The organism is Pseudomonas sp. LSJ-87 (assembly GCF_032971465.1).
Lineage (GTDB): Bacteria > Pseudomonadota > Gammaproteobacteria > Pseudomonadales > Pseudomonadaceae > Aquipseudomonas > Aquipseudomonas putida_Z.
This window is the reverse complement of record NZ_JAWJYQ010000010.1, coordinates 1-53889: the sequence shown is the minus strand read 5'-3', so window position 1 is coordinate 53889 and position 53889 is coordinate 1. Positions and strand designations below refer to the sequence as shown.

Annotated in this window: 62 protein-coding genes, 2 tRNA genes and 1 pseudogene (1 of these 65 only partly in view); 38 read left to right on the top strand and 27 right to left on the bottom strand. The window is 62.2% G+C overall.

Going from position 1 to position 53889, the window contains the following annotated elements; genetic code table 11:
* The 5 genes from lpxO to RYH74_RS08680 all read left to right on the top strand — a co-directional run.
* A protein-coding gene (gene lpxO, locus RYH74_RS08700) for a lipid A hydroxylase LpxO (RefSeq protein WP_013973173.1) crosses the window boundary here: on the top strand, positions 1–699 show its 3' portion. It extends 201 nt beyond the left edge of the window; 699 of the gene's 900 nt are visible here — the last part of the coding sequence; its start codon lies beyond the left edge, outside the window; it ends in the stop codon at positions 697–699.
* A 119-nt stretch (positions 700–818) separates the two neighbouring features.
* A complete protein-coding gene (locus RYH74_RS08695) occupies positions 819–1163 on the top strand; it encodes a carboxymuconolactone decarboxylase family protein (RefSeq protein ID WP_013973174.1) in 345 nt (114 codons plus the stop codon).
* A gap of 78 nt (positions 1164–1241) precedes the next feature.
* Positions 1242–1811, top strand: a complete 570-nt coding sequence (locus RYH74_RS08690) for a GNAT family N-acetyltransferase (RefSeq protein WP_084785218.1) — start codon at positions 1242–1244, stop codon at positions 1809–1811.
* Between the two features lie 78 nt (positions 1812–1889).
* Positions 1890–3098, top strand: coding sequence for a serine/threonine transporter SstT (sstT, locus tag RYH74_RS08685; protein ID WP_075045610.1), 1209 nt, complete (start codon positions 1890–1892; stop codon positions 3096–3098).
* Between the two features lie 167 nt (positions 3099–3265).
* Positions 3266–3913: a YceH family protein gene (locus tag RYH74_RS08680; protein ID WP_025339663.1), complete on the top strand. Its 648-nt coding sequence runs from the start codon at positions 3266–3268 to the stop codon at positions 3911–3913.
* A 4-nt stretch (positions 3914–3917) separates the two neighbouring features.
* On the opposite strand, the gene RYH74_RS08675 is transcribed toward RYH74_RS08680, so the two are convergent.
* From RYH74_RS08675 to RYH74_RS08640, 8 genes are all read right to left on the bottom strand, one after another.
* On the bottom strand, positions 3918–4106 hold the full coding sequence (locus RYH74_RS08675) for a hypothetical protein (protein ID WP_013973178.1): 189 nt from the start codon (positions 4104–4106) through the stop codon (positions 3918–3920).
* A gap of 169 nt (positions 4107–4275) precedes the next feature.
* Positions 4276–5838 carry an alkyl hydroperoxide reductase subunit F gene (gene ahpF, locus RYH74_RS08670; protein ID WP_075045611.1) on the bottom strand — a complete coding sequence of 521 codons (1563 nt, stop codon included), beginning with the start codon at positions 5836–5838 and terminating at the stop codon, positions 4276–4278.
* Between the two features lie 125 nt (positions 5839–5963).
* Complete coding sequence (ahpC, locus tag RYH74_RS08665; RefSeq protein WP_004375926.1) at positions 5964–6527, bottom strand: alkyl hydroperoxide reductase subunit C; 564 nt, start codon at positions 6525–6527, stop codon at positions 5964–5966.
* 268 nt (positions 6528–6795) lie between these two features.
* Positions 6796–8151, bottom strand: coding sequence for a glutathione-disulfide reductase (gene gorA / locus RYH74_RS08660; protein WP_075045612.1), 1356 nt, complete (start codon positions 8149–8151; stop codon positions 6796–6798).
* 180 nt (positions 8152–8331) lie between these two features.
* A complete protein-coding gene (gene galU, locus RYH74_RS08655; protein WP_013973181.1) occupies positions 8332–9171 on the bottom strand; it encodes a UTP--glucose-1-phosphate uridylyltransferase GalU in 840 nt (279 codons plus the stop codon).
* Positions 9172–9467: 296 nt separating this feature from the next.
* Entirely contained in the window at positions 9468–10382 is a 915-nt protein-coding gene (locus RYH74_RS08650) for a c-type cytochrome (RefSeq protein WP_317409264.1), read from the bottom strand.
* Positions 10379–11029 (bottom strand): c-type cytochrome, encoded by a 651-nt coding sequence (locus tag RYH74_RS08645; protein WP_085665199.1) that lies wholly within the window; start codon positions 11027–11029, stop codon positions 10379–10381. The genes RYH74_RS08650 and RYH74_RS08645 overlap by 4 nt, the downstream gene beginning before the upstream one ends.
* Positions 11030–11106: 77 nt before the next feature.
* Positions 11107–11466 carry a hypothetical protein gene (locus tag RYH74_RS08640; RefSeq protein ID WP_112252774.1) on the bottom strand — a complete coding sequence of 120 codons (360 nt, stop codon included), beginning with the start codon at positions 11464–11466 and terminating at the stop codon, positions 11107–11109.
* Between the two features lie 160 nt (positions 11467–11626).
* Here RYH74_RS08640 and RYH74_RS08635 point away from each other — a divergent pair, with 160 nt between their 5' ends.
* From RYH74_RS08635 to csrA, 8 genes are all read left to right on the top strand, one after another.
* The gene (locus RYH74_RS08635) at positions 11627–11929 is read left to right on the top strand and encodes a DUF1883 domain-containing protein (RefSeq protein WP_004375922.1); all 303 of its coding nucleotides are present in this window, start codon (positions 11627–11629) and stop codon (positions 11927–11929) included.
* Positions 11930–11936: 7 nt separating this feature from the next.
* Entirely contained in the window at positions 11937–12107 is a 171-nt protein-coding gene (locus RYH74_RS08630; RefSeq protein ID WP_013973186.1) for a hypothetical protein, read from the top strand.
* 43 nt (positions 12108–12150) lie between these two features.
* Positions 12151–13239, top strand: a complete 1089-nt coding sequence (locus RYH74_RS08625) for an NAD(P)H-dependent flavin oxidoreductase (protein ID WP_238066536.1) — start codon at positions 12151–12153, stop codon at positions 13237–13239.
* A gap of 195 nt (positions 13240–13434) precedes the next feature.
* Complete coding sequence (modA, locus tag RYH74_RS08620; RefSeq protein WP_286100128.1) at positions 13435–14193, top strand: molybdate ABC transporter substrate-binding protein; 759 nt, start codon at positions 13435–13437, stop codon at positions 14191–14193.
* Entirely contained in the window at positions 14193–14873 is a 681-nt protein-coding gene (modB, locus tag RYH74_RS08615) for a molybdate ABC transporter permease subunit (RefSeq protein ID WP_025339672.1), read from the top strand. The genes modA and modB overlap by 1 nt, the downstream gene beginning before the upstream one ends.
* 1 nt (position 14874) lies before the next feature.
* Entirely contained in the window at positions 14875–15966 is a 1092-nt protein-coding gene (gene modC / locus RYH74_RS08610) for a molybdenum ABC transporter ATP-binding protein (protein WP_075045618.1), read from the top strand.
* Between the two features lie 57 nt (positions 15967–16023).
* Positions 16024–17046: a DNA topoisomerase IB gene (locus RYH74_RS08605; RefSeq protein WP_075045619.1), complete on the top strand. Its 1023-nt coding sequence runs from the start codon at positions 16024–16026 to the stop codon at positions 17044–17046.
* Between the two features lie 253 nt (positions 17047–17299).
* Complete coding sequence (gene csrA / locus RYH74_RS08600) at positions 17300–17497, top strand: carbon storage regulator CsrA (protein ID WP_004375914.1); 198 nt, start codon at positions 17300–17302, stop codon at positions 17495–17497.
* A gap of 45 nt (positions 17498–17542) precedes the next feature.
* Here the strand turns inward: csrA and RYH74_RS08595 are convergent, their stop codons facing one another.
* The 4 genes from RYH74_RS08595 to RYH74_RS08580 are packed head-to-tail and all read right to left on the bottom strand — an operon-like array spanning position 17543 to position 20835.
* Positions 17543–17896: a response regulator gene (locus RYH74_RS08595; RefSeq protein WP_013973192.1), complete on the bottom strand. Its 354-nt coding sequence runs from the start codon at positions 17894–17896 to the stop codon at positions 17543–17545.
* Positions 17897–17907: 11 nt separating this feature from the next.
* A complete protein-coding gene (locus RYH74_RS08590) occupies positions 17908–19353 on the bottom strand; it encodes an ATPase domain-containing protein (RefSeq protein WP_286100131.1) in 1446 nt (481 codons plus the stop codon).
* 6 nt (positions 19354–19359) lie between these two features.
* Positions 19360–20517 carry a two-component system sensor histidine kinase NtrB gene (locus RYH74_RS08585; protein WP_317409263.1) on the bottom strand — a complete coding sequence of 386 codons (1158 nt, stop codon included), beginning with the start codon at positions 20515–20517 and terminating at the stop codon, positions 19360–19362.
* Positions 20518–20559: 42 nt separating this feature from the next.
* Complete coding sequence (locus RYH74_RS08580; protein ID WP_075045621.1) at positions 20560–20835, bottom strand: hypothetical protein; 276 nt, start codon at positions 20833–20835, stop codon at positions 20560–20562.
* 201 nt (positions 20836–21036) lie between these two features.
* On the opposite strand from RYH74_RS08580, the gene RYH74_RS08575 reads away from it, so the two are divergent.
* Together RYH74_RS08575 and RYH74_RS08570 are read left to right on the top strand one after the other, a co-directional pair.
* Positions 21037–21121, top strand: a tRNA-Leu gene (locus RYH74_RS08575).
* Positions 21122–21224: 103 nt separating this feature from the next.
* Positions 21225–21638 (top strand): DoxX family protein, encoded by a 414-nt coding sequence (locus RYH74_RS08570; RefSeq protein WP_025339679.1) that lies wholly within the window; start codon positions 21225–21227, stop codon positions 21636–21638.
* 1 nt (position 21639) lies between these two features.
* On the opposite strand, the gene RYH74_RS08565 is transcribed toward RYH74_RS08570, so the two are convergent.
* Positions 21640–21837: a hypothetical protein gene (locus RYH74_RS08565; RefSeq protein WP_025339680.1), complete on the bottom strand. Its 198-nt coding sequence runs from the start codon at positions 21835–21837 to the stop codon at positions 21640–21642.
* A 260-nt stretch (positions 21838–22097) separates the two neighbouring features.
* On the opposite strand from RYH74_RS08565, the gene RYH74_RS08560 reads away from it, so the two are divergent.
* From RYH74_RS08560 to RYH74_RS08550, 3 genes are all read left to right on the top strand, one after another.
* Positions 22098–22772, top strand: coding sequence for a polysaccharide lyase family 7 protein (locus tag RYH74_RS08560; RefSeq protein ID WP_317409262.1), 675 nt, complete (start codon positions 22098–22100; stop codon positions 22770–22772).
* A gap of 389 nt (positions 22773–23161) precedes the next feature.
* Entirely contained in the window at positions 23162–24172 is a 1011-nt protein-coding gene (adhP, locus tag RYH74_RS08555; RefSeq protein WP_025339682.1) for an alcohol dehydrogenase AdhP, read from the top strand.
* A 203-nt stretch (positions 24173–24375) separates the two neighbouring features.
* Entirely contained in the window at positions 24376–24612 is a 237-nt protein-coding gene (locus RYH74_RS08550) for a hypothetical protein (protein ID WP_075045625.1), read from the top strand.
* Between the two features lie 318 nt (positions 24613–24930).
* Here RYH74_RS08550 and RYH74_RS08545 read toward each other — a convergent pair whose 3' ends face one another.
* The gene (locus tag RYH74_RS08545; protein WP_317409261.1) at positions 24931–26145 is read right to left on the bottom strand and encodes an aldose 1-epimerase family protein; all 1215 of its coding nucleotides are present in this window, start codon (positions 26143–26145) and stop codon (positions 24931–24933) included.
* Positions 26146–26362: 217 nt separating this feature from the next.
* On the opposite strand from RYH74_RS08545, the gene RYH74_RS08540 reads away from it, so the two are divergent.
* The 4 genes from RYH74_RS08540 to RYH74_RS08525 all read left to right on the top strand — a co-directional run bounded on the left by RYH74_RS08540 (position 26363) and on the right by RYH74_RS08525 (position 29000).
* A complete protein-coding gene (locus tag RYH74_RS08540; RefSeq protein ID WP_317409260.1) occupies positions 26363–27256 on the top strand; it encodes a LysR substrate-binding domain-containing protein in 894 nt (297 codons plus the stop codon).
* A gap of 98 nt (positions 27257–27354) precedes the next feature.
* Complete coding sequence (locus RYH74_RS08535) at positions 27355–28059, top strand: SDR family oxidoreductase (protein WP_015270889.1); 705 nt, start codon at positions 27355–27357, stop codon at positions 28057–28059.
* A 55-nt stretch (positions 28060–28114) separates the two neighbouring features.
* The gene (locus RYH74_RS08530) at positions 28115–28669 is read left to right on the top strand and encodes a pyridoxamine 5'-phosphate oxidase family protein (RefSeq protein ID WP_054572101.1); all 555 of its coding nucleotides are present in this window, start codon (positions 28115–28117) and stop codon (positions 28667–28669) included.
* A 40-nt stretch (positions 28670–28709) separates the two neighbouring features.
* On the top strand, positions 28710–29000 hold the full coding sequence (locus RYH74_RS08525; protein WP_015270891.1) for a DUF1330 domain-containing protein: 291 nt from the start codon (positions 28710–28712) through the stop codon (positions 28998–29000).
* A 123-nt stretch (positions 29001–29123) separates the two neighbouring features.
* On the opposite strand, the gene RYH74_RS08520 is transcribed toward RYH74_RS08525, so the two are convergent.
* Positions 29124–29570, bottom strand: coding sequence for a hypothetical protein (locus RYH74_RS08520; RefSeq protein ID WP_180355391.1), 447 nt, complete (start codon positions 29568–29570; stop codon positions 29124–29126).
* 151 nt (positions 29571–29721) lie between these two features.
* Here RYH74_RS08520 and RYH74_RS08515 point away from each other — a divergent pair, with 151 nt between their 5' ends.
* Positions 29722–30015, top strand: coding sequence for a hypothetical protein (locus RYH74_RS08515; protein WP_085720553.1), 294 nt, complete (start codon positions 29722–29724; stop codon positions 30013–30015).
* A 202-nt stretch (positions 30016–30217) separates the two neighbouring features.
* Positions 30218–30439, top strand: a complete 222-nt coding sequence (locus tag RYH74_RS08510; RefSeq protein WP_015270895.1) for a hypothetical protein — start codon at positions 30218–30220, stop codon at positions 30437–30439.
* Positions 30440–30897: 458 nt separating this feature from the next.
* Here the strand turns inward: RYH74_RS08510 and RYH74_RS08505 are convergent, their stop codons facing one another.
* Positions 30898–31122: a hypothetical protein gene (locus tag RYH74_RS08505; RefSeq protein ID WP_085720552.1), complete on the bottom strand. Its 225-nt coding sequence runs from the start codon at positions 31120–31122 to the stop codon at positions 30898–30900.
* 52 nt (positions 31123–31174) lie between these two features.
* Positions 31175–31360, bottom strand: a complete 186-nt coding sequence (locus RYH74_RS26460; RefSeq protein ID WP_015270896.1) for a hypothetical protein — start codon at positions 31358–31360, stop codon at positions 31175–31177.
* Positions 31361–31707: 347 nt separating this feature from the next.
* Between RYH74_RS26460 and RYH74_RS08500 the strand changes: the two are divergent.
* A pseudogene (locus RYH74_RS08500) lies at positions 31708–32148 on the top strand (Rad52/Rad22 family DNA repair protein); the annotation flags it as partial.
* Between the two features lie 425 nt (positions 32149–32573).
* Here RYH74_RS08500 and RYH74_RS08495 read toward each other — a convergent pair.
* Both RYH74_RS08495 and RYH74_RS08490 read right to left on the bottom strand, forming a co-directional pair.
* Positions 32574–32870, bottom strand: a complete 297-nt coding sequence (locus tag RYH74_RS08495; protein ID WP_054572103.1) for a hypothetical protein — start codon at positions 32868–32870, stop codon at positions 32574–32576.
* 114 nt (positions 32871–32984) lie between these two features.
* The gene (locus RYH74_RS08490) at positions 32985–33197 is read right to left on the bottom strand and encodes a hypothetical protein (RefSeq protein ID WP_054572104.1); all 213 of its coding nucleotides are present in this window, start codon (positions 33195–33197) and stop codon (positions 32985–32987) included.
* Between the two features lie 399 nt (positions 33198–33596).
* Between RYH74_RS08490 and RYH74_RS08485 the strand changes: the two genes are divergently transcribed.
* On the top strand, positions 33597–33863 hold the full coding sequence (locus RYH74_RS08485) for a hypothetical protein (protein WP_317409259.1): 267 nt from the start codon (positions 33597–33599) through the stop codon (positions 33861–33863).
* Positions 33864–33955: 92 nt separating this feature from the next.
* Here the strand turns inward: RYH74_RS08485 and RYH74_RS08480 are convergent.
* Positions 33956–34029, bottom strand: a tRNA-Cys gene (locus tag RYH74_RS08480).
* A gap of 154 nt (positions 34030–34183) precedes the next feature.
* Positions 34184–35203 (bottom strand): protease SohB, encoded by a 1020-nt coding sequence (gene sohB, locus RYH74_RS08475; protein WP_023662815.1) that lies wholly within the window; start codon positions 35201–35203, stop codon positions 34184–34186.
* A 197-nt stretch (positions 35204–35400) separates the two neighbouring features.
* On the opposite strand from sohB, the gene RYH74_RS08470 reads away from it, so the two are divergent.
* The 4 genes from RYH74_RS08470 (at position 35401) to RYH74_RS08455 (ending at position 38651) form a co-directional block, all read left to right on the top strand.
* Entirely contained in the window at positions 35401–36111 is a 711-nt protein-coding gene (locus RYH74_RS08470) for a histidine phosphatase family protein (RefSeq protein WP_075045628.1), read from the top strand.
* A gap of 56 nt (positions 36112–36167) precedes the next feature.
* Complete coding sequence (locus RYH74_RS08465) at positions 36168–36485, top strand: SCP2 sterol-binding domain-containing protein (RefSeq protein ID WP_003257405.1); 318 nt, start codon at positions 36168–36170, stop codon at positions 36483–36485.
* 294 nt (positions 36486–36779) lie between these two features.
* The gene (locus RYH74_RS08460) at positions 36780–37847 is read left to right on the top strand and encodes a phosphotransferase family protein (protein WP_137164348.1); all 1068 of its coding nucleotides are present in this window, start codon (positions 36780–36782) and stop codon (positions 37845–37847) included.
* A 36-nt stretch (positions 37848–37883) separates the two neighbouring features.
* Positions 37884–38651: an SDR family oxidoreductase gene (locus tag RYH74_RS08455; RefSeq protein ID WP_085615066.1), complete on the top strand. Its 768-nt coding sequence runs from the start codon at positions 37884–37886 to the stop codon at positions 38649–38651.
* Here RYH74_RS08455 and RYH74_RS08450 read toward each other — a convergent pair whose 3' ends face one another.
* Both RYH74_RS08450 and RYH74_RS08445 read right to left on the bottom strand, forming a co-directional pair.
* The gene (locus RYH74_RS08450) at positions 38652–39473 is read right to left on the bottom strand and encodes a class I SAM-dependent methyltransferase (protein WP_085706466.1); all 822 of its coding nucleotides are present in this window, start codon (positions 39471–39473) and stop codon (positions 38652–38654) included.
* 232 nt (positions 39474–39705) lie between these two features.
* Positions 39706–40056 (bottom strand): hypothetical protein, encoded by a 351-nt coding sequence (locus RYH74_RS08445; protein WP_016498900.1) that lies wholly within the window; start codon positions 40054–40056, stop codon positions 39706–39708.
* Between the two features lie 114 nt (positions 40057–40170).
* Here RYH74_RS08445 and RYH74_RS08440 point away from each other — a divergent pair, with 114 nt between their 5' ends.
* From RYH74_RS08440 to RYH74_RS08420, 5 genes are all read left to right on the top strand, one after another.
* Entirely contained in the window at positions 40171–40461 is a 291-nt protein-coding gene (locus tag RYH74_RS08440; protein WP_061551178.1) for an RcnB family protein, read from the top strand.
* A gap of 126 nt (positions 40462–40587) precedes the next feature.
* Positions 40588–40782: a hypothetical protein gene (locus tag RYH74_RS08435; protein WP_085590806.1), complete on the top strand. Its 195-nt coding sequence runs from the start codon at positions 40588–40590 to the stop codon at positions 40780–40782.
* Positions 40783–40856: 74 nt separating this feature from the next.
* The gene (locus tag RYH74_RS08430; protein WP_025339704.1) at positions 40857–41240 is read left to right on the top strand and encodes a glycine zipper domain-containing protein; all 384 of its coding nucleotides are present in this window, start codon (positions 40857–40859) and stop codon (positions 41238–41240) included.
* Positions 41241–41468: 228 nt separating this feature from the next.
* Positions 41469–43298, top strand: coding sequence for an SLC13 family permease (locus RYH74_RS08425; RefSeq protein WP_075045632.1), 1830 nt, complete (start codon positions 41469–41471; stop codon positions 43296–43298).
* A gap of 139 nt (positions 43299–43437) precedes the next feature.
* A complete protein-coding gene (locus tag RYH74_RS08420) occupies positions 43438–44862 on the top strand; it encodes a GGDEF domain-containing protein (protein ID WP_075045633.1) in 1425 nt (474 codons plus the stop codon).
* Between the two features lies 1 nt (position 44863).
* On the opposite strand, the gene RYH74_RS08415 is transcribed toward RYH74_RS08420, so the two are convergent.
* Complete coding sequence (locus RYH74_RS08415; protein ID WP_025339707.1) at positions 44864–45625, bottom strand: sulfite exporter TauE/SafE family protein; 762 nt, start codon at positions 45623–45625, stop codon at positions 44864–44866.
* Positions 45626–45722: 97 nt separating this feature from the next.
* Between RYH74_RS08415 and RYH74_RS08410 the strand changes: the two genes are divergently transcribed.
* Positions 45723–46628, top strand: coding sequence for a LysR family transcriptional regulator (locus RYH74_RS08410; protein ID WP_084785220.1), 906 nt, complete (start codon positions 45723–45725; stop codon positions 46626–46628).
* Between the two features lie 227 nt (positions 46629–46855).
* Here the strand turns inward: RYH74_RS08410 and RYH74_RS08405 are convergent, their stop codons facing one another.
* Positions 46856–47203, bottom strand: coding sequence for a hypothetical protein (locus RYH74_RS08405; protein WP_286100136.1), 348 nt, complete (start codon positions 47201–47203; stop codon positions 46856–46858).
* A complete protein-coding gene (locus RYH74_RS08400; RefSeq protein WP_075045635.1) occupies positions 47203–47556 on the bottom strand; it encodes an SH3 domain-containing protein in 354 nt (117 codons plus the stop codon). The genes RYH74_RS08405 and RYH74_RS08400 overlap by 1 nt, the downstream gene beginning before the upstream one ends.
* Positions 47557–47764: 208 nt before the next feature.
* Between RYH74_RS08400 and RYH74_RS08395 the strand changes: the two genes are divergently transcribed.
* The gene (locus RYH74_RS08395) at positions 47765–48808 is read left to right on the top strand and encodes an alpha/beta hydrolase (RefSeq protein ID WP_317409258.1); all 1044 of its coding nucleotides are present in this window, start codon (positions 47765–47767) and stop codon (positions 48806–48808) included.
* A 294-nt stretch (positions 48809–49102) separates the two neighbouring features.
* Entirely contained in the window at positions 49103–49288 is a 186-nt protein-coding gene (locus tag RYH74_RS08390) for a hypothetical protein (RefSeq protein ID WP_025339711.1), read from the top strand.
* 333 nt (positions 49289–49621) lie between these two features.
* On the opposite strand, the gene RYH74_RS08385 is transcribed toward RYH74_RS08390, so the two are convergent.
* Positions 49622–53889, bottom strand: a 4268-nt coding sequence (locus tag RYH74_RS08385) for an immunoglobulin-like domain-containing protein (protein ID WP_317409257.1), incomplete at its 5' end; no start/stop codon positions are given.

Here is a 53889-nt window from a genome sequence, read left to right as displayed (position 1 = left end):
CAGGACCACTGGCAGGAGATCCGCGAGGAAGCCCAACAGCTGCTGCATGTGGGCGAAATCAAGAAGTCCGACAATTACGATGATGTCGGTTTCAACTCATTCTTCAAGACCGGCTGGAAGCGCTTCTACCTGAAGTGGTACGGCGAAAGCCACCCGTCGGCGATGACCCTGTGCCCACGCACCACCGAGTTGCTCAAAGGCATCGGCACGGTCAAGGCCGCCATGTTCGCCACCCTGCCGCCGGGCGCCAAGCTGGTGCGCCACCGTGACCCGTATGCCGGTTCGTACCGCTACCACCTGGGCCTGGACACGCCGAACGACGACGGTTGCTACATCGACGTGGACGGTGAGAAGTATTCCTGGCGCGATGGCGAGGGCGTGGTCTTCGACGAGACCTACATCCACTACGCGGCCAATACCACCGAGCACAACCGCATCATCCTGTTCTGCGACGTTGAACGCCCGCTCAAGTACCGCTGGGCGACCGCGTTCAACCGCTGGTTCAGCCGCAACGTCATGGCCGCTGCCGCCGCACCCAACGATGCCGGCGACAAGACCGGTGGCATCAACCGGCTGTTCACCCGCATCTACAAGATCCGCGAACGTGGCAAGGCGATGAAGAAGCGCAACCGCACGCGTTACTACCTGGAGAAGTGGGCATTCGTCGCGGCGTTGGTGCTGGTGTTCATCTACATCTGATCGGTGTGGTTGCGCGCAGCCAAAAGGCCTGCGCGCAACCAACCAAAGTACAAGCCTCACACTTTCCACTCTTCGACTAGCCTGAAAGCTCCACTCGCAACCTCCCCAAGGTGAAGACGATGAGCATGATGGACTGGGACGCCTACCGTAAGCAGTTGATGGCCGGCATCGGCGATCTCAAGCAGCTTTCCCCTGACACCGTGGCCGGCTACATGACCGCCAGCGGTGCAGGGGCCAAGACCAACCACCTGGACGCCAAGACCCGCGAGCTGATCTCCCTCGCCGTGGCCGTGACCACACGCTGCGATGGCTGCATCGCGGTGCATTCGCAGCAGGCCGTCAAGCACGGCGCCAGCCGCGAGGAAATCGCCGAGGCCCTTGGCGTGGCCGTGGCGATGAACGCCGGTGCCGCGCTGGTCTACTCGGCACGTGCCATGGATGCGGTGGGCAAGGCCAACGGCTGAGCGAAAATGGCGTCGCCGCCCTTGCGCGACGGCGCCGCGCCACCCAGACTGGGCGGCCCAGCCCTTGCAGGAACCCGCATGATCCACATCCGCCCCATGACACCGGAAGACTTCGAACACTTCTGGCCCACCTTCCAGGCCGTCGTACAGGCCCGTGAAACCTACGCATTCGACCCGGCCCTCAGCTTCGATCAGGCCCGCCAGCTGTGGCTGGAACTGCCCGTGCGCACATTCGTGGCCGAGGAAGACGGCGAGCTGCTGGGTTCGTATTACCTCAAGGCCAATGCCGCCGGGCCTGGTGGGCACGTGGGCAATTGCGGCTACATGGTCTGTGAAGCGGCACGCGGCCGCGGCGTCGCGCGCTTGATGTGCGAGCACTCACAGAAACAGGCGCGCCAGGAAGGTTTTCTGGCCCTGCAGTTCAACTCGGTGGTGGCCACCAATGAGGTGGCAGTGGCGCTGTGGCACAAGTTGGGCTTCGAAACCGTTGGCCGCTTGCCCAAGGCCTACCGCCATGCCCGCCTTGGGCTGGTGGACTGCCTGGTGATGTACAAGTGGCTGGCGGACGAGCCGGTAGTGGAAAAGCCGCCGCTGCTGATCGGGCGCAAGAACATCGAGGCGCGGGTGTCGCGGCGGCGCGGGCGCTGACTTCTTCAGGCCGCCCTGCTCGACGAAGGTCTATGGTAAAGTCGCGCCCTTTTTGAACATGCTGGGATATCGCTGCACATGACCCCCGTCCTCCGCTTCCTCAACCGCACCAGCCTGGTGACGCAGATCGTCATCGGCCTGATCGCCGGCATCGCCCTGGCCCTGCTCGCGCCCGCCATCGCCCGCGACATGGCCTTCCTCGGGAAGGTGTTCGTCAGCGCCCTCAAGGCGGTGGCACCCGTGCTGGTGTTCATCCTGGTCATGGCCTCGATCGCCAACCACCGCCACGGCCAGGAAACCCACATCCGCCCGATCCTCTGGCTGTACCTGCTGGGTACCTTCGGCGCCGCGGTAGTCGCGGTGGTTGCCAGCATGCTGTTCCCGTCGAACCTGGTGCTGAGCACCGGCGACGCTACGCTGAGCGCGCCGGGCGGCATCACCGAGGTGCTGCAGAACCTGCTGCTGAGTGCGGTCGACAACCCGATCAACGCCCTGCTCAACGCCAACTTCATCGGTGTACTGACTTGGGCCATCGGCCTGGGCGTGGCCCTGCGCCATGCCGGCGAAACCACCCGCACCGTGGTCGAGGACCTGTCCAATGGCGTGACCCTGATCGTGCGCGTGGTCATCCGCTTCGCCCCGCTGGGCATCTTCGGCCTGGTCAGCGCCACGCTGGCCCAGTCGGGCCTGAACGCCCTGCTCGGCTACCTGCACCTGCTGGCGGTGCTGATCGGCTGCATGCTGTTCGTGGCGCTGGTGATGAACCCGCTGATCGTGTATTGGAAAATCCGCCGCAACCCCTACCCGCTGACCCTGCTGTGCCTGCGCGAAAGCGGTATCACCGCGTTCTTCACCCGTAGCTCGGCGGCCAACATCCCGGTCAACCTGGCCCTGTCGGAGCGCCTTGGCCTGCATGAAGACACCTACTCGGTATCGATCCCGCTGGGTGCGACCATCAACATGGCCGGTGCCGCCATCACCATTACCGTGCTGACGCTGGCGGCTGTACATACCCTGGGTATTCCGGTGGACCTGCCGACCGCCGTGCTGCTCAGCGTGGTGGCGGCGGTCTGTGCCTGCGGCGCCTCGGGTGTGGCCGGTGGCTCGCTGCTGCTGATTCCGCTGGCGTGCAGCCTGTTTGGCATCCCTAGCGAAATTGCCATGCAGGTAGTGGCGGTTGGCTTCATCATCGGCGTGCTGCAGGATTCGGCCGAGACGGCGCTGAATTCTTCGACCGATGTGCTGTTTACAGCGGCGGCGTGCCAGGCTGAAGAGCGTAAAGCCTGAGTTTGCCGGGGCCCTGTGGGAGCGGGTTCACCCGCGAATCAGACGACGCGGTGCATGGCACCGGCTGCGCCGGTGTTCGCGGGTGAACCCGCTCCCACAGGTGCCAATTGCCTAACACGATGGCATTACCTACCCTAGTGGCCTTTCCCCAGCAATGAGACAGGGCCATGTCAGAACACGAAACCGCAGGCGAAGGCCGCTTCAACAGCATCGAGATCCGTATTCTCGGCTCGCTGATCGAGAAGCAGGCCACCAGCCCGGAAAGCTACCCGCTGACCCTCAACGCCCTGGTCCTGGCCTGCAACCAGAAGACCAGTCGCGAGCCGGTGATGAACCTCACCCAAGGCCAAGTCGGCCAGGCCCTGCGCGCCCTCGAAGGGCAAGACATGACCCGCCTGCAGATGGGCAGCCGCGCCGACCGCTGGGAACAACGGGTGGACAAGGCGCTGGAGCTGGTGCCGGCGCAACTGGTGCTGATGGGCCTGATGTTCCTGCGCGGGCCGCAAACCCTCAACGAACTGCTGACCCGCAGCAACCGCCTGCACGACTTTGACGACACCGAGCAGATCCAGCACCAGCTGGAGCGCCTGATCTCGCGCGGCCTGGCCTTGCACCTGCCACGCCAGGCCGGCCAGCGCGAAGACCGTTACACCCATGCCTTGGGCGACCCGGCGGAAATCGAGGCGATCCTTGCTGCACGGCAGCAGGAAGGCGGGGCACGCAGCAGCGGTGGCAATGTGTCGGAAGAGCGCATCGAAGCCCTCGAAGCGCGCATCGCGGCGCTGGAGGCACGCCTGGCCGAACTGGAAGGCTGAGCCGTCACGGCTCGGGGTCGGGGAAGTTGCGGCAGCTCTTGCGCTCGGCCAGCTCCCGGTCACTGGGGCGCTGGTCGACGAACACGGTGCGGCCGTCGGCGTAGATTTCCAGGTAGCCCCAGTGCAGGTCCTGCTCTTGCTGCCCGGGCTTTGGGGGGACTAGCCACCAGGGTTCGCGGCTGATCAGGGTCATGGGTGTGATTCCTGAGGGTGTCTGCAGTAATCATAGACATCCTCGGTTATTGCTTTGCTTGTACCGGCCCTTTCGCGGCTAAAGCCGCTCCTACAGGGATCTGCACAGTTTGCAAAATCTGCGCAGTACCTGTGGGAGCGGCTTTAGCCGCGAAGAGGCCGGTACGGGCTTACGCCGGTGCCGAAGTGCGGATCAGGTGGTCAAAGGCCGCCAGCGATGCCTTGGCCCCCTCACCCACCGCAATCACGATCTGCTTGTACGGCACAGTCGTCACGTCACCCGCCGCAAACACTCCCGGGATGCTGGTCTGGCCCTTGGCATCGACGATGATCTCGCCACGCGGCGACAGCTCGACGGTGCCTTTCAGCCAGTCGGTGTTCGGCAGCAGGCCGATCTGCACGAAGATGCCTTCCAGCGCCACTTCATGCTGCTGGTCGGTGGTGCGGTCCTTGTAGCGCAGGCCGGTCACCTTTTCGCCATTGCCCAGCACTTCGGTGGTCAGCGCACTGGTGATCACCTTCACGTTCGGCAGGCTGTGCAACTTGCGCTGCAGTACCGCATCGGCACGCAGCTGGCTGTCGAACTCGATCAACGTTACCTGGGCGACGATACCCGCCAGGTCGATGGCCGCTTCCACACCCGAGTTGCCACCACCGATCACCGCCACGCGCTTGCCCTTGAACAGCGGGCCGTCACAGTGCGGGCAGTAGGCCACGCCACGGGCGCGGTATTCCTGCTCGCCCGGCACGTTCATTTCGCGCCAGCGGGCACCGGTGGCCAGGATCACGGTCTTGGCCTTGAGCGAGGCGCCGCCAGCCAGGCGTACTTCGTGCAGGCCGCCATCGGTGGCCGGGATCAGCGCTTCACCGCGCTGCAGGTTCATGATGTCCACGTCGTACTGCTTGACGTGTTCTTCCAGCGCCGTGGCCAGCTTCGGCCCTTCGGTTTCCTGTACCGAGATGAAGTTCTCGATGGCCAGGGTATCGAGCACCTGGCCGCCGAAACGCTCGGCCGCAATACCGGTACGGATACCTTTACGCGCGGCATAGATGGCTGCCGAAGCGCCAGCTGGGCCACCACCGACCACCAGCACGTCGAAGGCGTCCTTGGCGTTGATCTTCTCGGCCTGGCGGCCGGCTGCGTTGGTGTCGATCTTGCCGAGGATTTCTTCCAGGCCCATGCGGCCCTGGCCGAACACTTCGCCGTTCAGGTAGATGCTCGGCACCGCCATGATCTTGCGCGATTCCACTTCCGCCTGGAACAACGCGCCGTCGATGGCCACGTGGCGCACGTTGGGGTTGAGCACCGCCATCAGGTTCAGCGCCTGGACCACGTCCGGGCAGTTCTGGCACGACAGCGAGAAGTAGGTTTCGAAGGTAAACTCGCCTTCCAGCGCCTGAATCTGCTCGATCACTTCGGCACTGGCCTTGGACGGGTGGCCACCGACTTGCAGCAGTGCCAGCACCAGCGAGGTGAATTCGTGGCCCATGGGGATACCGGCGAAGCGCAGGCTTATGTCGGCTCCCGGGCGGTTCAGCGAGAACGATGGACGACGGGCATCGCTGCCGTCCGCGCTGAAGGTAATAAGGTTCGACAGGCTGGCAATTTCCACCAGCAGGTCGTGCAATTCGCGGGATTTCGCGCCGTCGTCGAGGGAGGCAACGATCTCGATCGGCTGGGTGACCCGCTCCAGGTAGGTTTTCAGTTGCGATTTAAGCGTGGCGTCCAACATACGGGCGATTCCTTTTTCAAAACTCGGATACAAAAACGCCCAGGCGAGGTCGCCCGGGCGCTTTTACGGGGCGGTAGGTACTTCAGCTTTGGCGGCTGGCTACCGCCCGCGACATGCGCATCGGCTTAGATCTTGCCGACCAGGTCCAGCGACGGCGCCAGGGTGGCTTCGCCTTCTTTCCACTTGGCCGGGCAAACTTCGCCTGGGTGAGCGGCAACGTACTGGGCAGCCTTAACCTTGCGCAGCAGTTCGGCAGCATCGCGGCCTACACCACCGTCGTTCAGTTCGACGATCTTGATCTGGCCTTCCGGGTTGATCACGAAGGTACCGCGATCGGCCAGGCCGGCTTCTTCGATCAGCACGTCGAAGTTGCGCGAGATGACGTGGGTCGGGTCACCGATCAGCGGGTACTGGATCTTGCCGATGGTGTCCGAAGTGTCGTGCCAGGCTTTGTGGGTGAAGTGGGTGTCGGTGGACACGCCGTAGATTTCCACGCCCAGCTTCTGGAACTCGGCGTAGTTGTCAGCAAGGTCACCCAGTTCAGTCGGGCAGACGAAGGTGAAGTCGGCCGGGTAGAAGAACACGACAGACCACTTGCCTTTCAGGTCGGCTTCGCTGACCTGGACGAACTCGCCCTTGTGGTAGGCGGTGGCGTTGAACGGTTTGACCTGGCTGTTGATGATTGGCATGAGAGACGCTCCTTCATGGGGTTGGAATCAGTTGATGGAGAGAATCCTAACCGCTGGTCCCGACAAAGGCTCATTGGCAAAGCTCATGCTTATGATTGGTTTTGGCTATAACCGAGGATAATTAATAGAAGGGAATGGGCTGAGCAAAGGATTGCGGGGCATTCAAGGGCCCCATCGCCGACAAGCCAGCTCCCACAGGTACTGCGCAGGTCTCTGCACTTGTGCAGTCCCTGTGGGAGCTGGCTTGCCGGCGATGAGGCCAGTGGCATCAGCGAGTGACCGTGCGCATGGTCACGAACTCTTCGGCAGCGGTCGGGTGCACGCCAATGGTTTCGTCGAACTGCTGCTTGGTCGCACCGGCCTTCAGGGCAACGCCCAGGCCCTGGATGATCTCGCCGGCGTCGGGGCCAACCATGTGGCAGCCCAGCACCTTGTCGGTCTCGGCATCGACCACCAGCTTCATCAGGGTCTTTTCCTGGATGTCGGTCAGGGTCAGTTTCATCGCACGGAAGCGACTCTCGAATACCTGCACCTTGTGCCCGGCCTCCAGCGCCTGCTCCTCGGTCAGGCCCACGGTGCCGATGGGCGGCTGGCTGAACACTGCGGTGGGTATGTTCTGGTAGTCCACAGGGCGGTATTGCTCGGGCTTGAACAGGCGCCGGGCCACGGCCATGCCCTCGGCCAGAGCCACCGGAGTCAATTGCACGCGGCCAATCACGTCGCCAATGGCCAGGATCGACGGCGCGGTGGTCTGGTACTGCTGGTCAACCCGAATGTAACCGCGTGCATCCAGCTCGACGCCGGTGTTTTCCAGGCCCAGGTTGTCCAGCATCGGGCGCCGGCCGGTGGCATAGAACACGCAATCGGTGACCAGCTCGCGACCATCCTTGAGGGTGGCCTTCAGGCTGCCGTCCTCGAGCTTGTCGATGCGCTGGATGTCGGCGTTGAACTGCAGGTCGAGGCCGCGCTTTTCCAGTTCTTCCTTCAGGTGCGTGCGCACCGAACCGTCGAAGCCACGCAGGAACAGGTCGCCACGGTACAGCAGCGTGGTAGCCGCCCCCAGGCCCTGGAAGATGCCGGCGAACTCGACGGCGATGTAGCCACCGCCCACCACCAGCACCCGGCGTGGCAGGTCCTTGAGGTAGAAGGCTTCGTTGGAGGTGATGGCCAGTTCCTTGCCCGGAATGTCCGGCACCTGTGGCCAGCCACCGGTGGCGATGAGGATGTGCTCGGCGGTGTAGCGCTGGCCATCCACTTCCACTTCGTTGGCACCGGTCAGGCGCGCATGCCCCTGCAGCAGGGTGACCCCGCTGTTGACCAACAGGTTGCGGTAGATGCCGTTGAGGCGCTCGATTTCCCGGTTCTTGTTGGCAATCAGGGTGCCCCAGTCGAAATGCCCTTCTTCCAGGGTCCAGCCGAAGCCTGCGGCCTGCTCCAGTTCGTCGGCGACGTGTGCGCCGTACACCAGCAGTTTTTTCGGCACGCAACCCACGTTGACGCAGGTACCGCCCAGGTAGCGGCTTTCGGCCACTGCCACCTTTGCGCCGAAGCCGGCGGCAAACCGCGCCGCGCGCACACCGCCGGACCCGGCACCAATCACGAACAGATCAAAATCGTAGGCCATGTATTCACTCTCCTAGGCAGGCGCCCAGCATAACGCACTGGGGCCGCTTTGCGCCCCTTCGCGGGCCCGCCCGCTCCCACAGTACCGGCACAACCTTGAAGGTCTGCACAATACCTGTAGGAGCGGGCAAGCCCGCGAAGGGGCGCAAAGCGGCCCCAGTCTCAAGCAACTAGCGGCTTATCAGTAAGCCTTGCCAGTCTTGTAGTAGTTCTCGAAGCAGAAGTTGGTCGCGTCGATGTAGCCCTCAGCGCCACCGCAGTCGAAACGCTTGCCTTTGAACTTGTAGGCGATCACGCAGCCGTTCTGCGCCTGTTGCATCAGGGCGTCGGTGATCTGGATCTCGCCACCTTTGCCCGGCTCGGTGTTGGCGATGATGTCGAAGATGTCCGGGGTCAGGATGTAGCGACCGATGATCGCCAGGTTCGACGGGGCATCTTCCGGCTTTGGCTTCTCGACCATGTTGGTGACGCGGAAAATGTCGTCACGGATCATGTCGCCGGCGATCACGCCGTACTTGTTGGTTTCCTGCGGATCGACTTCCTGGATGGCGACGATCGAGCAACGGAACTGGTTGTACAGCTTGACCATCTGGGTCAGTACGCCGTCACCTTCCGGGTTCACGCACAGGTCGTCCGCCAGCACCACGGCGAACGGCTCGTCGCCGATCAGCGGGCGGCCAGTCAGGATGGCGTGGCCCAGGCCTTTCATTTCGGTCTGGCGGGTGTAGGAGAACGAGCACTCGTCGAGCAGGCGACGGATACCAACCAGGTATTTTTCCTTGTCGGTGCCCTTGATCTGGTTTTCCAGCTCGTAGCTGATGTCGAAGTGGTCTTCCAAAGCACGCTTGCCGCGCCCGGTGACGATGGAGATCTCGTTCAGACCGGCATCCAGTGCCTCTTCAACGCCATACTGGATCAGTGGCTTGTTGACCACCGGCAGCATTTCCTTGGGCATGGCTTTGGTAGCGGGCAGGAAGCGGGTGCCGTAACCGGCTGCCGGGAACAAGCATTTTTTGATCATATACGTCCTTACAAAAGGCTAGGCCTGTGGAATTCGGCGCAGTCTAATCAGGCGGCAGTCACCTTACAATGCCCAACCTGTGGCCGATCGATGGGAAGATAGAGATAACCCAGTGTAGATAGTTCCGAGGGATCGTAAATATTGCTGTCATCCATGACCGTTGGATGACAGGAAATCGGGGTTGCCTGTACTGGCCCTATCACCGGCAAGCCAGCTCCCACAGGGGCTGCACAGTTTTCAAAAGCTACGCGGAGACCTGTGGGAGCTGGCTTGCCGGCGATAGGGCCTGCAGGCAATCAGCTACCCGTGCCCTGCCCGATCAACACCCCATCGACCTTCTGCCCATACAGGTTCACCCCGTCATTGGCGTGGAACTTTACCCGCGTCTTCTCGATGGAGCCTTCCACCAGCCGCGGATCCTGCGGCCGTTCATGGCGGTTGACCCAGGCCGCCACGTCCCAGGCCTGCTGGTCACTCAGGCTGCCCGGCTTGCCCAGCGGCATGTTGTACTTGATGAACGACGCCGCGGTGTTGATGCGGTGCATGCCGGCGCCCCAGTTGTAGGAATCCTTGCCCCACAGCGGCGGCATCACATACTCGCCCGCCACCTTCTGCCCCTCGCCGTTGTCGCCGTGGCAGATCGCACACTGCTCGCGATAAACCTGCTGGCCGCGCTTGAAGTCGTACCCGCCCTTGGGTTGCGGCACCTCCGGGTAACCTCGCCCGGCAATCTCCACGCCAGTCGGCGCCTTGGTCGACAGCCAATACGAATACACCGACAGCGCCGTCATCTGCGGGCTGTCTGCCGCAGGCGGCTTGCCGTTCATGCTGAACTGGAAGCAGCCCTGGATACGCTCGGCGTAGGTGTTGACCTTGTCGTTTTTCTTGCGGTACGCGGGGTACATCGGGTACGCCCCCCACATCGGCGCGGAATGCGCCAGCCGCCCCTGGTCAAGGTGGCAGTTGCTGCAGTTCATGCCATTGCCCACGGCCTCAGGCATCAACCTGCGGGTGTCGACGAACAAGGCATGCCCCTCGCGCACCATCTTGCCAAAGGCATTGGCAGGCAACTCGCTTTCCGCTGGCGGCACGAACTGCGGCGCAGCCTGCACGCCAGGCACTTTCAACTGCGACTGGTCTTCCATGGCGATCTGGGCGGCCTGGGCGCTGCCCATGGCCAGCAGCAGCAGGGCTGGAATCATCGGTTTCATGGCTTGACCTCCTGGCTGGCGGGGCGGGCGAAGAACTCGGCAACGGCCTTGATCTCGTCATCGGTCATGGCCTTGGCCACACCGACCATCAGCTGGTTGGGGTCATTGCTGCGGGTGCCGTCACGCCAGGCGTTGAGCTGCGCCACCAGGTAACTGGCGGGCTGGCCGGCCAAGGGCGGAAAGTGTTCGCCAACCCCGCCACCGCCCGGGCCATGGCATTGCACGCAACCAGGAATCTGCCGGCTCCAGTCACCGTACAGGGCCATGCGGGTGGTGGGGTCATCGGCAATCTGCTGGCGACGCAGGTCGCCTGCAGGGTCTGCCGGCAGGCTGGCCAGATAGGTGCTGACAGCCTTGATCTCATCCTCGCTCAGGGCCTTGGCAAGCGGCTCCATCACCGGCTGCTTGCGGCTGCCGTTGCGCCAATCATGCAATTGCTTGCTGAGGTAAGCGGCCGGCAGCCCGGCCAGGCGTGGGAAGCCGGCAGCGGCAATGCCCTTGCCGTCCGGGCCATGGCAACCCAGGCAAGCCATGGCGGCGGGGTTGGCCCCGCCCTGGGTGAAGACTTTCTGGCCATCGGCGGCATGCGCCGCGGGCCAGGCCAGGATCAGCAGGCTGCCGATCACGACGCGACTCAACGGTGTCATCACGAATCTCCTTTTCTATTGTTATATGCTTAGGCCAAAAACATATAAGCAAAAGGAGCGTGATCAGTTGCCCTGGATCAACTACCGGAGATGCATTGGGTGGCTGCGGTGCGCACATCGCCCAGGCGCAGCGGGAAGTTGTTCAGCCGCTCGTGCAGCTTGATGCTGCTACCGCTGCCACGCTTGTCGATATCCACCAGCGCCGCCGGGCCCGCGCCCGAGCTGATTTTCTGCGGCACGATCAGCCGCAGGCCATCACCACGCTGCTCTTCCACCAGCGGGTCGCGGCTATCGGCCAGCTTCTGCTTGACGCAATCGGCATACGCGCGCGGGGACTTGCCGGAGATCACATCCAGCGTTTCACGCGACTGTTCCAGTTCCGTAACACTCACACAGCCACCCAGCGTCACCGCCAACGCCGCCACCATCCACTTCATTTGCAGCACCTCTGCCTTCAAGAATCCGCTTCGACCACAGCCAGGCTGTTTTGCTCCCTGCTTTGGCAGATTTATCTACGCCTGGCGGAACAGCGCGGCAGTGTAACCCGACATCGTGGTATCTTTCGCCTTTGCAGAACCAATCCTTGCGGAGCATCACATGAAATTCGTACACCAGCGCGAGCACCTGAACGAGGACGACATCGTCGTCATCGAGTGCTCCCAGCGCTGCAATATCCGCCTGATGAACGACGCCAACTTCCGCAGCTTCAAGAACGGCGGCCGTCACACCTACCACGGTGGCCATTTCGACAAGTTCCCGGCGAAGATCACTGTGCCCAGCACCGGTTTCTGGAACATCACCATCGATACCGTGACAACCCGCCCGATCTCGGTCACCCGCAAGCCAACCTTGACCCACAAGATCAAGATCGTCCGTCGTTCATCGTCGAAACTCAGATAAGGCCACCATGACCCAGACCACCAAGTACGTCATCAAGTACAAGCTCGACGGCCAGCGCCGCTGGGACTTCGCACTGATGCCCGACGCTTCCCTCGAACAAGCCCTGGAAGCCCTGCGCAAGATTCACGGCGAAGACGCCGAGAAGATCAGCGACATCCAGGTCAGCAAAGCCTTGTAAGCACCCGCCCCGCCGTACCGCTCGCCCGCGCAAGGAGAACCGCATGAGCCACTGGCCCGACCGCCGCATCCTCGACCTGCTGGGCATCGAGTTGCCCATTCTGCAGGCCCCCATGGCCGGTGCGACGGGCTCGGGCATGGCCATTGCCGTGGGCCTGGCGGGCGGTTTGGGCGCCCTGCCCTGCGCCATGCTCACGGGCGACCAGGTGCGCGCCGAGATCGCCGCCTTCCGCGCCGGCTGCCCGGGCCGCCCGTTGAACCTGAACTTCTTCTGCCACCAGCCGCCAGCGCCCGATGCCGAGCGCGATGCACGCTGGAAGCAGGCGCTCGAACCCTATTACAGCGAAGTGGGCGCAGACTTCGCGGCGCCCACGCCGGTGTCCAACCGCGCGCCTTTCGACGAACAGAGCTGCCAGCTGGTCGAGCAACTGCGCCCGGAGGTGGTGAGTTTCCACTTCGGTCTGCCCCAGGCCGACCTGCTGCAACGGGTAAAGGCCAGCGGTGCCAAGGTGCTGTCCAGCGCCACCACCGTAGAGGAAGCCGTGTGGCTGGAGCACCACGGCTGTGATGCGATCATTGCCATGGGCTATGAAGCGGGCGGCCATCGCGGCATGTTCCTCAGCGACGATATCACCAGCCAGATCGGCACCTTCGCCCTGGTGCCACAGGTGGCCGATGCGGTCAGCGTGCCGGTGATTGCCGCCGGCGGCATTGCTGACCACCGCGGCCTGTTGGCGGCACTGGCCTTGGGTGCTTCGGCAGTGCAGATCGGAACAGCGTACCTGTTCTGCCCCGAAGCCAAGGTGTCGCCGGCGCATCGCCAGGCCCTGGACAGCGCGCCCGCCAGCGACACGGCGCTGACCAACCTGTTCACCGGCCGACCGGCGCGCGGCATCAACAACCGCATCATGCGTGAGCTGGGGCCGATGAGCGACCTTGCGCCGCGCTTCCCACTGGCCGGCGGAGCGCTGATGCCTCTGCGGGCGATTACGGATCCGCAGGGCAATAGCGATTTCAGCAACCTGTGGTCGGGGCAAGCGCTGCGGCTGGGCAGGCATATGCCGGCGGGCGAGTTGACCCGGGAGATTGCCGAAAAGGCGCTGGCAGTGATCGGCCGCCAGGCGTCTGCATAAGCAGGCTCGGCCTCTTCGCGGGCTTGCCCGCTCCCACAGGTTCACCACTGGTTTTGAATGCTGCGCAGTACGGTAGGAGCGGGCAAGCCCGCGAAGGGGCCGGACCTGCCCATGCATCATCCTGCCCCCTTCCCGGCCCGTGGCCTATCGCTATATAGTTCAGGCTATAACGATAACCCCCAAGGAACTGTCTTCATGCGTATCCGCCCGTCCCACCTGGCTGCCGCCGCCCTGGCCAGCCTGCTCGCCTTCAACACTGCCTGGGCCGATGAAGTCCAGGTCGCGGTCGCTGCGAACTTCACAGCCCCCATCCAGGCCATTGCCAAGGACTTCGAAAAAGACACCGGCCACAAACTGGTCGCCGCCTATGGCGCCACCGGCCAGTTCTACACACAAATCAAGAACGGGGCGCCGTTCGAGGTATTCCTGGCTGCCGACGACAGCACCCCGGCCAAGCTCGAGCAGGAAAAGGCCATTGTCCCGGGCTCGCGCTTCACCTACGCCATCGGCACCCTGGCCCTGTGGTCGGCCACGCCTGGCTATGTCGACGCCAACGGCGAAGTGCTGAAGAAGAACCAGTTCAAGCACCTGTCCATCGCCAACCCGAAAACCGCTCCCTACGGCCTGGCCGCCACCCAGGTGCTGGGCAAGCTGAAGCTGACCGAAGCCACCAAGCCCAAGCTGGTCGAAGGCCAGAACATCACCCAGGCGTTCCAGTTCGTCTCCACCGGCAACGCCGAGCTGGGCTTTGTCGCCCTGTCGCAAATCTACAAGGACGGCAAGGTCGAAAGCGGTTCGGCCTGGATCGTTCCCTCGACCCTGCACGAGCCCATCCGCCAGGACGCGGTAATCCTCGAAAAAGGCAAGGACAACCCCGCCGCCAAGGCCCTGGTCGACTACCTGAAAGGTCCGAAAGCCGCGGCAGTGATCAAATCCTACGGTTATGAAATCTGATGCCACTGGACGCCAGTGACCTGGGTGCCATCTGGCTGACCGTGAAACTGGCCAGCCTGACCACCCTGATCCTGCTGATCGTCGGCACGCCCATCGCCTGGTGGCTGGCGCGCACGCGCTCGTGGCTGCGTGGGCCGGTGGGCGCGGTAGTGGCCTTGCCGCTGGTGCTGCCACCCACGGTGATCGGCTTCTACCTGCTGATCGCCCTCGGCCCGCATGGCTGGCTGGGCCAGGCGACCCAGGCGCTCGGTCTGGGCAGCGTGGTGTTCAGCTTCACCGGCCTGGTGATAGGCTCGGTGATCTACTCCATGCCGTTCGTGGTCCAGCCGCTGCAGAATGCCTTCGGCGCCATTGGCCAGCGCCCGCTGGAAGTGGCCGCCACACTGCGCGCCAGCCCCTGGGACACCTTCGTCCACGTGGTGCTGCCGTTGGCCCGCCCGGGCTTCATAACCGCCAGCATCCTCGGTTTCGCCCACACGGTGGGCGAGTTCGGCGTGGTGTTGATGATTGGCGGCAATATCCCCGACAAGACACGCGTGGTCTCGGTGCAGATCTTCGACCATGTCGAGGCCATGGCCTATTCGCAAGCACACTGGCTGGCAGGTGCCATGCTGGTGTTCTCGTTCCTGGTGCTGCTCCTGCTGTACGCTGGGCGCCGCGGCAAGGCTGGCTGGAGCTGATATGAGCGCATCGATTGTGGCGCGCCTGAAACTGGCGCGCGACGACTTCACCCTGGACGTCGACCTGCACCTGCCCGGCCGAGGCATCAGCGCGCTGTTCGGCCACTCCGGTTCTGGCAAGACCAGCTGCCTGCGTTGCCTGGCCGGGCTGGAACGGGCCGCCAGCGCCTACATCGAGGTCAACGGCGAAGTCTGGGAAGACAGCGCCCGTGGCTACTTCCAGGCACCACACCTGCGCCCGGTGGGCTACGTGTTCCAGGAGGCCAGCCTGTTCCCTCACCTGTCGGTACGCGGCAACCTGGAGTTCGGCTGGCGCCGGGTGGCCGCTGCCGAGCGCAAGGTCAGCCTCGACCAGGCCTGCCAGCTGCTGGGCATCGGCCACTTGCTGGCACGCCGGCCGGCAACCTTGTCCGGTGGCGAGGCACAGCGGGTGGGCATTGCCCGCGCCCTGCTCAGCAGCCCGCGCCTGCTGTTGATGGACGAGCCGCTGGCTGCCCTCGACGGGCCGCGCAAGCGCGAAATCCTGCCCTACCTGGAACGCCTGCACGACGAACTGGACATCCCGCTGGTGTATGTCAGCCATGCCCAGGAGGAAGTGGCGCGGCTGGCCGACCACCTGGTGTTGCTGGAGCAAGGCCAGGCAGTGGCCAGCGGCCCGATCGGCGAAACCCTGGCCCGTCTCGACCTGTCGCTGGCCGAGGGCGAGGATGCCGGCGTGGTGTTCGAGGGCCTGGTGGTGGGGCACGACCCGCACTACGACCTGCTCGAACTGCGCCTGCCCGGCAACGATGGGCCACTGTTGCGCATCGCCCACCCGGCCCAGGCGATGGGCAGTACCTTGCGGGTCAAGGTGCAGGCTCGTGACGTCAGCCTGGCCCTGGCAGCCGACAGTACTTCGAGCATCCTCAACCGATTGCCGGTGCGCGTGCGCGAAAGCCGCCCGGCCGGCAACCCGGCCCATGTTCTGGTCAGCCTGGATGCCGGCGGCAACGCCTTGCTCGCGCGCATCACCCGCTTCTCGGCAGACCAGCTCGGCCTGCACCCGGGCCAGGTGCTGTTCGCCCAGATCAAGTCGGTGGCGTTGCTGGGCTGAGCATCGGCCCCGTGGCTGGTGTCCATTGATCAGTGACCTGATCGAGGCCTGCCAGCCATGCTTGACTGCCCCCTGCCGCGCACCCTGCACTACGTCGACGACAGCCAGCCGGGCCTGACCCGGCGGCGCTGGCGGGGCCGCTTCATCTACCTGGATGCCGACGGCCAGCGGGTGCGCGACAGCGATACCCTCGCCCGCATCGCTGCACTGGTAATCCCCCCGGCCTATACCGAGGTGTGGATCTGTGCCGACCCGCAGGGCCACCTGCAGGCGACAGGTCGCGATGCCCGTGGCCGCAAGCAATATCGCTACCATGCGCAGTGGCGAGAAGTACGCGATCAGCACAAGTACGCGCGCATGCTGGCGTTTGCCCAGGCCCTGCCGAAACTGCGTGCACAACTGCACGCCCACCTTGCCCGGCCAGGCCTGGACCGGGAAAAGGTAATGGCGCTGGTGGTCAGCCTGCTGGACCACACCCTGATCCGCATCGGCAACCAGCGCTACCTGCGTGAAAACCAGTCCTATGGCCTGACCACCCTGCGCAACCGCCATGTCGAGGTGAAGGGCAGCAGCATCCGCTTCCAGTTCCGCGGCAAGCGTGGCGTCGAGCATAACGTCAGCCTCAACGATCGGCGCCTGGCCAACCTGCTCAAGCGCTGCATGGAGCTGCCCGGGCAAGCGCTGTTCCAGTACCTGGACGACGACGGCCAACGCCACAGTGTCGGCTCCAGCGAGGTCAACCAGTTTCTGCAGCAGCTGACCGGCGCCGACTTCACCGCCAAGGACTACCGCACCTGGGCCGGTAGCAGCCTGGCCCTGGACCTGCTCAGGCCCTTGGCCTGGGAACCCGAGAGCGAAGCCAAGCGCCAGGTCGCCGCCATCGTTCGCCAGGTAGCATCACGCCTGGGCAACACGCCGGCGGTGTGCAGGCGCTGCTACATCCACCCGGCTGTACTTGAACACTATGCCCTGGGGCGCCTGGCCAACTTGCCGAAGAACCGTGTACGCAAAGGCCTGGACCGTGAAGAAGTAGCCTTGCTGTTATTTCTTCAGGCACTCGAGGAACAGGATGACCATTAACCCGGTCTATTCAGACCATGATGCGAAGAAATTTCCCATTGGCCGCCAAGCCCCCTATTCTTGCCACCGAGCACCTTGGCCGACAAACCGCTGGCGGTTTGCTTCGGCACCTGCGACTGAAGACACGCAACAGAATTTGTCTGTCGGGGAATTACTATCCGCCGAAAGCGTCTTTAATGAGAAGGAAGAGGGACAAGCTCCCGCCGCCGTGGCAACTAGCCCGACGGACTTTTACATCACCAAGGAGAACTACATGCTGATACTCACCCGCAAGGTTGGCGAAAGCATCGTCATCAACGATGACATCAAAGTCACCATTCTGGGCGTCAAAGGGATGCAGGTGAGGATCGGTATCGATGCACCGAAAGACGTCCAGGTCCATCGCGAAGAGATCTTCAAGCGTATCCAGGCTGGCAGCCCAGCCCCGGAAAAGCACGACGACTCGCACTGAGCGACCTGCCTCAAGCCGCACGGACGCGCTTGATCGCCCCGCGCCTCAGGTGCCCAGCAGTTCGTGCACCTTGGCGATCATACAGTCCATGTCGAACGGTTTGTCGAACACCGCGGCGAACAGTTCCGGGCATCCCTGGTTGGCCTGCGCGCCACTCATGAGGATGACCGGCAACTCGCTCAAGGCCGGGTCTTCACGCATCGAGCGCACCAGCTCTTCACCGTTGAGCAGTGGCATCATGTAGTCGGTGATGACCAGCTGAACGCGCTTTTCCTTCAGTGCCTCCAGCGCCTTGCAGCCGTTGCTTGCCTTTTCCACCAGAAAACCTTCGTCCTCCAGGGCAAAACCGAGGATGTCGGCAATCAGGTACTCGTCATCGACGATCAGGATGGTATTCATCGCCCGCCCCGTCACCCGCTCCCCTGCGGCACCGGCGTTCCCGAGAGCACACCGCAGGCGCCGTCGAACGCCTTGCGCAGGGTAATGCCTTGCGGCCCGATCAGCAGCTCGTGCAAGGCAGGGTCATGGTGGCTGTCACGCACCTTGAGGATCGACAGCATGCGCCGCAGCTGCGAATCCAGCTCGACGAAGCGCATCAGCATCAGGTTGTCGACGATACTCGACAGGTCTGGGGCCGGGGCGCTGATTTCCGCGCCGAAGATGTCGCGCATTTCCCAGGTCAGCATCACGCTGACATCGCGCGCGCGCAGCTCGCCGGCCAGGGCGCGGAAAAACGCATTGAGCCGCGCCGGGTCGATGGCCAGGCGGCTGAACGCCCCCAGGCTGTCGATCAGCACGCGCCTGCTGCCTTGCGCTTCGACCCGCTCGAGCAGGCGCGCGCCGACCTGGTCCAGCAGGCCCTCGGTGGTCGGCTGCCAGCACAGCTGCAGGCTGCCGCCCTGCTCCATGGCTGCGAAATCGTAACCCAGCGACGCGGCCTTGATACGCAGGCGCTCCGGCGTTTCGTAGAAGCCGAAATGCAGCCCCGGCGCCTGCGGGCTGCTGGCACCGAGAAAAGCCAGGCCCAATGACGTCTTGCCAATACCCGAGGGCCCGATCAGCAGGCTGACCGAGCCCGTGGCCAGGCCGCCACCGAGCATTTCATCCAGGGTCGCCACCCCGCTGCTGACGCGCTCCAAGGTGGCGCTGCCCGCCTGGCTGGGGTGGCTGAACAGCGACTCCAGGCGCGGGTAGACATGCATGCCGGCTCCATCGATGAGGCATTCATGGCGCCCCGACAACGCCGCACTGCCCCGTGTCTTGCGCAGCTGGATATGGCGCACGGCGCGGCTGCCGAACAGTTGCTCGCCCAGTTCGATCACGCCGTCGACCATGGTGTGCTCCGGGCTGCCTTCTTCCAGCCGGGCGCTGGTCAGCAGCAGCACGGTGCAACCGGCAAAGGCCGCATGGCCCTGTAGTTCGGAGACGAATTTCTTGGTGTCCAACGCGGTTTCCGCACGCACCCGGGCATTGAGCACGCCATCGACGATCAGCAGGCTGGCCTGCTGGCGAGCGATTTCCTGGCGCAGCAGCCGTACCACGGCGTCCAGGCCTTCCTGCTCCAGGGTGTCGAAAGCACTGACGAACTGGATCGGGTCGCCGACCAGCGCCGGGTCGAAGAACTCCAAGGTCGCCAGGTACTGGAACAGTCGCTCGTGCGACTCGCTCAGCAAGGTGGCCACCAGCACCCTGCCACCGCCGCGCACATGCCCGCAGGCCAGCTGGTTGGCGAGGATGGTCTTGCCCGCGCCCGGCGGGCCCTGAATGATGTAGGACGCGCCAGCCACCAGGCCACCCTGGAGCAACGCATCGAGCCCATCGATCCCCGTCACCAGCCGCCTGAGTGCCTGTGCCATGGTGTTCTACCTGTCGAGTTGGCTGTCCGTCTGCTGATAGATTGGCAAGTAAAGCTGCATGCAAGTTCCCCGGTCGGGCTCACTGTCCACGCAAATGGCACCACCGCTCTGCCTGGCAAAACCATACACCTGGCTTAGGCCCAGGCCAGTCCCCTTGCCAAAGGGCTTGGTAGTGAAAAACGGTTCGAAGATCCGCGGCAGTACCGCTGGCGCGATGCCCTCGCCGCTGTCTTCCACCTCGAAACGCACAAACCCGCCGTGCAGGCCTTCCACCTCGCCGGCCAGTTCGACCACATCGACGGTCAAGCCGATCCGGCCCTGCCCCGTGATGGCATCGCGGGCATTGAACAACAGATTGAGCAGCACCATCTGCAATTGCCCGGCATCCACCTCGATCAGGGGCAGGTCTGGCTGCAGCACAACCTCCAGGTCAATCGAACCGGGCAGCGCATGCTCCAGTAGACCACGGGTGGCGGCAATAAGGTTCGCCGGGGCGACGCAAGACACATCAAGCTTGCGGTGGCGGGCAAAGCTGAGCAGCTGCTGGGTCAGTTCGGTGCCCCGCTGCCCGGCATCCAGAATATGCTGCAGCATGCGCTGGGCGCGTGCCGGGTCCTTTGTGGCCAGCGCCAGGCGCGCCGAGCTGATGATGATGGTCAGCATGTTGTTGAAGTCATGCGCCAGGCCACCGGTCAACTGGCCGAGGGCCTCCAGCTTCTGTGCCTGGAACAGCTGGGCGCGTACCGCGTCCAGTTGCAGCGCCGACTCGCGGCGGTCGGTGATGTCCCGGGTCACCTTGGCCAGGCCGACGACCTGGCCCTGGTCATCGCGAATCACATCCAGCGCGGCCAGCGCCCAGAACTGCGTGCCATCCTTGCGTACGCGCCAGCCTTCATCCTGCGCCACGCCCTGCTCCAGCGCCTGGCGCAGCAAGCGCTCCGGGCGGCCTTCGGTGCAATCCTGCGGGGTGAAGAACAACGAGAAATGCTGGCCGATCACTTCATCGGCACGGTACCCCTTGATGCGTTGCGCGCCTGCGTTCCACGACACCACATGGCCGGATGGGTCGAGCATGTAGATGGCGTAATCCACCACCGACTGAACCAGCTGTTCATAGCGGTGGGCAGGCATGACAGGGTGGTCGAGGCAGTCAGCTGAAACCATGCGAGCTCCACCGGTACGGCAGGAGGGAAGATAGGGCGAGGTTCAACGCTCGGGCTCAACCAGTACCGGGCTGATGCGCCGCGGCATCGCCACTTTCAGCAGCCACAAACCGACCAGCAGGATAAGCCCGCCACCGGCCAGGGCCATCAGGCGCTGCGGTTGAGGGTGTTCGGCATCGAACCCCAGCATCAGCAGGTAACCGCCCAGGCTGATCAGGCTGAGGTAGAGAAACGCCCCCAACACGACTACCAGCGCGAACAACAGTCGCCAGAACAGCCGTGGGCGCACGATACGCTCGGAAGCACTGGACTGATTCATCACCGCACACTCTTGGATCCAATAAAGGGGCAACAGTGGCGTAATGACAGCAAGGTGTCAATTGCCCATTCGATCGACCCTTCACTCTGTTGATCATAGGTGCTGTGGTTGACTCAACTATAACAATGGGTTATAAAGCGCGCTTGATTGCGAAGCCCTTCTGCTTAGAAGCGAGCTGGTCGTCACGACCCCTTCAAGCGTGCGAGTGTGGTGGAATTGGTATACACAGCAGACTTAAAATCTGTCGGCGTGAGCCTTGCGGGTTCGAGTCCCGCCACTCGCACCAAATTCTTTGCGAAGGCGCCCTTGCGGCGCCTTTTTGCTGCCCGCCAGCAATCCTTTGCGCAGCTGCTAGAGTGGAGCTTGTACCCGCCCACTGGAACGCCGCCATGCGCTACTCCCTGTTCGATGGTCAACGCGACATCATTATCCTGATTGCCCGTGTGCTGCTGATGATCCTGTTCGTCTTGTCTGGCTGGGGCAAGCTGACCGGGTTCGAAGGCACGGTCGGCTACATGACCTCACTGGGCGCCCCTGCCCCCATGCTGGCAGCGGCAGTTGCCGTGCTCATGGAGTTCGTCGTCGGCATCCTGCTGATCCTCGGTTTCTACACCCGGCCGCTGGCCTTCCTGCTGGCGCTGTTCGTGCTGGGCACGGCGCTGCTGGGTCACCCGTTCTGGAGCATGGTCGACCCTGAGCGCAGCGCCAACATGACCCAGTTCCTGAAGAACCTCAGCATCATGGGCGGCCTGCTGATGCTGGCAGTGAGCGGCCCGGGGCGTTTCTCGGTAGACGGGCGCTGAGTCAGTCGTCTTCGCAGTCGTCGAACCAGGCTGGGTGATCGCGCTCCTCGTCATCGAGGTCATCCAGCGTTTCCTCGTCTTCCTCAACCTCGTCCTCGGCGCCCTGGGCATCCGCTTCAGGCTCGATATCGTCGTAGAGGAATTCGTGGTCAAGCAGGTGATCGTGCTCGGGTTCGTGCAGGTCGTCTTCGTCGTGCATGCTGGCTCCTGGGCTGGTGGCAGGCCTGTATAGGCTGATCGGCTGCACAGGTCAATGCGTTACCGCTTAATGCTCGGTTAACCGGCCGGGTCCACTCTGCAGGCTCTCCCTTCAAACGTTGCTTGCCCGCCTCCCATGGCGGGCTTTTTTATCCCCTGGGTTTTCCCTTCGTCCAGCCTTGGCAAATCACAGTGAACTGCGCCCATGCTGGCCAGGCTCGCAAATGATGCAGGACCTGTCGTTTTTCAAGGAGAAAGCCCATGGCTGTGTATATCGACAACCTCATCATCACCACTCCCGTGCCGAAGTCCGCGACCAACCCGGTGGCGCTGGAGTTGACCGGCGCCCAGGCGCTGGCGACCCTGCCCGAAGTCATCGCCCGCCTGAGCGACGGCTCGATCCGCATGACCGCCCCCACCAAAGGCGCCTCCAGCAAAAGCACCCACCGCACCCGCTGCGAGTGGAAGGAGCCCACGTACTGGGCGCTGAACAGCGGCGCCCGACACCGCAATCACCAGACCATGACACTGCAGAAAGTGAACTTTGCGCAAAAAGTGGTGATTGCCCAGATGCACGTCAAAGACGACGACAACCCACCCATCAAGGTGTTCTGGAACAAGGGCAAGATCACCGTGGGCTTCCGGACCGACTTCAACCAGACGGCCACGAGCAGCAGCACGGTGCTGGCCGACGTACCGCTCAGTGCCCGTTTCGATGTGAGCATCGACGTGACGAACAACGGCGCCTGCACGGTCAGTGCAAGCTGCAACGGCCGTATTGGCAGCACATCGCCTCTGCAACTGGGTGCGACCTGGGCGACGCGCACGCTCAACTTCCATGGTGGGGTATACAACCAGGTGGACTACACCGACGACACGCCTGCCGAGGACGGCTCGGTGTGCGTCATCAGCCAACTGGAACTGAGCCATGCATGACATGCTCATGACCTGACCTTCACGAAATACTGACATCCGGGTGGGCACACTGGCCCTGCTCCGTATGTTCTTGCAGCCCGCCGCATTATTGCCGCGGGCTTTTCTTTTTGTGCCGAGCCTTACGCACAACCCTGCAGGAGCGGCCTTGTGTCGCGATGGGCTGCAAAGCAGCCCTAACAACTTATGCGCCACTGCTGAAATCCCGGGGCCGCTCTGCGGCCCTTTCGCGACACAAGGCCGCTCCTGCAAGTGCCCGCGCAGGGCAGGTACCTGCTGCGTACAAGCCTCCCACCCCAGACCATGACCTGAAGCAGTTTTGCCCCACCCAGCAAGGGCTATGCTAACCCCGGCGATAACCCAAGCTCATTCGGATAGACACGGAGGCTCCTATGAAAGCTGCTGTTGTTGCACCAGGCCGTCGCGTGGATGTGGTGGAGAAAACCCTGCGCCCCCTCGAGCACGGTGAAGCGCTGCTGAAGATGCAATGCTGCGGTGTGTGCCACACCGACCTGCATGTGAAAAATGGCGACTTCGGTGACAAGACCGGTGTGGTGCTAGGCCACGAAGGCATCGGCGTGGTCCAGGCAGTAGGGCCAGGCGTCACCTCGCTCAAACCGGGCGACCGCGCCAGCGTGGCCTGGTTCTACCAGGGCTGCGGGCATTGCGAGTATTGCAACAGCGGCAACGAAACCCTGTGCCGCGAAGTGAAGAACTCCGGCTACACCGTGGACGGCGGCATGGCCGAAGCCTGCATCGTCAAGGCCGACTACTCGGTAAAAGTGCCCGACGGGCTCGACTCCGCTGCCGCCAGCAGCATTACCTGCGCCGGCGTGACCACCTACAAGGCGGTGAAGATCTCCAACATCCGCCCTGGCCAATGGATCGCCATCTACGGCCTCGGCGGCTTGGGCAACCTTGCCCTGCAATATGCCAAGAACGTCTTCAACGCCAAAGTGATCGCCATCGACGTCAACGAAGAGCAACTGCGCTTCGCCAGCGAGATGGGCGCCGACCTGGTCATCAACTCACGCACCGAGGATGCCGCCAAGGTCATCCAGGCCAAGACCGGTGGCGCCCATGCCGCCGTGGTTACCGCCGTTGCCAAGGCTGCCTTCAACTCGGCCGTTGATGCCCTGCGCGCGGGTGGCCGCCTGGTTGCGGTCGGCCTGCCTTCGGAAGCAATGAACCTGAATATCCCTCGATTGGTGCTGGACGGTATCGAAGTGATCGGCTCGCTGGTCGGTACCCGCCAGGACCTGCAGGAAGCTTTCCAGTTTGCGGCGGAAGGGAAAGTGGTGCCGAAGGTGACCCTGCGGCCGATCGAGGATATCAACCAGATCTTCGATGAGATGCTGGAGGGCAAGATCAAAGGGCGAATGGTGATTCAGTTCGAGGGGTGATGGCCCATGTGCGCTGGCTGTTGGTGCAGCGCACGCTACCCTGCTGCATTCGAGCGCGGGCGGTCAGAGATGGCTTCCGCCCCTTGTAAAGTGAACCAATGGGTGCGCCTAGTAAGCGCTATGCTTCATATACGTTTTTGTCCAAGTCGTGGTTTGTAGTTGCTTCGCAAGCAGAAAACTGGCTAGCACATCGGGGTGAACGTATGGGCATCCGCAGCTTGGCGAAAAACCTGCCACCCGATCCGGACAATGACGGCTGGGTGCTTGGATGGGGCGTACTGAGAGACCGGCATCCCTGGCATTTCGTCGATGTTTATGCCGACCAGAAGACTGCCAGGGCCGAGGCGGAGCGCCGCGGGGTTGGCTATGTTGTGGAGTTCGGCTCGCACCGCCTGGGATCGGATGAGTTCGTTTGCGGGATATCCCCGCCTGAAGGCTAGCGTTTGAATGGACGGAGCGGCGGGCGATGGATCCTGCGGCCGTAGGCGACAGACAGCTATCGACCCACGGCGGACACTGATCCAAAGCTCTGTAGTCAGTACCGGCCTCATCGCCGGCAAGCCGGCTCCCACAGGAGTATCACCAGCCTTCAGACATGCGCTGTACTTGTGGGAGCCGCGCTTGCCGGCGATGGGCCGCGAAGCGGCCCCGGTTACAGATGTCCGCTTTGGGTCGAAAGCAGCCTTTCAGCAAAGGCATGAAACCAACAACTTTGATAGTTCTGACTAGTCGACGAGGCCTACATGCCCTGGTCGGCGTTACCCCTTGGTCAGATCAACCAATGGCGTCTGTCGCACCTCGGTTTCGCGCCCACCCTGTATCTCGCCAACCTGCTTCAAGGCCTTGTCCACTGCCACCTTGTCCGCCAACAAGCTGTAGCTGATGTGGAACTGCCTGTTTTCCTTCGGTCCGATTGTCGGCACCAGGTTCAGTGGCCGCTGGTAACGGCGGTTGTAGGAAAAACTCGTCCCCGGCTCGAGCCCGGTCACATAACCCTGGCCTTGGGTATCGGTATTTTTCCACAGTGAAAATACAGGCAATGTCCGAGTATTGAAGCCGACCGAAACGCCCAGACTGCCAGCCTTGTCATGCAACACGGCCAACGTATTGCCCTGATCATCGGCATACGGCACCACGTTATAAACCGTTTCGTCATAGTCCTTGGTGGGCGCTCGGTAGGTTTGCCAATCGGCCAGATCCTCCCTTGCCTTGTCGTTGAACGGCGACACCTGTTTCACTGGCGCGGCGAACCGAGCACCCTGCTCCAGAAACGGGGTGCTGAAGTTACTGTGATACAGCGCCTGGTATTCCTTCGGATAATCGCCGTTGTTGGTCAGAGTGTCGTTGAGGACGAACATCACGCTGCCCGGTTCGGTGACCAATTCAGTCACGACGGAGAAGTCGACCTTCTTGAACGCCTGCTCTTTCAGTTCGCCACGCAGGCTGATGGCGTATGGTGGTTTCTCATCGATGTGCAGCGTGACTTTGTTCGCAGGTATGTTGGCGGCCCGACCGTGCAGGGTCAGCAACTCGCCATTGTCGACGCCGGGGTGGCCGACCCATTCGTAACCGCAGCGGGCGACCAGTTCGTTGAAGCCCTCCAGCCAGCCCAGGCCATTGCGCCCATTAAGCTCGATGAAGGACGGGTTGACCACTTCCTGGACCGGCGAATCCCAGCCCATGCGCACATTGCCGACCGACGCCTGCAAGACGTTCATTCCACGGGTCGGCACTATCGAAAGTTTCATCGTACCGTTATCGATGTCGACGATGCTGACACCCTCTTGCCGGCCTCCGTGCAAAGTGCGCAAGGTAACGCTGAAGGGCTTGTCGGTTTTTATGCCAAGTTGCTGGCTGGTGATCTGCCAGTTCTGGGCGGCTTTGTCGGTGTCGAGCAGAACGTAATCCCAGGCCATGGTGTGGGAGGCTGCGGACAGGGCGCCGAGAGCAACGAAGAATTTGAGGAGGGGCATGACAGGTTGCCTTTCTTGGAGTTGTTCCCCTTTATAGACACGAAGAAACGTTTCAGCAAGCTAGCCAAGCGATGCTTTCGATTGGCACAGGTTTCTTTAGCTAGTTGCAGGGAGTAGCCTCGGCACAGTGAATCTTTCGAGCCCGATCAGGTTATCAACCTTGTGAAAGCATCAGAGAGACAGAACAATTGCCGAACTCGATAGAATCTTGATTGCCATGCCAGACGGTTTCCCTGATTTGCCCTCGCTGAACGCGTTACGTGTTTTTGAAGTGGTGGCTCGCCGCTTGAACTTCCGTGTGGCTGCCGAGGAACTGGGCGTGACCCAGGCGGCAGTTGCCCAGCAGATACGCGGGTTGGAGGCGAGCCTGGATCTGCGTTTGTTTGAACGCCTGCCCCGTGGCTTGGCGTTGACTGATGCGGGCCTGGGCTACAGCGGAAGCATTCGCAGTGCACTGGCCATGATCGACGAGGCAACACGCCTGCTTCGGCCACAGACTTCTCACCTGACAGTCAGCGTTACACCTACCTTCGCCTCGAAATGGCTGATTCCCAGGCTCGGCAATTTTGCGCAGAGCCACCCAGACATCGATTTGCGTGTGCTGGCAACCGACCGGCTGTCGCACTTCAGCACCGATGGTGTGGATATCGCTGTCCGCTATGGCAAGCCCGAGTTCGGAGCAGGTTTGAATAGCGAGCTGCTGATGGAGCAGCGAATCATTGCGGTGGCCAGCCCAAGGCTGTTCGAAGGCAGCGAAATACCTGCCAGCTTTGCGCAGTTGCAGGACTTCGTCATGTTGCACGATGCCCATAATTTCTGGCCTCAGTTCCTTGCAGAGCTGTTCCCACAACACATGCAGCCCACAGCCAGAAACCTGCGTTTCAATCAGACCTCATTGGCCATTGAAGCGGCAATCAGCGGTCAGGGCATTGCCCTGGCCAGCCCTGCGTTCGTCGGTGATGACATTGCCGCAGGCCGGCTGATGCAGGTTTTTACCCAGCAACTCAGGATCGACAAGTCGTTTTATCTGGTCTGGCCACGCAAGATGAAACAGCCAGACTCGTTGAGCGTGGTCCAATGCTGGCTCAAGCAACAAGCTGCGGATAGTTAATCTATCGTAATAGTGAAGTTTAGCTGTCTCCCTCACCAATGGGGCTGCTGCTAAGGTGAATGCACCTGAAAAATCAGCATTGAGAGATTGGAGGCAGCATGTCAGTAGAAAAAGTTGCAATTATCACGGCAGGTGGCAGCGGCATGGGCGCTGCGGCAGCACGACGCCTGGCCGCCGAAGGCTTCAAGGTTGGGGTTCTTTCCTCTTCGGGCAAGGGCGAGGCGTTGGCTGCCGAGCTCGGCGGTATTGGTGTAACCGGTAGCAACCAGTCGGTTGAAGACCTGCAACGCCTGGTCGACGCTGTCGTGGAGAAGTGGGGCCGTATCGATGTGCTGGTCAATAGCGCCGGCCATGGTCCACGCGCGCCAATCCTGGAAATCAGCGACGAGGATTGGCACAAGGGCATGGATACTTACCTGCTCAATGTCATTCGCCCGACTCGCCTGGTGACGCCTTACATGCAGCGTCAGAAGAGCGGAGTGATCATCAACATCTCCACTGCCTGGGCGTTCGAACCCAGCGAGCTGTTCCCGACTTCTGCGGTATTCCGCTCGGGCCTTGCCGCATTCACCAAGATCTTCGCCGACAATTTCGCCGGCGATAACGTGCGCATCAACAATGTCCTCCCCGGCTGGATCGACAGCTTGCCGAGCACCGAGCAACGCCGCGACAGCGTGCCGCTCAAGCGCTACGGCACCAGCGAAGAAATCGCTGCGACCATTGCGTTCCTTGCTAGCGAAGGCGCGGCCTACATCACTGGGCAGAACATCAGGGTCGATGGCGGCGTAACACGCAGCATTTGATCGTCCGTGGCCGCAGCACTGCTGCGGCCCTCGTTTCATGGAGCCTGGTTTTTTCATGCTGGACGATCTGTTTCAAAGCATATGGGCGCAACTGGCGATCCCGGTCGGCCCGGTGCGCAACCCTTATCGGCTCATGCAACTGTCCACCCTGGACGAGCAAGGATGGCCCGTCTCCAGGACAGTTGTACTGCGAGATGCCGACGCCCGTGCAGGCGCGCTGTACTTTTACGCGGACAGGCGCTCGGCAAAATGCACGCAGATTGCCGTTGATCCACGCGTTGCACTAACGGCACTGAGCCCTTGCGGCCTGACCCAGGTGCGCATGGAGGGGCTTGCCACCCTGGTCGAGGACATCGAGTATCGACGACGCTGCTGGTCGACGGCGCGTGACAAGACACAGGCATTGTTCCGTCATGGCGCTGTGCCGGGGCAGGTGATTGAAAGCCCTGAAGTCGCCTACGAACGCATCCAGGGCGGTTTCGAGCACTTCGCAATCCTATGCATCGAGCCGCGAGCGCTGGAGTGGCTGGATCTCACACGACCCGTTCAGCAACGGGCGCGCTTCCTGCGCCATGAAGGATTGTGGCAATCCTGCTGGCTGGCTCCCTGAGGCAGGCTTCTCGTACAGAACATGCAAACAGGAGTAATTGATGAAAGGTTACTGGATCATTCTGGGGACTGCTGTTACCGACACGCAGGCGCAGCAGGAATATGGCCGGTTGTGGGCGCCAATCGCCGAGCATTATGGCGCCAGGCTCAAGGCTCTCGATTCGACAGCGCTGGTCGAGTCGCATACCAGCACACGGGCGCTGGCGGTCGAGTTCGACAGTTATGCCCAGGCCCAGGCGTGCTATGCCGATCCCGCCTATTCGCAAGCAAAGGCGATGGCATTACGCGCCTATCGTCGTGAGTTGCTTATCGTTGAGGGGGATTTAGGCTGATCAAGGGTTCGCTGATACGGATGCCATGGGACGATAGCGTCCGGCATTGTTCCTCTCCTCCAGCGCAATACTGAACAGCTCTGCCAAAAGAAAAGGCACCCGCAGGTGCCCTCTCAATACCGTTTACGGAATGAATCGAGTGCCACAAGCGTGGCACATCCAAGTGCGGCGCCACTCTTCCAGTTTGTCGTACTGTGCGACGTTGAATTTCCAGTGGCGAACGAATCCAATTACACCGACGGTGATAAATGTCGCGCCTATGAAGAACCTTGACCAATCAACGCCCCAGAAGGTGTTCATAAGCTTGAGGCCATCGTACAAGATGATTGCACCAACCCCCGTAAGGATGACCGGGCCAAGCAAGCGCTTACCTGGAGGTGGACCGACGCTTGCCGCCAAATTGGTCTGATGCCGACCTGAAGTTTCAACGGTCACGCTTGGTCCGAATCCGGATTGGGACTGCGCTTGGTGGGTTGCTTGTATGTGAGAAGTGCCAGCAGCATGGATGATAGACAGAAGCTGGACGTTTTGACCTTGGCATTGCGGGCAGCAGATTGCGTTATTGCTCACCACGTATTCATTCCTTTGAGGGGTGAAAGGCGAGCATTCTAAGGCAATTGCATACATCAGCGCACTACGCGACTTTATCCGAGCGCTATTCACGACTTACCCCGCCCACAAACAAACCTACCATCCACCCCATCTGTGTAGGAGGACCGCCATGGGCGCACTTCGAGCAGCACAATGGCAGTACGACAACCAGTTGCCGCCTCCGGTGAGCGAGAGCGCGGCTGAGGAAGCTGAGGCGCGCTGGTTCGACGATGGCATCGCGGAGCTGTTGGCGCGCCGTAACGTAGTCTTCCAGCGCAACTTCCACCAGCGTGGCGTGACCTACGAGCGCTTCGCCCAAGCGGTGGATGAGTTCGCGATGGGCCAGCTTGAAGAGATAGCTCGGCAGCTACTCACTCCTTTTGCCAAGGAAACGGTGCTGGCCCAGGCCGAGGACGCGGAATGAATCCCCACAGCGTGGCGGTGAGCGCCATCGAGGCAGCAATCGAGACGATGCTTCTACCGGGTCTGGCCCGGTGGAGGATGCGAAGGCCGAGACGATGGTCGTCGCCTACTTCTCCATCCTCGATCCTCGTCATCGACTCCAACGAGTTCAAACATTACTGCGAGCGCATTCGGCGTATTGCCGTTCGGCGCAAGGAGGCTGCATGACAACGCCACTGATCACCACGCTCATTGATGAGCAGGTCGCTGAACTGCCCGAGAGTCAGGCAATGCCCGGCGACCGGGTGCTGATGTTGTTCAAGGGTCCGACCTTCGCGGCCGCGATGCACCAGGCCGAACTGGCCAGTATCGAAAATCCGCAGGCCTGGAACTGCCGGGCCTGCATCTGCGGAGAGTCGACCTTGGGCTACGAGGTTCGGGTGTGAACTCCTACCAGCGGGCCCGCCACTTGGTCATTTGGCGCGAAATCAACACCCAAAGAGCCCGGCACCGGGCCAGGCTTTTACATTTAGGCCCATCTACAGCTGAACGTTATTCCAATGGGCGCTTGTGATAACTATAACGCTCTGCATGGGATACCCTCGATGGGTCCGGCGGGCCCTGCTTCTGCCCTCTTCGAAAGGGAGGGCTGTCGAAATTGTCGTCACAGTTCTCTTGGAAAGCGCTCTCACTCTGATCGACTGATCTCTGTAGCCGCCCCTCATTATCGGCTGGCTGACTGACCTGTCTGTCACTATCTACGCCATACCTATCTCTGGACATACACACCTCTCAATGCTCAGAAGTCCTGAGCTATTTGAGTATGCGCTTCCCACTCTTCCAGAAGAGATAAAGCGGACCACTGGGACAGGGCTTGGGCTGAGTTGGCATCCAGATCGTATGCTCAATCCAGCTCACTCATACGCCTGTCGCCTGTTTCTTTCATTTTGAAAAGGAGGGTGAAACTGCCGGTAAGGCTTTGCCGTAGCTTTTGGGGCATTGCGAAGGAAAAATGGATGAGCCACGAACCATCTTTCAATCGAAATGTATCACCCCGGTAAAGAGCTACATCCGCCTCGCTCACTCCAATCCGCACGGCAATATCTGAATCACTTGGCGCATCAAACACGGTTGTGCCCTCACGTTCACCATGGAGCGAGCAAGCAGTGCATCTGGGCGCGCTATCGTTTGTGAATCGGCTTGGCCGTGTGAGGGTTCGTCCAAACGACCTTCGGCTTGCTCGCTAGCACGCCGCTGACTCCAGAAGGAACGCTTTCAATCTGGCCTCCCTGCTTGATGAACAAGTCAGTCTGTTCATTCAAGCGCTCATGGGCACGCTGCGTCTCTGGGGAAATGGCCTGGTGCATAAAAGCTACCTCTTAGTGAGAAGCCGCAGAAAACGGCTACGCAGCCACTATACAGGGAATTTGAAGCACCCGTGGGAATTAGAGCCAGATACTGAAAAATGCCAACATAATAAACGCAAAATCCTGCAAGTTTTGTTTAGAAATCCGTAAACCAAACCATCCGCCGCCGCTATAACGCAGCATCTGCAAGCATTTATCGCCGCTTTTCTTCGCGTCCCGGTGAGGCGCAAATGCCCGCCAGAGCGCACAACCATAGCCGACGCCCAGGCCGCTTGGCCTACATCAGGGCTTGACCTGGCATTTCCCCTATTACAACTGACGGCGCCGGCCTGGCGCGAGGTTTTCCAATGTCCACAACCAACATGCGCATCTGGGAGCAGGTGCAGACCACCGATACCCGCTACACCAAGAACGCCGAGGTCGGCGGCCAGAAGATCACCAACCTGAACGGCACCGCGACGGTCATGAAGGCGACCGAAATGTTCGGCCCGGTCGGTATCGGTTGGGGCTGGAAGGTGCTTGAGGAGCGATTCGACGACGGTCACGAGGTGTTTTCCGGCGAAGGCGACAAGCGAATCTGCTTGGGCCGGGAGATCGGCCACACCGTCAAAATCCAGCTCTGGTTCATGCAGGACGGCCAGCGCGGCGAGGTCGAGCAGTACGGGTGCACCCGGCACCAGTACAAGACCAAGTACGGCATGACCTCTGATGGTGAGGCGCCGAAGAAGTCGTTGACCGACGCCATCAAGAAAGCCCTGTCCATGCTGGGCTTCAGCGCCGATGCGTATGCCCATCCTACGTCGCCGGCGTCATCAAGGTGGACGTGGCAGCTCTCTGGGCCGAGCAACCCGACAGGATGACGACCGTATAGGTCGAAAGCTTCGCATGCAGGCGCAGGCGCCGAGAGGCATGAAACCTAGTTTTCGACGTGGCATCCAGCTTCTTGTACAGATTCTTAAAGCTATCAGTTCCCGACATTGCGCGTCCTCCGTGCGACAGGCGCGCATCTTGTAATTGAGGCTTTCCCAGCCCACAGAAAACCGGTCCAGCAACACCGACCCACGCGATGTGTTCATCAGGCTCAACCCGCTCGGCCTGAGCGAGCAAGTACTGCGCAAGGACAGTAATGACTTCGAAGACCAGCGCACCCACAGCGACTACCTGCTGTTCCTGGCTGGCTACCGCGAAACGCACCAGCAACCCCTCTCCCCTATCACGAGCAGGCTACCTGGTCGAATTTTGGGAGAGTTTCTGTGGCAATGCGGCGAGCCCGTCCGACGCCCCAGGCTAAAGCCCTGGTCATTGATTCACCGGGACGGGAATCGAACGCCTCCTCGTGAAGGGCCATGCCCGTCGAGGCATAGACTCCAATGAACATTTGCGTGTTACCTGCGCGCGACAGTCGCACCTGTACATCTATGTGCGTTCCATCGCCAAGGGTCTCGTCATGAGTGCGGTGGTGAAGCGAAGGATCAGCCCATTGCCAGAAAACTTCACCGCGTATCCTCATGTCGATCTCCTACGACTTTAGTTGTATGCGATAGGTGAACTTTCACAATAGCGAACACGAAGCGGTTATCAACCGCAGCGGGAGATACTGAAAACTGAATCGGACAAGCGGCGATCAGTCTTCGTCCGGCGGCTCAGGCAGGTGCATCGTTGCAGCAAAAGCCATCCATTCTTCAAAAATGCGTCGGTGCTGGTCGCAATCCGATCGCCAGCTGGAGGAGGACGTCACACCATACACAACCTGACTCATCGTTTGAGCCGTGTAGGTATCGAGCTTTCGAAGCAGTTCGTACGCATGAAACTGTTGATCCTTGCTAATAGAGCTCATGTGATCCACCGCTAATGAGGAGCGAAGCACTCCTCGTGACCGGTGGACACCCCGCCACAGATTAAAGTCACCAGAACTTAAACTTTTTTCGCCAACTGCCGCGATATGGCGGCCAAGGACGAAGTCATGCCTGAAGACAGCAACCGGCTTGGCCGGACCACTTCCGCTATATCGACGAGATTAGCACTGACGGGATAGGCGCCGGTTTGCGTATCCGGATAAAGCGAAGGCCCTTCATTCCTACAAAGTGAGGAAGCGGCACCAGCTCGGACATGCCCAGCTCGCCATGGAGCGTGCCAAGACTGCTCTGGAAGATCTCAATGGCGTGGACGCGATTGCAGACGAGCGACTGTGCTCGGGTGGCGACTTCATCAAAGAACTGAACCGGGATGACTATTAATGACCCGCCTCGCCCTCTGCCTCCTGCTGCTGGCCACCGGCGCCAGCGCAGGCGAATTGCCCAAAGGTGTTGACGTCTTCCACGACGACGAGCGCGGCGCAACCTGCTGGACCTTCGGTTTCGACTGGCGCGACGGCATAAGTTGCATCCCCGACAGCCAGCTGCAGGCCGGCAACCAGCTCCAGCTTTCCCCGCACGAAACCCAACCCGAACCTACACCCGCTATGGCGCCTGGGCGCTGGATTGATGAGAGGTATCAGCCGTGAGCCCCAGGATTGTCCCAAATGGCCGGGGTCAACAAAATCCGCAGGCATTAAAAAAGCCCCGCAACCTCAATGGTTGCGGGGCTTTCGAATGGTGGAGGCCGAGGTCGGAATCGAACCGGCGTAGACGGATTTGCAATCCGGAGCATAACCACTTTGCTACTCGGCCTCAAAGGTCGGATCTAGCAGCTTGCGCTTCGCTATCTCCTTGAAACGCTGAACCTTTTTCAAAGTTTGCTGCGTTTCGATGGGCGCCATTATGTCTTCATTCCTTTAACCTTGCAACCCCCTGAACGAAAAAAAATTTCAACGGGTTCAAGGTGTTAGCGCAGGCGACCGAGTTTACTCCACAAGCCCACCACTGTGTTCTCCACGGTGCCACTGGCAGCCATGCCGATTCGCTCCTGCAGGCTCTTGCGTTCGGCGTAGTGCAGGTGGAACAGGTTGGCGTTGCGCGCGCGTTCGCTGAGGTACTCGTCGCTGGTCTGCAACTCGTCCACCAGCTTGCGGTTGAGTGCCGCGACGCCCAGCCAGACTTCGCCGGTGGCCACTTCGTCGATGTGCAGCTGCGGGCGATAGCGGGCAACGAAGTCCTTGAACAGCTGGTGGGTGATGTCCAGGTCTTCCTGGAACTTCTCCCGGCCCTTCTCGGTGTTCTCGCCGAACACGGTCAGGGTGCGCTTGTATTCACCGGCGGTCAGCACTTCGAAATCGATGTCGTGCTTCTTCAGCAGGCGGTTGACGTTGGGCAGCTGCGCCACCACGCCGATGGAACCCAGTACGGCGAACGGTGCGCTGACGATCTTCTCGCCGATGCAGGCCATCATGTAGCCGCCGCTGGCGGCCACCTTGTCGATGCACACGGTCAACGGGATGCCGGCCTGGCGAATGCGCGCCAGCTGCGATGCAGCCAGGCCGTAGCTGTGCACCAGGCCGCCACCGCTTTCCAGGCGCAGCACCACTTCGTCACGCGGGGTGGCGAGGGTCAGCAGCGCGGTGATTTCGTTGCGCAGGCTTTCGGTGGCAGAAGCTTTGATGTCGCCATCGAAGTCCAGCACGAAGACCCGGCCCTTTTCCTCGGCCTTGCCCTTCTTCTGCCGCTTTTCCGCCTTGGCCTGCTGCTTGCGCAAGGCCTTGAGCTGGGCCTTGTCGAGCAGGCCGGATTCCAGGCGCTCGCGCAGGTCCTTGTAGAACTCGTTCAGGCGAGTGACCTGCAATTGCCCACCCGATTTGCGCCGCCCCTTGCCGCGCAGCCCGGCTATGGCCGACAGCACTATCAGGATGGCGATGACCAGGGTGGCGGTTTTGGCGAGAAAGCTTGCGTATTCAGCAAGAAACTCCACGTTGACTCCTTAAAGACTTGCGCCACTACGGCGCGTAACTGTAGCAAGCATACCGTTGCGCCTGAGGTGCTGCCAGCCGTGGCAAACGCTGGCAACACCTTTCAAACAACCTTTTCAAACGCTTGTATGTTTTTTCGTTGACAGCCCGTGTGCCGCATCCTAACCTCGCAGCAACCTCCAACAGGCCGGAACCTTTCGTGGGCAACCTCTACCTGATCCGACATGGCCAAGCCTCCTTCGGCGCCGATGACTACGATGTCCTCTCGCCCGTGGGCGTGCGCCAGAGCCAGGCCCTGGGTGAGCACCTGGCCCAGCTCGGTGTAAGGCTGGACCGCTGCGTGGCAGGCGACCTGCGCCGCCAGCAGGATACCGCGCGCCTGGCACTGGATGCATTGCACGCCAATGGCTGCCCGGTGCCGGCTGTTGAGACCGATGCAGCATTCAATGAGTTCGATGCCGATGGTGTGATCCGCGCCTTGTTGCCCGGGCTGCTGCCTCAGGAGCCTGACGCCCTGCACATCCTGCGCAATGGCGCGCAGCACCGCAGCGAGTTCCAGCGCCTGTTCGCACTGATGGTGCAGCGCTGGCACGATGGCGAACATGCCGACGATGGCCTGGAGACCTGGCAGGCGTTCACCGCCCGCGTGCAAGGCGGCCTGCAGCGCGTACTGGATGCCGCCGGTAGCGGCGACAATATCGCCATCTTCACCTCGGGCGGCACCATTGCCGCCCTGCTCCACCTGGTTACCCGTATCACCCCCGGCCAGGCGTTCGCGCTGAACTGGCAGATCATCAACACGTCGCTCAGCCAGCTGAAGTTCCGCGGCCGCGACGTGGCACTGGCTTCCTTCAACAGCCAGGCCCATGTGCAGCTGTTGAGGGCGCCGGAGCTTGTCACCTATCGATGAGCCCGGCTTGTTGTGTCCCTGCGGGGACGTGTAAATCACTCTATAAGGAATGCGCCATGACCTCCGTAGCTGATGCCGTCAAAAAGATGCAAGAGAAGTTCAACCCATCCGCTGCCGCCGGCCTGGACCTGGTGTTCGGCTTCAACATCACCGACGAAGACAAGCACTACGCGCTGATCGTCAAGGACGGCACCTGCGATCTGCAGGAAGGCGAAAACCCGGATGCCAACTGCACCCTGGTAATGGACAGCGAAACCCTGAAGGGTATCGTCAGCGGCGAAACCGACGGCATGCAGGCATTCATGGGCGGCAAGCTGCGCGTTGAAGGCGACATGATGCTGTCGATGAAGCTCAGCGAGCTTTTCCCGTCCTGAGGGCTGGAAATAGCGGATGATCGAAAAACCGAAGCCTGACCGGCTTCGGTTTTTTTTTGCCCGCCTGTTCGGGCCCTATCGCCGGCAAGCCAGCTCCCACAGGGTCAGCATCTGCCTGCAGAACGCCGCTGTACCTGTGGGAGCTGGCTTGCCGGCGATAGGGGCAGTCGCTTCATCAAGGCAGTTGATCAGGCAGCAACACCCTCACCTATATGGCATCTGGCACGCTTGTCCCATCCCCAGCGGACCATTAGATTAGCCAATAGTCCTTGCGATCGAGAATAAGGAAAACGCATGACGCTCACCGACCAGTCCACCCAGGTACGCCCCGGCGAAGAACTCGACGCGGCTGTCATCGACCCTTACCTCAAAGCCAACATCCCCGGCCTGGATGGCCTGCCGAGCATCAGCCAGTTCCCTGGCGGCGCCTCCAACCTTACCTACCTGGTCAGCTACCCGGGCCGCGACTTCGTGCTGCGCCGTCCACCGTTCGGGCAGAAGGCCAAGTCGGCCCACGACATGGGCCGCGAGTTTCGCATCCTCAACCAGCTCAACAGCGGCTTCCCCTACTGCCCCAAGGCCTATGTGCATTGCACCGACAGCAGCCTGATCGGCGGCGAGTTCTACGTGATGGAACGGGTCAAGGGCATCATCCTGCGCTCGGACATCCCGGCCGAGCTGGACCTTGACGCCCACCGCACCGAGGCCCTGTGCAAGAGCTTCATCGACCGCCTGGTGGAACTGCACCAGGTGGACTACAACGCCTGCGGCCTGGCCGACCTGGGCAAACCGGAAGGCTATGTGCAGCGCCAGATCGAGGGCTGGACCAGCCGCTATGAAAAGGCCCTGACCCCTGACGCCCCGCGCTGGGAACAGGTGACCGCGTGGCTGCACGAGAAAATGCCCGCCGACCACCCGCGGCCCGGCATCGTGCACAACGACTACCGTTTCGACAACGTGATCCTCGATGCCGACAACCCCATGCGCATCATCGGTGTGCTGGACTGGGAAATGGCCACCCTCGGCGACCCACTGATGGACCTGGGCAACAGCCTGGCCTACTGGATCGAGGCCGATGACCCGGCGCCGGTGCAGCTGATGCGTCGCCAGCCGAGCAACGCGCCGGGCATGCTCACCCGCCGCCAGTTCGTCGATTACTACGCCGAGCGCGCCGGCATCCGCCTGGACAACTTCGATTACTACTATTGCTATGGCCTGTTCCGCCTGGCCGGCATCGTCCAGCAGATCTACTACCGCTATTACCACGGCCAGACCCAGGATAAGCGCTTCGCCCAGTTCATCCACATGAACCGCTTGCTGGAGCAGATGACCTTGCAGGTCATCGCCAAGTCCAGCCTCTGAGCCCCGACCTCGACGACGGATAACAAGGAAAACAGCATGTCCAAGACCCACCTGTTCGACCTCGACGGCAAGATTGCCTTCGTTTCCGGCGCCAGCCGTGGCATCGGCGAGGCCATCGCCCACCTGCTGGCCCAGCAAGGTGCCCATGTGATCGTGTCCAGCCGCAAGCTCGACGGTTGCCAGCAGGTGGCTGACGCCATCATCGCCGCCGGTGGCAAGGCAACGGCGGTGGCCTGCCACATCGGTGAGCTGGAGCAGATCCAGCAGGTGTTCGCCGGCATCCGCGAACAGTTCGGGCGGCTGGACATCCTGGTCAACAACGCCGCTACCAACCCGCAGTTCTGCAACGTGCTGGATACCGACCCAGGAGCTTTCCAGAAGACCGTGGACGTGAACATCCGTGGCTACTTCTTCATGTCGGTAGAGGCCGGCAAGCTGATGCGCGAGCATGGTGGCGGCAGCATCATCAACGTGGCTTCGATCAACGGGGTTTCGCCCGGCCTGTTCCAGGGCATCTATTCGGTGACCAAGGCGGCGGTCATCAACATGACCAAGGTCTTCGCCAAGGAATGCGCGCCGTTCGGGATCCGCTGCAACGCCCTGCTACCGGGCCTGACCGACACCAAGTTCGCCTCGGCACTGGTGAAGAACGACGCCATCCTCAATGCCGCGCTGCAGCAGATCCCGCTCAAGCGCGTGGCCGACCCCAAGGAAATGGCCGGCGCCGTGTTGTACCTGGCCAGCGATGCCTCCAGCTACACCACCGGTACCGCGCTCAATGTCGACGGTGGCTACCTGTCCTGATCAGGCTTTTACTGCAACCAGGGTGTAGCTCAGGGGCAGGCGTGCGGGCTGCTCGCGCAGGCGATATTCACCGTCGTCGCCCTTGACCATCTGCCCCGGCAGCGCCTCCCAGGGGATGCTCTGGTGCTCGACCAAGGCGGTCAGCTGCAGACCGTGGGCCAGCAAGGCGCTGATCACCTCGCCCAGGCCGTGGTTCCACTCGTGGGTTTCGGTGTGGGAAAGGCGCTGCTCGGTTTCGACGTAGGTCTGGTCGTTGTGCCACACCGTCGGTTCTTCGTGCTCGAAATACGGGTATTCGAGTTGCAGGCGGTCCTGGTGGTCTTCGTTGACTGCCATCAGCATCGGGTGCCCGTCGCGCAGGAACAACCGCCCGCCCGGCTTGAGCAGGGCCGCGACTGTACGCGCCCACGGCTCGATGCGAGGCAGCCAGCAGAGCGCGCCGATGCCGGTGTAGACCAGGTCGAACGTGCCGGCCGGCAACACTTTGTCGGCGGCGTAGACGTCAGACTCGACATACGCGATGGGTGCCGCACAGCGCTGGGCCAGCGCCCGCGCCTCGGCCAGCGAAGCCGCGGAATAGTCCAGGCCACAGACCTTGGCGCCAAGGCGCGCCAGCGAGAGGGTATCGGTACCGATGTGGCACTGCAGGTGGACGGCGTTGAGCCCGTCGATATTGCCAAGCAACGGCAGGTCGAAGCGTACGGTTTCGGAAAGGTGTTCGGGATGCTGGACGAGCCGTTCGACTTCGTAGTCGTTGGAAGCAGCGTGCAGCGGGGCACGTTCATCCCAGCTGGCGCGGTTGAGTTGCAGTGAGCGGTCCATGGTGTCTTCCTTGATTCGTGGGGGCTCATGCTAGCCTCCACCAATCTCCCAGCGACACAAAAGCCTTGCTAAAAATTGTAATGCTGGCGCGGTCACTGTGGGAGCGGGCGTGCCCGCGAAGAAACAACGCGGTGGCTGGCACCGGCTACGCCGGTGTTCGCGGGCGCGCCCGCTCCCACCCGACCCCACAGAGCTCCTGCCAAGTCAGCCAGCCATGTGCAGTCGCCAGCCGTTACAGGCAGGTCGCCGCTGCCGCCCGGCGCTGCAGGGCCACACCGTCGTTCTTCTGCGCGTAGTAATCCACCCGCGCCCCACCCGCCTGCGGATACACATCCACGAACGCCTCGGCTTCACGGGTATACACCGTGAACCCACCCTGCTTGCGTGGTTCCAGATAACCACTGGCGTCGTCGCCGAACACCTTCTCCTCCTGCCAGCTGAACTGGATGCACTGGGCTACCAGTTCCGGCGCCTTGTGCGAGTCGAGCTGCGCGGTCGGCTTGCCGCCGCGGGCCGTTTCCATGGTCGCAGAAGCACAACCGACCAGCATCAGCGCCGCGGCCATCGGCAGAATCGCACGCATGTTCCATCCTCAGGGTAAAAAAGAAGGCGACTCTAGCACTGGCAAGCATCGCGAGTGAATTGTCACGCGCAGGTGGCTGTCGCAGATAAGGCATTCCGCCACAAGGAGAACGTCATGAAATTGCACTACCTGCTGTTCGCCGCCCTTCCCTGCCTGCCCCTCGCTGCCACCGCAGCCCCCTCCGGCGAAGAAAGCATCACCGCGCCAGAAACCCACAACCGCGAGCTCAAGGTCGGCGACAAGGCACCCGACCAGTACAAACGCGATGACCAGGCAATCAAGGACTGGAAAACCAAGGGCCTGCCAGCGCCGGAAAAGGAGAGTCACTGGGTAGACATGGGAGGGCGCTACGTGCTGGTGCAGATCACCAACGGTGTGGTGCTGGCAATTCAGCCAACCCACTGATTCCACATTTTCCCCGCCGCTCATCGCTGGCACGACAAATTTTTGCCTGCCAGCGAAACCAAATGGATCCTTTCCAGTCTCAGAGGGTGTGCCGTAAACCTTTGCGGATCAAGGACCTATATCGTGATGACCCGTCTTGCAAGCCTTTCGCTGATTGCCGTTGTCCTGCTGACAGCAGGGTGCCATAGCCATCGCTACCATGACGACGACGATGGCTGGCGTGACCGTGATCGCGATCGTGGCCATCGCCACCACCATCGGCATGACCGCGACGACGATGATGACAATCGTCAATACCGTGGTGACCGCTACTACCGCTGAAGCGTCTTTTTCAACCCTGGCCCGCCGCCCGTTGCGCGGCACCTTAACCTGATGATTCCTTTGAGGTTCGTATCATGCGTCTGACTCTGCCTTCCCTTGCCCTCGGCCTGCTGCTGTGCCAGGGCGCTTTCGCCGGTGACGGTACCGCCGCCATTGGCGGTGGCCTGGGTGGTGTTCTGGGTAACGTTGTCGGTCAACAGATCGGCGGCAAAACGGGGGCGGCCATCGGCGCCGGCCTCGGCGGCGCAGCCGGCAGTGCGGTAGGTGCACGCAAGGGCAACCGTACCGAAGCCGCCATCGGCGGTGGCTTGGGCTCGGCCGGCGGTTCGCTGCTGGGCGGTGCGGTAGGCGGCAAGACCGGCTCCACCGTGGGCGCTGGCCTGGGTGGCGCAGCCGGTGGTGCCATCGGCAACCACCTGGGCGACAACAACGGCAAGCACCGCCGTCACCGTCACTGATCCGGTGACCTGAGGGGCTGCTGCGCAGCCCATCACCGGGGCAAGCCAGCTCCCCCCTCGACCGCATTGACCTCAAGCCATGCGCAGTCATTGTGGGAGCCTGGCTTGCCAGCGATGGGCCGCCTAGCGGCCCTTTTTGTTGCAGCACATCAACACCCCCTTCACCGCAATCCGGCACACTGCTGCTACTGTCTATCGTGCCCCCGTGTGAAGGAACACCCCCTCCCCATGAACCAAGAGCTGCTCTGGGTCCTCGGCCTGCTGGCCATCGTCATCACCCTGTTCGTCATCAACCGCCCACGCATGGACGTGGTCGCGCTGCTGGTGATCCTCGCCCTGCCGCTGTCGGGCATCCTCACCGTGGAGCAGGCGCTGGCCGGCTTCAGTGACCCCAACGTGGTGTTGATCGCCGCCCTGTTCGTGATCGGTGAAGGCCTGGTGCGCACCGGCATTGCCTACCGTATCGGCGAATGGATGAGCGAGCGGGCCGGCAACAGCGAGGCGCGCCTGCTGGTGTTGCTGATGGTGGCCGTGGCGGGGCTGGGTTCGATGATGAGCTCCACCGGCGTGGTGGCCATTTTCATTCCGGTGGTGCTGAGCATCGCCGCACGCCTGCAGCTATCACCCGCCCGCCTGATGATGCCGCTGGCTTTCGCCGGCCTGATCAGCGGCATGCTCAGCCTGGTGGCCACACCGCCCAACGTGGTGGTGCACAGCGAACTGGTGCGCCATGGCGAAGCGGGCTTCAGCTTCTTCAGCTTCACCCCGTTCGGCCTGGTGGTGCTGGTGCTGGGCATCGGCTACATGCTGCTGACCCGGCACTGGCTGAATGGCGAAGTGCGCAAGGACGGCCGCGTCGAAAGCCGCCGCACCCTGCTGGACCTGGTGCTGGATTACAAGCTCAACGGCCGCGAACGGCGCCTGCGCATCCGCCCCCACTCGCCGCTGATCGGTCATACCCTGGGCGAGCTGGAGCTGCGCACCCGGCATGGCGCCAACGTGATCGGTATCGAGCGCCAGCACAAGTTCACCACGCGGGTGATCGCCGCCGACTCCAGCACCGTGCTGCACCAGGGCGATGTGCTGCTGCTCGACCTGTTCGCCAACCGCGACGACCTGCGCAGCCTGTGCCAGACCATGCAACTGGAGCCACTGCACTTCAAGGCCGCCTACTTCATCGACCAGTCCCAGGAGCTGGGCATGGCCGAAGTATTGCTGCCACCAGGTTCGAAACTGCTCGGCAAGAGCATCCTCGAACTGGCTTTCCGCACTCGCTTCGACCTCAACGTGGTGGGCTTGCGCCGCGAGCAGGTGGCGATCGAAGAACAGCTGGTGGAAGAAAAGCTGCGCCTGGGCGACACCTTGCTGGTAGTCGGCCCGTGGAAGGCCGTGCGCCAGTTGCAAGGCAAGCCCAAGGACTTCCTGGTACTGAGCCTGCCCGCGGAAATCGACCTGGTCGCGCCCGCCCGCACCCGCGCACCACAGGCGCTGCTGAGCCTGGCGGTGATGGTCGGGCTGATGGTCAGCGGCGCGGTACCCAATGTGATTGCCGCGCTGATCGGATGCCTGCTGATGGGCGCAGGCCGCTGCATCGACATGAACAGCGCCTACCGGGCCATCCACTGGCAAAGCCTGGTGCTGATCGTCGGCATGCTGCCCTTTGCCCAGGCACTGCAGAAAACCGGCGGCATCGACCTGGCAGTGGGCGGCCTGGTCAGCGTGCTGGGCGGTGCCGGCCCCAGCGCCATCCTCGCCTGCCTGTTCGCGGTCACGGCGGTGATCGGCCTGTTCATCTCCAACACGGCCACTGCAGTACTGATGGCCCCCGTGGCCGTCAGCACCGCCACGCAGCTGGGCATGTCGCCCTACCCGTTTGCCATGACCGTGGCGCTGGCCGCCTCGGCGGCGTTCATGACGCCGGTGTCATCGCCGGTCAACACGCTGGTACTGGGCCCGGGACAATACCGCTTCGCCGACTTTGTCAAAGTCGGCGTGCCGTTCACCGTACTGGTGATGCTGGTGACCGTGTTGATGGTGCCGTGGTTCTTCGGGCTGTGAGGTGACACATCTCGAATGAAGGCAATTTGGCATTATCTCGACCGATCGCGGCAGATTGACATCAAGTCCTCTGACGAAACACACTTATGCGCAATTGCCCCAGGTGCTTCAAGCCGTTGTCCTGGATTTCGTTTCCGCTTTGCCGGTCGAGCCCATGGTTTTTCCAGCCCAATCGCGCTTGTTGCACTACGTCGTTCTACTCGGCCTGACCTTCGCCCTGACGCTGGGCGGCATCCTGGCCCGCCCGATCGAATCCCTGTCGCTGTTCTGGCCGGTCAATGCGGTATTGGCCGGCGTGCTGCTGCGCTACCCCCGCCAGGCCACGCTGACGGGCTTTGCCCTGGTCTGGCTGGCCATGGTCGGCGCCGACCTGCTGTGTGGCAGCGCCTGGGTACCGGCCCTGTGGTTCAACCTGTGCAACCTGGGCGTGGTGGTCACCCTCTGGCTGCTGCTCTCGCGCTTGCCGCGCCTGCACCGGCGCATGCGTACCCCCCACGGCGTGCTCAGCGTGTTCGGCGCCTGTGCCGCTGGGGCGATAGTGGCGGCCAGCATGGCGGCGGCAATGGCCGCGCCGTGGTTCGAACAGTCCTTGCGCGCCACTTGGCTGGCCTGGTTCAGTGAACAGTTCTCGACCAGCGTGCTGGTGCTGCCAGTGCTGCTGACGGCGCCCTCGGCGCGATCCCTGGTGCGCGGTGGCGCCCAGGCCATCCGCCTGGCGCCGTTGTTGATGCTGCTGGCCTCGCTGGCGTCCAGCATTGCCTTCGGCGGCCCCGGGGCCATTGCCTTCCCGATTGCCGCGCTGCTGTGGTGCGCCTGGACTTATTCACCGTTCCTGGTCTCACTGCTGACACTCACCGCCGGCAGCACGCTGATCGTGGCGGTGGCGCAAAACCTCATGCATTTCAGCGTGCCGCAAAGCGAGCCCGGGGTAACCACGCTGATGTCGGCGCGCCTGGGCATCGCCATGCTGGTGCTCGGGCCGCTGGTGGTGGCCTGCGTCAGCCAGGCCAACCGCAGCCTGATGGCCCGCCTGGCGCATCAGGCCACCATCGACCACCTCACCGGCGCACTCACCCGCAGCGCCTTCACCCGCCGCGCCAACGCGCTGCTGGAAAGCCGCCAGCAACACGCCCAGGCGCTGCCGCTGACCCTGATGATGCTGGATATCGACCACTTCAAGTCGATCAATGATGCCCACGGTCATGCGGTCGGTGACCAGGTACTGCGCCAGTTCGCCGGCACCCTGCAGGACCAGTTGCACGATGGCGAACTGTTCGCCCGCCTGGGCGGCGAGGAATTTGTCGTGGTCCTCCCGGGCCTGGCACCAGACCGGGCCAAGTTCACTGCCGAACGCCTGCGCCGCGCCGTGCAGGACCTGCATGTGGTGCAGGCCGACCAACACCTGCAGATTACCGTGAGTATCGGCCTGGCCGGTTGTGCCGCCGACATGCCGGCCCCCACCCTCGACGAACTGCTGGCGCGCGCCGACCAGGCGCTGTACCGAGCCAAGGCCCATGGCCGCAACCGCGTCGAGCAGGCCGAGCCGCAACGCCAGGTGATGTGAACTAGCCGGCCAGCAAGTCCCACGTCAACTTGGCGATCAGCACGCACAACAGCACCAGGAACAGCCCGCGTACAAAGCCCGCGCCCTTGCGCACCGCCAGCCAGGTACCGGTCAGCGCACCGAGGATATTGCACGCCGCCATGGGCAAGGCAATGGCGTACAGCACGTTACCCGATGGCACGAAGAACACCAGTGCCGCCAGGTTGGTGGCGATGTTCACCACCTTTGCCGACGCCGAAGCGTGCAGGAAATCCAAAGCGAAGAAGCGGATGAACAGGAAGATCAGGAAGCTGCCGGTGCCCGGCCCGAACAGGCCATCGTAAAAGCCGATCGCGCCACCGATCAGCACCGCCAGGCACTGCTCCTTGCGGCCGATCCTTGTGGGTTTGTGTAGCGTGCCGAAGTCCTTCTTGCAGAAGGTGTAGATGGCCATCAGCACGATCAGCACCAGCACCGCCGGGCGCATCACGCTGGGCGGCACCAGCGACACCGTGGCGGCACCGGCGAACGACATGACGAAGGCACTGAGCGCGGCCGGCACGATCAACCCCCAGTCCAGCGTCACCCTGCGGATGAACGAACGCGCAGCGAAGGCCGTGCCACACACCGACGCCAGCTTGTTGCTACCGAGCAATGCCGCCGGTTGCGCGGTGGGCAGCACGTTGAACAAGGCCGGGATCTGGATCAGCCCACCGCCACCCACGGCGGCGTCGATCAGCCCTGCGGCGAAGGCGAACACGGAAAGCACAGCGATATCCATCATGACGCGGTTCCAGGCAGTGAAGACGCTGCAAGGCTAATCAAAGTGCCGCGCTTGTGTTGAAATGCCATATTGCAAAAACTGCAACGAGGAGCAGGCAATGGCATTGGACATGCTGCGGGAAATCCAGGCGTTCGTCAGCGTGGCGCACAAGCGCAGCTTCGTCGCCGCCGCACGCGCCCTGGGGCGCTCACCCAGCGCGGTCACCCGCGCGGTACAAACCCTGGAAGACAACGCCGGGAGCAAACTGCTCAACCGCAACGCCAATGCCGTGACCCTGACCGAAGCCGGGGAGCGCCTGCTGCCACACGCCGAACGCTTGCTGGATGTGCAACGTGATGCCGCCGACGAACTGGCCGCGCTCAGCGGCAGTGCACAAGGCTGGATCCGCTTCGCCGTGCCGCAGGTACTGGGTGAACATGTACTGCCCCAGGTGCTGGCCGAGTTTTCCCGCTGCCACCCCCAGGTAACCCTGGACGTGCAGTACAGCGACGGGGCCCTGGACCCGCTGCAAGGCAAGTTCGACTTCGTGGTGCGCGGTGCCTTTCCGCAGTCGAGCGAGCTGATCGGCTACCCGCTGTGGGATTACCAGCGCCACCTGTATGCAAGCCCTGAATACCTGGCCCTGGCCGGCACGCCACAACAACCCGAGGACCTCGAAGGCCACGCGCTGATCCTGCACACTGCCCCGCGCATCCTCAAGGCCTGGCACTTCTGCCGCGACGGCCAGATCACCAGCCTGCGCCCCAGGCCCAGGCTGCGCCTGGACTCAGGTGACGCGGTGTACCACAGCACCCTGGCCGGTGCCGGTATCGCCCGCCTGGCCGCCTGGGTCGGCGAAGCGCAGGTCAAGGCCGGGCGGCTGGTGCGGGTATGCCCGCAGTACCGCCTGACCTCCAGCAACGGCCACGACCCGCAGATGCATGCCGTGTACCCCGCCGGCGAGCTGCCGGCGCGGGTACGCGACCTGCTGGCTGCCCTGCGCCGCGCCGGCCTGGCCTACTGAAACAACGCCCTGAAATGGCTGTTCAAATTCTGCTCAATTTAACAGAGCCCGCCGCGGGCCTGGCTTGCAGCACTTTATCCACAGACCTACCCACGTTTTTTGTGGACAGTTTTCCCAGTGCAAAGAACGACTTATCGTACAAATCGGTAGGGTGAATCGGCCAACAATGAAGAGGAATGGGCCCGCCCGAAGGACAGGCAGGCCGCGAGGGATATAGGTGGTTAACGTCAGCTTGGCGGAATGGTGCCAAGAATACCGATCAGAATGGTCAGCAGCAGAAAACCACCCAGGAATAGCGCGAGCTTGCCCATTGGAACCTCTACAAGTGTGATGCGGGAATGGGCATATTGTCGGGCTTGGGCTGATACCGTTACAGATTCAGGTTTATGGAAAAAAAGCGGATCAGATGTGAGGGCACCGGTTCTTTTGTGGGAGCGGCCTTGCGTCGCGAAAGGGCCGCGCAGCGGACCCAGGGGTTCGATGCATCCCGCAAAATTGCCGGGGCCGCTTTGCGGCCCTTTCGCGACGCAAGGCCGCTCCCACAAGCGCTGCGTACTTGGAGCGAACGCGTACATCAGGTCAGCTGCTGAAGCTTCTGCGCAGGCAACCAGCCGAACTCATCGCTGCCGTGGCGCCTGCACCAGACCCAGCCATTGAGCGGGCGCACCATCTGCACCAACTGCCCCGGGTCGGCATCCAGTTCATGCGCCGAGTAGTGGTCCAGCGCCCTGCCCTGGCACACGCTGAGCCGCTCGATCAATTGGGCCGGCACCCAACCGGGCTCCTGGCCGGTGCAGGTGCACAGGTACCAGTCCTGCCAACCTGGCTCGCCCTCGTAGCGTGGGCCAATGTTCAGCAAGGTGCCCTTGGCGAAGCGGATGGGCCGCGGGTACTCACTGCGGTGAGGTTCAATCACAACGTAATGCATGGGCCTCTCCTTGGCCGGGAAAACTTATCGATCGTAGCAGAAGCGGCAAAACCCGCTGCGAGCCGGTGTTTGTATCTTCATGTGTACAAATTGAGACCTGATACACAAGAACGTTTCCTACGGGCCGAGCGGACACATCCGCGATACAGCCGTCATCTTTACTGACACCCATCAACCCGCACCGATGGCTTCGCCAAGGAGATGCCCGATGTCTGCCCGCCACTCGACCACCGCCCTGACACGCCGCTTCAGCCGTACGCTGCTCGCCTGTGCCCTGCTGCCACTTGGCCTGCTGGCGACCAACATGGCCACGGCTGCACCACAGCAGCCCCAGCCAGCCGCCGCAGCGGCGGATGACTTTGGCCCGCTGAAACACGTCAACGCTGGCGTGCTCGATGTGGCTTACGTAGAGCAAGGCCCGGCCGATGGCCCGGTGGTGATCCTGCTGCATGGCTGGCCGTATGACATTCACAGCTTCGAGCAAGTTGCACCCGCCCTGGCGGCAAAAGGCTACCGGGTGTTGGTGCCCTACGTACGTGGTTACGGGCAGACCCGCTTCCTGTCTGCGGCAACCCCACGCAATGCCCAGCCCTCGGCACTGGCCAGCGACGTGATCGCCTTCATGGATGCGCTGCATATCCAGCGTGCCGTGCTCGCCGGCTTCGACTGGGGCGCACGCACCGCCGACATTGTCTCGGCGCTGTGGCCAGAGCGGGTAAAGGCACTGGTATCGGTCAGCGGCTACCTGATCAGCAGCCAGGAAGCCGCCAAGGCCCCCCTGCCCCCCAGTGCCGAGTTGCAGTGGTGGTACCAGTACTACTTCGCCACCGCGCGCGGCCAGGCCGGCTATGAAAAGAACCGCCATGCCTTCGCCAAGCTGATCTGGCAAACCGCCTCGCCCAAGTGGGCCTTCGACGACGCCACCTTCGAGCGCAGCGCCAAGGCCCTGGACAACCCCGACCAGGTGGCGATCACCGTGCACAACTACCGCTGGCGGCTGGGGCTGGCCCAGGGCGAAACGCGCTTCGACCCGCTCGAGGCCAAACTGGCCAGCTTCCCCAGCATCGGCGTACCGACCATCACCCTGGAAGGCGACGCCAACGGCGCCCCGCACCCGCCAGCCGAAGCCTATGCGCAGCGCTTTACCGGCAAGTACGAGTACCGACTGATCAGCGGCGGCATCGGCCACAACCTGCCGCAGGAAGCGCCGCAGGCGTTCACCCAGGCGGTGGTGGATGCGGACCACCTGTAGCTTGCGGGGCGGCAATTGCTACATAAGGTTTCGAAAGGAACGGCAGGCCCTGGTTTGAGCCGCGTCGAGGGCCTGCATTGTCGAAAACCGCTTGTGCCCAGCTACCGCGCGGTGTTGAGGCGAATTTGAAAGACACGATTTGAAATGCGGCTTGTAGGATCTTTTACCTCGCAGTGTAGGAAGAATCGAAGTAGTGAGATTTGCCTGTATGAAACATCAGTTTCTCCAGCAAATTCGAGCTGCTACGGTCCAGTTTTCCTACAACGGCACGGAAGCCTACAGCGTGAGAAAAGCATGGATCCGTTCAATACCTCGGCCCTGAAGCTGCAGAAGAATTTGCTTAACCTGCGCCTTGAGCGTGATCGCCTGAGAAGGGAGGGCAAGGACAAGGAAGCGGACGAACTCGCGGCACCGATCGCGCGGATGGAGGCAGCTATTCAAAAGCTGCCGGATGGCATGAAGCCGGTGACCCTGCAGTAAAACCTGTGGGCGATGTCTAGCGAGACCCGGACTTTGCGCCAAGCCATGAGAGGTGTGTTGCCTGTGCTGGCCCTTTCGCGGGCACGCCCGCTCCCACAGGATCCTCACGGTACTCAAGACTTGCACAGTACCTGTGGGAACGGGCGTGCCCGCGAATGGGCCAGCACAGGCAGTCGAGAAACTTGAGGGGATTCAACAATAACCACAGAAGACACCTGACTCACCATCGGCAAGCCCACTCTGACGGCCTACAGCCTGAGCGTCACGCCCTTCATCGAAACAGGCCGCCGGGGGGAACCTTGCAGCGGCCTGGCGGCCGCCGCGGGGCGTGGCTCATTGCCCGGAGTGGTCGATCTTGATGGTTGGATCACCACCACTGACCAGCGAACTGACCGTGGTGTTCGACCAGTTCACACCTTCGAGCTTGATCGACACGTCAGCGCTGCTGGTGTCACCGCCGGGTGTGAACTTGCCCTGGGTGCTGACCTGCAAGGTCGACTCGCCATCGACCGTGGTGATCTTCAGGTAGCTGTCGATGGCCGACAGCGATTCGCCCTGCAGCAGGGCACTCAGGTCCAGGCGGTCGCCTTCTTCAGCATTGAAGTTCCTGACCACGTCATGGCCGGTATCACCTGCCGTCCACACGAAGGACTCGGCGATGCCGCTGCTGCCGGTGACGGTGCTGTCCCCTGCCCCCACGAACACGATGTGGTCCTCGCTGCCAAGCAGGGACGTGGAGGCGCTGTCCGATGTGTCGCTCGCCATCAGCGACATCGTGCTCATCGACGCCGACGAGGCTGCGTCACCATGGGATGTCACCACGAACGAGCTGCTTGCCGAATCACCATCGTGGTCGGTGCCGATGACATGGACCGTGAAGTTCAGGTCGCTGGCAGGTTTCTCCTCTACATAGGTCAGTTTGGTGAAGGTGGTGTCAAGCGTACTCTTGCTCGGGGCCGCCAGGGTAATCGTGTCGAAGGCGTGCCCGGCAAGGCCCGCGAAGTCACTGGCCAGAATCTTTATGGAGTCGGAGCCAGAGGTGATGGTGTACGTCTTCGTTGCTTCATGCACAACACCATTGGCGTCCTTGTAGGAGGCGACGATATTGACGTCACCGCTGACCTGAAGCCGCGCAATGCCTAGCGTGACTTCTTTCATCGAGACGGCGTGCTGCAGGGCATCGGTGAACGCCACGGAGAACTTTTCGTTGGCAGAGAAGTGGTTGTTACCCACCCCCAGCCCATTGCCGACGTTGATCGTCGGCTTCCCTGTAGCACTGGCCAAGGCTTCGAAGGTGGCCGTTATGCCACTGTTGAAAGTGACAGGCAGGGTTGAGGTATTCCCGGATTTCAAACTTTCCAGGTTGAACGTATCTCGGCTACCTTCACGCATGCTGTTCTGGGTGACGGTGTAGTGCCCATCCGCTCCCAAGGCAAGCGTGAACACCTTCGTGGTACCGTCGAAAACTTCCACCGTGGTGCCGCTTGCATCCGTTGCCTTGCTGCTCCAGCCCGAAGGCAGGCCAACGATGGTGCCGAACTTCAGCGTGCCCACGCCATCACCGCCCGCCAGGAAGTGCGTGTCGCCAACCGCCGTGTACCCGACAGTGTTCCACATGCCGGCATTGTCACTGGTGGCGAAGGTCGGGCTGTCGTCTTCGACGCTGATCGTCAGCGTGCCGGTCGATGAGGTGCTGCCGTCGGAAACGCTGACACCAACGTTGAGGGACAGTACATCCTCGGCCGCCTGGTTCGGATGGTCGAGCGGCCCCTTCAGCTCCACGGTGTAGTTGCCGGCGTTGTCGATCCTTATTTCGATCACGTCCTTGCCACCGGCCGTGCCGGTCAGGGTCTTGCCGCCATTGGACAACGCCCATTGCACACTCTGGCCAGAGGACGTCAGCGCTGTCGATGGTGCTGCCAGGCTGACCGAGAGGTTGGCCGACGGCGTATCGATATCGCTGACCGTCAGCTTGCCAGCGTACAACTTGCTGTCGCTTTGGTCGGCTGGTGAACCGACGGTATCTTTGTTCCCGCCGATCAGCCCCTCTTCGGACACCAGCGCGGCCCCCGAAGTGATGGTTGGCGTGGCATTGGTCATGCCCACCGCAACGCTGGCGCCCGGGACCAGGTTCTCGAACACCTTGCTACCCGTGCCATTCTGGGTGATCTGGTCGATGCCCACGGACACGCTGCCGCCACCCACGAAGACACCGTCGGGAATGGCACCTTTCACCGTGCCGGTGGTGCTGCCCGCCGCCACCATGATGGTCAGGCCATTGTCCAGCTTGATGGTCAGGCCGCCATGGTTGCTTGCGCTCATGCCAGCCGGCGCTTCCAGATTGACCGTGTAGGTCACCTCCTGGCCCTTGGCTGCCGGGTTGGGCGAAGCGCTCAGCACGACCGTCACGGTGTTGATGGTATCGGTGACCGTGAGGGTCGTGGTCGCGCTGGTGTTCAGGTTTTCGAAGTTGTGGGTGCCTGCATTTGTCACGCTGATGGTCTGGGTTTCACCGTCACGGAATACGTCATCGCTCTGGGCCACGAACGGTGCGGTGGTCGCGGTGGTGGCGTCCTTGGCGAAGCTCAGGGTCTGACCGTTGCTCAGAGTAACGGTGAAGGCCTGGCCTGCCGGGTGGCTCAGGGTGCCGGTGATGGTCGTGGTGTGACCTTCCTGCACGGTATTACCGGTGAGGGTCAGCGTCACTTCATCACCGCCATTCGGCGTACCCGGGGTGCCAGGGTTACCTGGGGTACCCGGTTCGTCGGTGATTTGCAGGGTTACCGGGTAGCCTTTGACCAGGTTTTCAAAGACCTGTTTGCCGGTGCCTTGCTCGGTGATCCCGTCGATGGCGATGCTCGGAGCACTGCTGCCGACATAGACGTCATCCGCCAGGTTAGCGGTTTGCGAAGCGCTGACCTGGCCCGCAGGAATGTTGATCACCTCTCCGTTGCTCAGCGCGATGGACAGACCACCGTGCTGACTCAGGTCGGCACCGGCCGGGCCACTCAGGGTGATGGTGTAGGTCACCGCCTGACCTTCCATCGCCGGGTTCGGCGAGATGCTCAGCTCGGCCTTCACGGTGTCGACGGTATCGCTCACGGTGACTGTCGTGGTCGCGCTGGTGTTCAGGTTTTCGAAGTTGTGGTTGCCCGCATTTGTCACGCTGACGGTCTGGGTTTCGCCGTCACGGAATACGTCATCGCTCTGGGCCACGAACGGTGCGGTGGTCGCGGTGGTGGCGTCCTTGGCGAAAGTCAGGGTCTGGCCGTTGCTCAAGGTGACGGTAAAGGCCTGGCCTGCCGGATGGCTCAGGGTGCCGGTGATGGTCGTGGTGTGGCCTTCCTGCACGGTATTACCGGTGAGGGTCAGCGTCACTTCATCGCCGCCATTCGGCGTGTCTGGGGTGCCAGGGTTGCCTGGCGTGCCCGGTTCGTCGGTGATTTGCAGGGTTACCGGGTCGCCTTTGACCAGGTTTTCAAAGACCTGTTTGCCGGTGCCTTGCTCGGTGATTCCGTTGATGGCGATACTTGGAGCACTGCTGCCGACATAGACGTTGTCCGCCAGAACACCCGACTGCGAGCCACTGATCTGGCCCGCTGGGATGTTGATTACCTCGCCGTTGCTCAGTGCGATGGACAGGCCACCGTGCTGAGTCAGATCGGCACCGGCCGGGCCGGTCAGGGTGATGGTGTAAGTCACCGCCTGGCCTTCCACCGCCGGGTTCGGCGAGATACTCAGCTCGGCCTTCACGGTGTCGACGGTGTCGCTCACCGTGACAGTCGTGGTGGCGCTGGTGTTCAAGTTCTCGAAGTTATGGGTGCCTGCATTCGTCACGTTGATGGTCTGGGTTTCGCCGTCGCGGTACACATCATCGCTCTGCGCCACGAACGGTGCGGTGGTTGCGGTGGTGGCGTCCTTGGCGAAGGTCAGGGTCTGGCCGTTGCTCAGGGTGACGGTGAAGGCCTGGCCTGCCGGGTGGCTCAGGGTGCCGGTGATGGTTGTGGTGTTGCCTTCCTGCACGGCATTGCCGGAGAGGGTCAGCGTCACTGCATCGCCGCCATTCGGCGTGCCCGGAGTGCCAGGGTTGCCTGGGGTACCCGGCTCGTCGGTGATCTGCAGGGTCACCGGGTCGCCTTTGACCAGGTTTTCAAAGACCTGTTTGCCCGTGCCTTGCTCGGTGATGCCATTGATGGCGATGCTTGGGGCACTGCTGCCGACATAGACGTTGTCCGCCAGAACACCCGACTGCGAGCCACTGATCTGCCCAGCTGCGATGTGCACCACTTTGCCGTTGCTCAGCTCGATATCCAGGCCCCCATGCTGGGTCAGGTCGGCACCGGCAGGACCGGTCAGGGTGATGGTGTAGGTCACCGCCTGGCCTTCCACCGCAGGGTTCGGCGAGATGCTCAACTCGGCCTTCACGGTGTCGACGGTATCGCTCACGATGACGGTCGTGGTCGCGCTGGTGTTCAGGTTTTCAAAGTTGTGGCTACCGGCATCGGTCACGCTGACGGTCTGGGTTTCACCATCCTTGAACACATCATCGCTCTGGGCCACGAACGGATTGGTGGTCGCAGTAAGCGCGCCCTCGGCAAAGC

Excerpts from the sequence above, each read along its gene's own strand:
- RYH74_RS08680 (WP_025339663.1), top strand. The coding sequence starts at position 3,266 with ATGTCAGAACACGAAACCGCAGGCGAAGGCCGCTTCAACAGCATCGAG.
- RYH74_RS08405 (WP_286100136.1), bottom strand. The coding sequence starts at position 47,203 with ATGTACGCGTTCGCTCCAAGTACGCAGCGCTTGTGGGAGCGGCCTTGC.
- RYH74_RS08565 (WP_025339680.1), bottom strand. The coding sequence starts at position 21,837 with ATGCACGACGAAGACGACCTGCACGAACCCGAGCACGATCACCTGCTT.
- RYH74_RS08585 (WP_317409263.1), bottom strand. The coding sequence starts at position 20,517 with ATGGTTTCAGCTGACTGCCTCGACCACCCTGTCATGCCTGCCCACCGC.
- RYH74_RS08695 (WP_013973174.1), top strand. The coding sequence starts at position 819 with ATGAGCATGATGGACTGGGACGCCTACCGTAAGCAGTTGATGGCCGGC.
- modA (WP_286100128.1), top strand. The coding sequence starts at position 13,435 with ATGCGTATCCGCCCGTCCCACCTGGCTGCCGCCGCCCTGGCCAGCCTG.
- RYH74_RS08445 (WP_016498900.1), bottom strand. The coding sequence starts at position 40,056 with ATGCGTGCGATTCTGCCGATGGCCGCGGCGCTGATGCTGGTCGGTTGT.
- RYH74_RS08570 (WP_025339679.1), top strand. The coding sequence starts at position 21,225 with ATGCGCTACTCCCTGTTCGATGGTCAACGCGACATCATTATCCTGATT.
- RYH74_RS08545 (WP_317409261.1), bottom strand. The coding sequence starts at position 26,145 with ATGCCCCTCCTCAAATTCTTCGTTGCTCTCGGCGCCCTGTCCGCAGCC.
- RYH74_RS08550 (WP_075045625.1), top strand. The coding sequence starts at position 24,376 with ATGGGCATCCGCAGCTTGGCGAAAAACCTGCCACCCGATCCGGACAAT.
- RYH74_RS08530 (WP_054572101.1), top strand. The coding sequence starts at position 28,115 with ATGCTGGACGATCTGTTTCAAAGCATATGGGCGCAACTGGCGATCCCG.
- RYH74_RS08490 (WP_054572104.1), bottom strand. The coding sequence starts at position 33,197 with ATGAGCTCTATTAGCAAGGATCAACAGTTTCATGCGTACGAACTGCTT.
- RYH74_RS08560 (WP_317409262.1), top strand. The coding sequence starts at position 22,098 with ATGGCTGTGTATATCGACAACCTCATCATCACCACTCCCGTGCCGAAG.
- RYH74_RS08400 (WP_075045635.1), bottom strand. The coding sequence starts at position 47,556 with ATGCATTACGTTGTGATTGAACCTCACCGCAGTGAGTACCCGCGGCCC.
- sstT (WP_075045610.1), top strand. The coding sequence starts at position 1,890 with ATGACCCCCGTCCTCCGCTTCCTCAACCGCACCAGCCTGGTGACGCAG.
- RYH74_RS08625 (WP_238066536.1), top strand. The coding sequence starts at position 12,151 with ATGAGCCACTGGCCCGACCGCCGCATCCTCGACCTGCTGGGCATCGAG.
- RYH74_RS08495 (WP_054572103.1), bottom strand. The coding sequence starts at position 32,870 with ATGAGGATACGCGGTGAAGTTTTCTGGCAATGGGCTGATCCTTCGCTT.
- RYH74_RS08535 (WP_015270889.1), top strand. The coding sequence starts at position 27,355 with ATGTCAGTAGAAAAAGTTGCAATTATCACGGCAGGTGGCAGCGGCATG.
- RYH74_RS08430 (WP_025339704.1), top strand. The coding sequence starts at position 40,857 with ATGCGTCTGACTCTGCCTTCCCTTGCCCTCGGCCTGCTGCTGTGCCAG.
- RYH74_RS08435 (WP_085590806.1), top strand. The coding sequence starts at position 40,588 with ATGACCCGTCTTGCAAGCCTTTCGCTGATTGCCGTTGTCCTGCTGACA.
- galU (WP_013973181.1), bottom strand. The coding sequence starts at position 9,171 with ATGATCAAAAAATGCTTGTTCCCGGCAGCCGGTTACGGCACCCGCTTC.
- RYH74_RS08460 (WP_137164348.1), top strand. The coding sequence starts at position 36,780 with ATGACGCTCACCGACCAGTCCACCCAGGTACGCCCCGGCGAAGAACTC.
- RYH74_RS08645 (WP_085665199.1), bottom strand. The coding sequence starts at position 11,029 with ATGACACCGTTGAGTCGCGTCGTGATCGGCAGCCTGCTGATCCTGGCC.
- RYH74_RS08515 (WP_085720553.1), top strand. The coding sequence starts at position 29,722 with ATGGGCGCACTTCGAGCAGCACAATGGCAGTACGACAACCAGTTGCCG.
- RYH74_RS08390 (WP_025339711.1), top strand. The coding sequence starts at position 49,103 with ATGGATCCGTTCAATACCTCGGCCCTGAAGCTGCAGAAGAATTTGCTT.
- gorA (WP_075045612.1), bottom strand. The coding sequence starts at position 8,151 with ATGGCCTACGATTTTGATCTGTTCGTGATTGGTGCCGGGTCCGGCGGT.
- RYH74_RS08640 (WP_112252774.1), bottom strand. The coding sequence starts at position 11,466 with ATGAAGTGGATGGTGGCGGCGTTGGCGGTGACGCTGGGTGGCTGTGTG.
- RYH74_RS08525 (WP_015270891.1), top strand. The coding sequence starts at position 28,710 with ATGAAAGGTTACTGGATCATTCTGGGGACTGCTGTTACCGACACGCAG.
- RYH74_RS08650 (WP_317409264.1), bottom strand. The coding sequence starts at position 10,382 with ATGAAACCGATGATTCCAGCCCTGCTGCTGCTGGCCATGGGCAGCGCC.
- RYH74_RS08440 (WP_061551178.1), top strand. The coding sequence starts at position 40,171 with ATGAAATTGCACTACCTGCTGTTCGCCGCCCTTCCCTGCCTGCCCCTC.
- RYH74_RS08510 (WP_015270895.1), top strand. The coding sequence starts at position 30,218 with ATGACAACGCCACTGATCACCACGCTCATTGATGAGCAGGTCGCTGAA.
- RYH74_RS08540 (WP_317409260.1), top strand. The coding sequence starts at position 26,363 with ATGCCAGACGGTTTCCCTGATTTGCCCTCGCTGAACGCGTTACGTGTT.
- ahpC (WP_004375926.1), bottom strand. The coding sequence starts at position 6,527 with ATGCCAATCATCAACAGCCAGGTCAAACCGTTCAACGCCACCGCCTAC.
- RYH74_RS08595 (WP_013973192.1), bottom strand. The coding sequence starts at position 17,896 with ATGAATACCATCCTGATCGTCGATGACGAGTACCTGATTGCCGACATC.
- RYH74_RS08415 (WP_025339707.1), bottom strand. The coding sequence starts at position 45,625 with ATGATGGATATCGCTGTGCTTTCCGTGTTCGCCTTCGCCGCAGGGCTG.
- RYH74_RS08450 (WP_085706466.1), bottom strand. The coding sequence starts at position 39,473 with ATGGACCGCTCACTGCAACTCAACCGCGCCAGCTGGGATGAACGTGCC.
- adhP (WP_025339682.1), top strand. The coding sequence starts at position 23,162 with ATGAAAGCTGCTGTTGTTGCACCAGGCCGTCGCGTGGATGTGGTGGAG.
- RYH74_RS08605 (WP_075045619.1), top strand. The coding sequence starts at position 16,024 with ATGCTTGACTGCCCCCTGCCGCGCACCCTGCACTACGTCGACGACAGC.
- RYH74_RS08675 (WP_013973178.1), bottom strand. The coding sequence starts at position 4,106 with ATGACCCTGATCAGCCGCGAACCCTGGTGGCTAGTCCCCCCAAAGCCC.
- RYH74_RS08465 (WP_003257405.1), top strand. The coding sequence starts at position 36,168 with ATGACCTCCGTAGCTGATGCCGTCAAAAAGATGCAAGAGAAGTTCAAC.
- RYH74_RS08485 (WP_317409259.1), top strand. The coding sequence starts at position 33,597 with ATGACCCGCCTCGCCCTCTGCCTCCTGCTGCTGGCCACCGGCGCCAGC.
- RYH74_RS08410 (WP_084785220.1), top strand. The coding sequence starts at position 45,723 with ATGGCATTGGACATGCTGCGGGAAATCCAGGCGTTCGTCAGCGTGGCG.
- RYH74_RS08455 (WP_085615066.1), top strand. The coding sequence starts at position 37,884 with ATGTCCAAGACCCACCTGTTCGACCTCGACGGCAAGATTGCCTTCGTT.
- RYH74_RS08630 (WP_013973186.1), top strand. The coding sequence starts at position 11,937 with ATGACCCAGACCACCAAGTACGTCATCAAGTACAAGCTCGACGGCCAG.
- csrA (WP_004375914.1), top strand. The coding sequence starts at position 17,300 with ATGCTGATACTCACCCGCAAGGTTGGCGAAAGCATCGTCATCAACGAT.
- RYH74_RS08635 (WP_004375922.1), top strand. The coding sequence starts at position 11,627 with ATGAAATTCGTACACCAGCGCGAGCACCTGAACGAGGACGACATCGTC.
- ahpF (WP_075045611.1), bottom strand. The coding sequence starts at position 5,838 with ATGTTGGACGCCACGCTTAAATCGCAACTGAAAACCTACCTGGAGCGG.
- RYH74_RS08590 (WP_286100131.1), bottom strand. The coding sequence starts at position 19,353 with ATGGCACAGGCACTCAGGCGGCTGGTGACGGGGATCGATGGGCTCGAT.
- RYH74_RS08425 (WP_075045632.1), top strand. The coding sequence starts at position 41,469 with ATGAACCAAGAGCTGCTCTGGGTCCTCGGCCTGCTGGCCATCGTCATC.
- RYH74_RS08580 (WP_075045621.1), bottom strand. The coding sequence starts at position 20,835 with ATGAATCAGTCCAGTGCTTCCGAGCGTATCGTGCGCCCACGGCTGTTC.
- modC (WP_075045618.1), top strand. The coding sequence starts at position 14,875 with ATGAGCGCATCGATTGTGGCGCGCCTGAAACTGGCGCGCGACGACTTC.
- RYH74_RS26460 (WP_015270896.1), bottom strand. The coding sequence starts at position 31,360 with ATGCACCAGGCCATTTCCCCAGAGACGCAGCGTGCCCATGAGCGCTTG.
- modB (WP_025339672.1), top strand. The coding sequence starts at position 14,193 with ATGCCACTGGACGCCAGTGACCTGGGTGCCATCTGGCTGACCGTGAAA.
- RYH74_RS08395 (WP_317409258.1), top strand. The coding sequence starts at position 47,765 with ATGTCTGCCCGCCACTCGACCACCGCCCTGACACGCCGCTTCAGCCGT.
- RYH74_RS08690 (WP_084785218.1), top strand. The coding sequence starts at position 1,242 with ATGATCCACATCCGCCCCATGACACCGGAAGACTTCGAACACTTCTGG.